Raw genomic sequence first — 57,671 nt, forward strand, 5'->3', positions numbered from 1 at the left:
TGATCGGTCTATTCCTGCAAGTTGTTGCTGATAAAATAACTCTATAAGACCATGAGGATTATCCATTGTTTCCCGTAAAGAATGGATAATCATATCCTTCGCTTCATTCATTTCCTGTTCTGAAAAATTCCCTGCTTTCATTTCTGTCATTTGCTCCCGGATAATATCCCGTGCTTTTTCGTAATCTTCCGGCGCGATTCCGCTTAATACGAAGAGAAGCCCCTTATGACTCTCCACCTGGGAAGAAGCATAATAAGCTAAACTATTTTTCTCCCGCACATTCATGAAAAGTTTCGAACTCGGAAAACCGCCAAATAAGCCATTGAATACCTGTAAAGCAGGATAATCTTCATCAGAATACACCGTATGCGTACGATAGCCGATATGGAGCTTTGCCTGTTGAATCGGCTCTTCTTCTATAATTTCCTTGGGTTCCTTTACTTGTTTCGGTTCCGGGCGATTACTTGCTTCAGTTGCTGATCCTGCTTCCTGTTTAAAAATTGAAATGATTGTTTTTTCCATCGCTTCGGTGTCCATATCACCTACGACATAAATATCTAATCGATCCTCTTTCAGCATCTCAAGATAATAATTGTATAAATCTTCAGCAGTAATTGCGTCAAGATCTTCTTCATACCCATTCACGTGAATAGAAAAAGCTTCATTTTTACACATTTCATCGATTAGGCGGCCATTAGCATGACGAATCTTATCATCGCGAATCGCTTGGATTCTCTGTTTTAATGTAGCTTTTTCCCTTTTAACGATTGCCTCAGAAAATTGGTTGTTCTCAAGATAAGGTTCATAAATCATTTCGGCGAGCAATTGCAATGCTTCTTCTGTTACAGCTTCCTTATCAGGAAGATAGCGCTCATTTGCCACTTCAAGACGGAAACTCATCACATGCTCCTCGCCCCGCTTCGCCCCATCAACAAAGAGTACGGAGCCATACAGGTCATCAAGTTTTAATTGGAGCTCGGTCCGACTCGGATAATTCTTAGTCGCTTCCCGCAGCACGTTTTGCAATAATGCTCGTTTCGATATCGTTTCTCTTTTTAATGGTGCTTTAAGTTTGACGACAAAGGTTAATGTTTTAAATTTTTTCGTAGGTATAAAATGAATATTGTAGCCATTTTTATTAACGGTCTGTTCTACAATCAAATTCATGAAACAGCCTCCTATGTTCTGTGTTTTTACTCTTATTAAATATTCTACACATCTTTCAAACGTTCATCCATTAAAACATATTAAACTTTTTACATAATCTGATTCTATGTTGAAAGAAGTAAATTCTTTCCGACTCCACAGCGGGCTGTCCGCGAGGAACGCTCTCGTATGCGGTAACATCTGCATTAGCACCTCCTGTGCGTCGAGGCTCACCAGCCGCCCGCGGAAAGCAAGAGGTATCGGGACTGCGGACCTCCAATGAAGCAATTTTCATTTCATAAGAAAAAACTGACTTGTATGGTGGCAAGTCAGTTTATTGATTAGACGGATGGTGCTTCTTCTTCTGTTTCTGTTTTGGAAACGAGGACAGTTCGTGGTTTGCTGCCTTCGTATGGTCCAACAATGCCTCTTGCTTCCATTGCGTCGATTAACCTCGCCGCACGTGTATAGCCGATGCGGAAGCGGCGCTGGAGCATAGAAACACTTGCGCTTTGCAATTCAATGATAAGTTCCACTGCTTCTTCATACAGCTCATCATCCACCTCTTCCACCACTTCATTCGTTTCTTCTGGAATCATTTCCTCTTGATAAGACGCTTTTTGCTGGTCGATACAATGATCTACGACACGTTCTACTTCTTCATCAGAGAGAAATGCCCCTTGAACACGGACTGGTTTAGATGAGCCAACTGGCATGAACAGCATATCTCCGCGGCCTAATAATTTCTCCGCTCCGCCGGAATCGAGGATCGTCCGGGAATCCGTCTGTGAAGAGACACTAAAAGCAATTCGGGAGGGAATATTTGCTTTAATGACTCCCGTAATAACGTCTACAGAAGGTCGCTGTGTTGCAATGATGAGATGGATTCCAGCTGCACGGGCCATTTGGGCAAGTCGTGTAATTGCATCTTCCACATCATTTGAAGCAACCATCATTAGATCTGCCAGTTCATCGACAATAACAACAATATATGGCAGTTCAGCTTCTGTTTCTTCCTCCGTTGCTGTTTGATTATATTTTCTTATATATTCGTTATAGCCTTGAATATTACGAGTACCTGAATCGGAAAACAGATCATATCTCCGCTCCATTTCTGCAACAACTTTCTTTAAGGCGCGGGAGGCTTTCTTCGGATCTGTTACAACCGGCGCAAGTAAATGCGGTATTCCGTTATAAACATTCAATTCTACTTTCTTTGGATCAATCATCATCATTTTTACTTCATGGGGTTTCGTACGCATGAGAAGAGTTGTAATGATTCCATTCACACAAACACTCTTCCCGCTCCCCGTCGCCCCAGCGATCAGTAAATGCGGCATTTTACTAAGTTCTGTCATAATCGCTTCACCGGATATATCTCTTCCAAGGCCAACTAATAGTTTAGAAGACTTATCACTAAGTGTATCGTCCATCACTTCACGTAAAGAAACCATCGCTATTTCTTTATTAGGAACCTCAATTCCCACAGCAGATTTACCGGGGATCGGTGCTTCAATCCGAATATCTTTCGCCGCGAGGGCTAAAGCAATATCATCATGTAAGCTAACAATCCGGCTTACTTTTACGCCAGCTTCCGGCGAAATTTCGTATTTCGTTACAGCGGGACCTACATTTACTTTGGTGACTTTCGCTTTAACTCCGAAGCTTTGGAAGGTTTTCTCCAATTTCCTAACCGTTGCCTGTACTTGCGATTTTTCATATTGTTGACTCGTTTTCACTGGTTCACTTAAGAGTTCAATCGGCGGAAGAATATATTCAGGATTTTCACTTTCTGCCTGGGATAGTTCCGGCTCGTCTATGTCTTCCTCTTCTTCGTCTTCCTCCTTGTCTACAGCTGTAACTGATGCAGCTTTAGGCTTCTCTTCCCGGTAGCTGATCTCCGTAAAATCATTAATAAGAGGTTCTTCCTGCGCCGGGGTTGCATCCTCTATTTGCGCTTCGGAAGCATAAACCGGTTCATCCTTTTCCTTCCGATTCTCTTTATATGTCTGTAGCTTATCGCCCATATTCTTACCAAGCTTCTTCAAAGAGGTGAAAAACTTAGCTACAATGTCACCAAGTGAAACTTCGGTAATGAACAATACTCCGATAATAATGGAAAAGACGGACACAATAATTGCACCGGCATAGGAAAACAAATAATAAGTAAAAGCAAATAAAATGGCTCCAACCATCCCACCGCCCGTACGGCTTGATGGCACTTGTCCGCTTATATAGGAAATATAATTATCCCAAGTAGCGGCAAGCACGGAAGCATTCTGCCCCCCCTGTATAATTGGTTCATAGGTTTGGACATGTGTCAATAAAAGGACGCCAGCAAATAAAATATAAAACCCGACTATTTTTCTAGTAAAGTAATTTGGGTATCTACGTTTAATTAATAAAACAATTCCCGTAACTAATAAAAAGATGGACGCAACAAAATACCAAATCCCCAGGAAAAAGTGAAAGAAATATTCTAACCAGCCAGGGATAGCTCCGTCACTAATGGCACTTGCTCCACTGCCAAAAATGGCTAAAAAGATAAATAATAGGCCTAATAATTCATATTTTAATAGATTTGATTTTTTCTTAGATTTTCTTTTTCGTTTCTTTTTCGCCATTTTCTCACCTCGCACTCGAACATTTATAACCCACTGCATATTATATTAGTTGAGTTTTATAAAACCCTCACCTGATTGTTGGCAAGGGTTTGTCCGTTTAACTCATTTAATTATAGCATACTTCATCTCGTAATTTCCTATTTCAGGGAAGGTTTCCATCTATAATTTCATTGTGTTAATGCAAGGGGGCACCTGGTGAGTAATTGGCATTCAAATAATCATTCGGCTCTGTTGAAACTAATTGGGATAACTGATACTCTCCGCTTGGAAGCTTGTCGACATAGAACATTTTTCCTGCGTGGGTAATATAGGAGCGTTCCATTTGGGCTTCTTCTGGATTTGCAAATACCTCTTCTAATTGTAACGGTGTATAGAAAATCATTGTAAGATCTCACCTTCCTCACCTTTTTCCCCGATAAATTCGTTCATTTTTTCCATTGCTTCTTTTATTCCACCGACTGCATCAATCAATCCATGGGCTACTGCCTCTTTACCAACCACATTCGTACCAATATCTCTCGTTAAATTCCCTTTAGCAAACATTAATTCTTTAAAAGTATCTTCTTTGATTTTTGAATGATTCATTACAAATTGTATCACTCGATCCTGCATCTTATCCAAGTATTCAAAAGTTTGGGGGACACCAATAACAAGTCCTGTTAACCGCACTGGATGGATCGTCATCGTTGCAGTTGGCACGATAAAAGAATAATCGGTTGCGACGGCAATTGGCACGCCAATAGAATGCCCACCACCGAGCACAACAGAAACAGTTGGCTTCGATAACGATGAAATCATTTCAGCCAAGGCAAGGCCTGCCTCCACATCGCCGCCGACGGTGTTTAACAAAACGATGAGCCCCTCAATTTTTGGGTTCTGTTCAATTGCTACAAGTTGCGGGAGTAGATGTTCATATTTCGTCGTTTTATTCTGAGGTGGCAGCTGCATATGGCCTTCCACTTGACCAATGATTGTTAGGACATGAATATTCGATTCCCCAGTTTGAGCAATATTTGTTTGGCCCAGTGCTTGAATTTTCTCAACGATACTATCTGCCGGATTCTTTTGTTTCTCATCAGGGTTTAAATCTTTGTTCATAAACGGATAACCTCCACCAATTTATCATTACATATAGTATGTTCATTGGTGAAGCGTTCCATGTATTGAACACTCCAAAAACAAAGGTGCAAGTGCTCGTTTAGTTGCTGGGCGCGCTGGATCCGGACGTGGCTAACCCTGGATAACTAAATTATCACAGCATTTTTAACTTATAGTTTCTTATTTACTCCACTTTCGCACCCTGAAAATATTAAAGCAAATCATTCTAATTAAGCGTTCCTAACCTAAAGGGAGAATAAACCACAGTTGTTTTCCCATTAAAGTAAGGTGAACATGCTAATGGGAAAATAAAACTGACAGTTGCCGAGGAGGCTCAGCAGCCGCTCAGCAGGTGCGAGAGGTGTCGGGACTGCAGACCTCCAGATAGCCAAGGAATACATAACTGTTTTACACTGCGAATGTTGAGTTATTTATTTAAGGACGGGGACAATAATTGTCTTCCGCCCTTAAAAATAACTCGGGATTGCTTCATCTAATTTGAAGGTTTCATGGAGGATATTTACTGCACGTTTTAATTTCTCTTCGGGCACCAACACCCAAATCGTTGTGTGGCTGTCGGCAGCTTGTAAAATTTGAATATCATGCTTCACTAAGGCAGAGACAATTTGCGATGCTACCCCAGGTATTCCGCTCATTCCTGCGCCGACAGCGGCGATTTTTGCGCAATGTTCGGCCAGTGTTACTTGAAGATTTAGTTCTTTGAAAATGCCTTTTGCTTGTTGAAGGGTTGAATTTGGAAGGGTAAATGCCAATTGGTTTGGAGATATGTTAATGAAATCAATAGAAATTCCAGCTGCAGCCATAGCCTTAAAAATAGCTGTCATTGAATAATCCGGATTCTCTTTGCGGCTGATTTTCACTTGTGCAATATCAGCTTGATGAGCAATACCGGTTATTAGTTTGTTCTTTTCTTTTGATCCGTTTTTATCTTCTCTTAAGCTTGAGATAATTGTGCCATGGTAACGTTTATAAGTGGAACGGACATGGAGTGGAAGTTTCGCTCGCATTGCAATTTCAACTGCCTGGGGATGGATGACTTTAGCTCCTTGGTAAGCGAGATTGCATGTTTCGGTGTACGTACAGTTCTTTAGCACACGAGCAGATGTGACAAGCTTCGGATCAGCGGTCATAATCCCCTCAACGTCTGTGAAAATTTCCGCTCGGACAGCATCCGTCGCTACAGCAAGAGCTGCTGCTGTCGTATCGCTTCCTCCCCTGCCAATCGTTGTAACATCCCCCTTTTTTGTCTCCCCTTGGAAGCCAGCCACTACAATACAATCGTAAGTATCAAAAGCACGAAACAGCCGCTTTGGATTAACATGTTGAATTTTTGCATTCGTATGGTTTTCCGTTGTCATTATTCCGGCCTGTGCTCCCGTAAAAGCTGTTGCACTTATCCCAGCCTGTTTCAGTTCATTTGCGACTACGACTGCTGAAATAATTTCCCCGCAGGCTAACAAAAGGTCAAGCTCCCTATCTGAAGCATTTGTTTCGGGATAGTTTACCAATTGCAACAAAGAATCAGTTGCATATGGTGCAGGATTTTTCCCGAGGGCGGAAACGACAACGATAACTTTATAATCCGCATCAATTGCTTTTTTAACGTGGTAAAGCACATGTTTTCGGGTGTTTTCCGTCTGTAATGAAGTGCCGCCAAATTTCTGCACGAGAAGTTGCATTTCTTCACCTCTCTTTCCAATGAAATAAAAGCAGCTACTATTACTCTTCTGTAGATGTTTAAAGATGTAATTAATAGCCGCTTTGTTTATTTTTCTTTTTTAACTTCTTTCTATCACGTATTAACGGTCTGTAATATCCCCACCTTGAAACATGAGGGAAGCCCAACAGTGTGAAGTTGGGGATAAACAGTCCGTAAATCCCTGATTCGGTTCAACTAACATTCAGTGGGGAGGTAACGAATTCCCCACTGAATGAAGTTTCACTTTATAACCAGTTATTATCAACGACAGATTGAGCGATTTGAACAGTATTTAAAGCCGCGCCTTTTACTAGATTATCGGAGACAATCCATAAATGGAAACCATTTGCCTTATCCGGATCTTTCCGTACACGACCTACAAATACTTCATCTTTATCAGCTGATGATAACGGGGTCGGATAGACTTGTTTAGAAGGCTCATCCTGCAGGACAATTCCTGGAGCTGATTCGAGTACTTTCCAAAGATCCTCTACCGTCACATCATCTTTATCAATTTCAATATATACACTTTCCGCATGGGATGTGAATACCGGTAGACGGACACAGGTTGCCGCGACTGATAATTCCTGATCATGAAGAATTTTCTTCGACTCATTAATCATCTTCCACTCTTCCTGTGTGTATCCTCCATCGGAAAAGACATCAATCTGTGGCAATGCGTTAAAAGCAATTGGATAGTGCTTTTCCTCGGATCCTACCGGGAGTACGTTCGCTTCCATCTCTTTACCATTTACATATTGTTCTGTTTGCTTTTCCAGTTCGCTAATAGCATGATCACCGGCACCGGAAACGGCTTGGTAAGTTGAAACAATTATTCTTGAAAGACCAAACGTTTCTTTAATCGGGCTTAATGCAGCAACCATTTGAATCGTCGAACAATTCGGGTTAGCAATAATCCCTTTATGATCCTTAATGTCTTCTTTGTTCACTTCCGGTACAACTAAGGGCACACCTTCAGTCATCCGAAATGCACTTGTATTGTCAATGACGACTGCACCGCGCTCTACCGCTTCATTTGCTAATGCTTTCGTTACGGATCCACCTGCGGAGAAGAGGGCAATATCAACTCCATTAAAACTTTCCGGAGTTGCTTCTTCAATCGTCTTCTCTTCTCCTTTAAATTCGATTGTTTTACCCGCAGATCGTTTTGAAGCTAATACTTTTAATTCATTAATCGGAAAATTTTTTTCTTCTAATATTTGTAATATTTTCTTCCCTACAGCCCCTGTTGCACCGACTACGGCTATATTGTAAGCATTTTTTTCTGCCATTTCTCGTTACTCCCTTCGATTACTCTAAATATTTGTACTGTTAGCGTCATATTATATCATATAATTCTAGTTATACGAAATGAGAATTGGTTGAAGTTGATTTTTAGTCAATGCGAATTGGAGCGTTTCATGGAGGGACGGCCAATCGGCAACGAGGGAATTTGGTTTATTAAATGGATCATCCTGGCCAAAGGGAATAAAGAATATATTTTTAGTCGCCATTAAGCGCATTAAGTTAACTCCATTTAATCCGAGGGCATCATTTGTCGACACTCCTAAAACAACGGGAGAATCATTACGTAGCGTTGCTTTTGCAGCCATCAAGACCGCGTTGTCCGTAACCGCATTCGCCAGTTTACTCAAAGAGTTTCCTGTTAGTGGTGCAATGACCATACAGTCTAATGGGATTTTCGGACCGAATGGTTCGGCTTCCACGATGGTTGAAACAACTGTCTTACCAGTGATTTCCTCGATTTTTTTAATCTTATCCACTGCTTTACCGTGAACAGTATCGGTATGCTTGACAGCGTCTGTAATGAATGGATATACATCTGCCCCTTCTTTAACTAGCCGAGTAAGCTCTTTAAATACGAAAACATGGGAATGATGCGAACCAGTAATACCGAAACCGATTTTCTTTCCAGAAAGTGACATGTTTATCTCCTTCCTTCTATCACTTGCATAATCACATTCGCTAAAATTTTGCCAGAAGTCTTCGGAGCAACGACACCAGGGAGACTTTTGGCTAGAATTGCTTTAATTCCGCGCTTCTCAGCAAATTCAAAGTCCGTTCCACCCGGTTTCGAAGCAAGGTCGATAATAACCGTATGGGCAGGTAACTTTTCAATAGCTTCACGCTTAATAACAAGTGCAGGTATCGTATTGATTAAAAGATCACATTGGTCAAGATGGTCTGGCAGTTGCTCAAGGGGAATCGCCTGAAGGTTCATCTCTGTTATGCGGGCAAGGTCACTTAAATCCCTTGAAGCTACACTTACCTTTGCACCAAGACTTGAGAATTTATTAGCAATCGTATGACCAACACGGCCAAATCCAGTTACAATGACATTGGATGAATGAATCGTATAATCCGTATGCTCAATTGCCATCATAATTGTACCTTCAGCAGTAGGTATCGAGTTATAAATTGCGACATCATCCCGGTTAAGAAGCGGTACAAGTTCAATTCTATTATTTTCAGCCTGTTCCTTTAGAAAATCATTTGCTATTCCAGTAAACATAATTGCGGATTCCTTTAGATTTTTAAACCATTCTTCTGTCAATTGGAGCGGCTGATCGGAAAAGACCGTTTCTACATTACCTAACTCATCAGTTCCGGTAATTGGTAAAATAATTACATCCAGATCAGCGGGGTGAATCTCCGATAGATCGCTCTGTTTTAATCCTGTAAAGCTTTGTTCCAATTTATCAAACCCGATTAAAACAATTGTTACTTTTGGTAATGCTTGCAGCTGGCGGATTAATTCCAGGTAGCGAGCATCACCGCCAATTACAGCAATGAGTTGCTCCATTATTGCTACTAACCTCCAAACATCATTTTCTCTCTATAGAATATGATGATTGCGCCTTAGAGTGATTGTAGACTAGCCAATAAATGAAAAAAGGCTGATATCTTGAGATATCAGCCTTTTCCTTCCGTGAAATCCTCAGATTCCACAACAATCATATCTTCTCCAATTACTTTAATGTTTCGCCAACGAATGAGTGATTCATCTTCTTCTTTTTTTAGACCGAACCATTTATAAGACGGAATGATAAATGCTTCAATTTGTCCAGTCTGCTCATTGATCTCCAAATCTGTTTGTCCGAGCACGCCCAACTTAATCCCTTGCTTCACATCAATAATTTCCTTCCCGCTAATATCTCTAAGCCTCATGGATACCCCTCCCTATTCCAGCTTATGCAAGAAAGCAGAAAGTCATGAGAATAATGAGTTGGCAGGCTTCAATTGTTATTTGAAATTATTGCGATTGCTGGTTTTGACTTAAATACATGGTCGATTACGTTACGAACGGAGCTATGCGAAATGGCATCGATTTCTTTAATTATTTCATCTATTGACCGATGTCTTTTTAATAACAATTCATTTCTTCCATTCCTACTCATTCTGCTGCTTGTACTTTCCAAACTAAGCACAAGATTTCCCTTTAATTGTTCCTTACTATTATGTAGTTCTTTATCTGTTATTCCGTTATCAACAAGCTCAGCAATCGTATCATCAATCGTTTCCTGTAACTTTGTCAATTGTTCATTTCCTGTACCGGCATAGATTGTGAGCAGACCATCTTCAAGAAATGAAGCATGATAAGAAAATACAGAATAGGCAAGTCCCTGTGATTCGCGAACATCCTGAAACAAGCGGGAACTCATACTCCCACCTAAGACATTGTTTAATAAAATTAAGCTGTATGTAGATGAATCATTAATTGGTAAGCCTCGGTAACCAAGGCAAAGGTGAGCTTGTTCTGTATCTTTATTCTTTGTGATCGAATCTCCTACAAAAAGAGCTGTCATTTCTTCCTTTTTCTTACCCGGCCGAGTAAAGGAACCAAATCGGTCATCAATCAATTGGACAAATGATTCGTCTGCATTTCCTGCAATTGAAATGACGATATTTTCCGGAGTATACTGTTCATTCATATAGTCTCTTAGCATTGCCGGATGGAATGACTCCAATTGCTTCTCTGAACCTATAATCGGAAAACCCAGTGGGTGATTGCCAAAAGCAGCTTGTGCTAAGAAGTCATGTACAATATCATCTGGCGTATCTTCATACATTTTTATCTCTTCATAAACTACTTTCTTTTCCCGTTCCATCTCTTCTTCATCGAAACTCGAGTCGAAAAACATATCTGCCAGAATTTCTAATGCGAGTTCTTTATGGGTATCAAGAACTTTTGCATAAAAACAAGTATATTCCTTGGAAGTAAAAGCATTGATCTGGCCTCCAATAGAATCAAATGCCTCTGCTATATCACGGGCAGTCCGTGTTTTTGTTCCTTTAAACAGCATGTGTTCAATAAAATGGGATATACCATTATTTTCAACTGTTTCATTACGTGAACCCGTCAACACCCAAATTCCTATCGTGACGGAACGAACAGCAGGAATTGGTTCAAGCACGATACGCAATCCGTTCTTACTCTGATGTTTCTGAATCAATATTGCTCCCCCCTGAAATGATGTCAAATTATCGTTCTGTACTTAAAAGTGTATCTAATCTGCCTAATCGGAAGTCTTTATCCTTAAGGAGCGTGATTAATTCATCTAGCCCTTCAGCAATGACTGGTGTTGGATGCATTAAAATGATTGCACCAGGATGCACGTTATCATTTACTCGATTTATCATAACAGAAACAGATGGTTTCTTCCAATCGATCGTATCTACCGTCCATAAAATTGTCTCCATTCCTTCTTCACTGGCAATCTTAACAACTTCATCTTTAAAACTTCCGCTAGGTGGTGTAAAGTAAGTTGGAGTTTCCCCTGTAATTGCAGTAAGTATTTCATTTGTCTGCTTGATCTGTGTTTCGATTTCCTGATTATTCAGGCGCGCCATATCTGGGTGATTATAAGCATGGTTTCCGACAAGATGACCTTTTTCCACAATCATTTGTACGAGTTCTGGATTCTCCCTCGCCCACTTCCCTTCAATGAAAAAATTTGCTTTCACTTGATGTTCCTGTAACGTGTTTAGGATTGCTGGAATATGCTCACTCCCCCAAGAAACATTAATCATAAATGATACCATTTGTTTTTCGGGATGTCCACGGTAAATTGGCGCTGATTCTAGATCGATTAAATCAATTTCCGGTCGTATTTGATCAAAGATAAGTAGATCCTCTTGAAATACGCCAGCTTTCTTCATCCGCTGGTAGGATTTTTCAACATTTATGTCCCTGCCGTTCCTTCCGGGAGTCTTTTTATAAACGCGGTCAATGTAGGCGTTTTGAGGTGCTTCCTTATATTCTCCTGTTGCTGCTTTTTGCTCGATCTCTAAGTATAGTTCGTCCTTTTTTAAATTCGTAACAGGCACTGCCCCATCAATAAATGGATTATAATCCAATCGAAATGCAGCAAAAAGGATAAGAATGAACACTAGTACGTTCACATATTTTTTATACTCTCGCATGCCACCGCCCCCCTGCAATCAATATATGCGGCAATAGGACAAGGTATGCGAAACAATAGAAAGGGCTATTAAAAAAAGAAACTGAAATAATTACTCAGCTTCTTTTTGTTTTCTAAGTCATTCAGAATTACTTAACGACCGAATCACTTATTTATTTGCTTTTTCTTCCCGTTCTTTTTCTTCTAATAATACTGCTTTTCTTGACAGATTAATTCGGCCTTGTCGATCAATTTCTTTCACTTTGACTAGGATTTCATCTCCGACTGAAACGACGTCTTCTACTTTATTCGTACGTTCAATTTGCAGTTCGGAAATGTGAACAAGACCATCTTTTCCTTTAAATAATTCAACAAATGCGCCAAACTTCTCAATACGTTTAACAGTACCAAGATACATTTGACCGACTTCTACTTCACGGACAATGTCCTCAATAATTTTCTTCGCCTTTTCATTCATTTGCTTATCGGTTGAAGAAATATAGACACTACCGTCCTGTTCAATGTCGATTTTCACACCAGTTTCATCGATGATTTGATTAATTTGTTTTCCGCTCGGTCCAATTACATCACGGATTTTATCCGGATTAATGGCCATCGTCATGATTTTCGGTGCAAACGGAGATAACTCTGTCTTAGGTTCTGCAATGGTTGCAAGCATGGATTCAAGAATTTGCATCCGTCCTACTTTCGCTTGTTCCATCGCTTCTTCTAATATCTCTCGGGAAAGACCGTCAATTTTAATATCCATCTGTAAAGCAGTAATTCCATTTTCTGTACCGGCAACTTTAAAGTCCATGTCACCAAGTGCATCTTCCATGCCTTGAATATCTGTTAAAATCGTATAATCTTCCCCAGATTTAACTAGACCCATCGCAATTCCGGCAACCGGAGCTTTAATCGGGACTCCAGCATCCATTAATGCTAATGTACTTGCACAAATACTCGCCTGCGAGCTTGAACCGTTAGATTCCAATACTTCGGAAACGAGACGGATTGTATATGGGAAATCATTTTCAGATGGGATCACTTTTTCAAGGGCACGTTCACCTAAGGCACCATGACCAATTTCCCTTCTACCCGGCGCGCGGATTGGACCTGTTTCCCCAACACTATATTGCGGGAAGTTATAATGATGCATAAAGCGTTTTGACTCTTCTAAATCAAGCCCGTCCAAAATTTGGACATCGCCGAGTGCACCTAATGTACAGATACTTAAAGCTTGTGTTTGTCCACGTGTAAATAGCCCTGAACCATGGGTGCGCGGTAAGATGTGAGTGCGACTGGATAATGGTCTGACTTCATCCGGTTTTCTACCATCTGGACGAATTTTCTCCTTCGTAATAAGACGACGCACTTCTTCCTTCACCATGTTTTCAAGAATGTTTTTCACTTGTTTAATGGTATCTGCTTCTGTTTCTTCATCATAAGCAGCAATTACCTCTTCTTTCACGGCTGCAATCGCATCTTCACGCTCATGCTTTTCTTTTACTTGGATTGCCGCAGTAAGCTTATCTTTTGCCTCATGTTCAATTTTTTCCGTAAGCTCTCTGTCAAGCTCAAATAAATTCACTTCGGATTTTTCGATATTCGCTTGAGAAATAATTTCTTCTTGAAATTCAACTAATCGTTTAATTTCTTCGTGACCGAACATGATTGCTTCAAGCATTACTTCTTCAGGAACTTCATCAGCACCTGCTTCAACCATGTTGACTGCATTTTTCGTTCCTGCTACGGTAAGCTCGATATCACTTTTTTCCTGTTGCTCAATAGTTGGGTTAATAATGAATTCTCCATCAACTCTTCCAACTTGAACACCTGCGATCGGTTCCTGAAATGGAATATTAGAAATAGAAAGCGCAATGGAAGAACCGATCATTGCTGCGATCTCTGAAGAACAGTCTTGATCCACACTCATCACGGTACTGATAACTTGTACTTCATTACGGTAGCCATCAGGGAAAAGTGGTCGAATTGGACGGTCAATTAGACGTGAAGCCAGAATTGCTTTTTCACTTGGTCTTCCTTCCCGCTTAATGAATCCTCCCGGGATTTTTCCGACGGCATACAACCGTTCTTCATAATTTACTGTCAAAGGAAAGAATGGCAAATCTTTCGGCTCCTTTGATCCTGTGGCAACTGCCAGTACAGATGTATCACCATAATGAATCATCGCAGCGCCACCAGCTTGTTTGGCAAGTTCACCTATTTCCACTGTAAACGTGGAACCTGAAATCTCTGTCGAAAAAACTTGTTTTTCATCTGTCATCTAGTTTGGTACTCCTTTCAATACAACATCCTTATCATTAGTATAAGCAATTCTCGCTTAAAGCTATCAGGTAATTCTTTCTTCTAGAATATACGATAGCAGTGGGAGAATCAAACGGTACGTCTAATCAGAAGCGTAATGTCAATAATATCCAGTTATATAAAACAAAACTTCATTCTAGAGGAGTTGTTGTTCTTTTCCCACGGAATTAGCTTTTGTAAATCAAGGTGTCAGTGACCGTTATTTCCTGCTTTTAACCCTTTACCATTTTTAGTCGCGGAAGTCTTACGGACTGTTACACCATAGTAAAATGTTTAAAAGAAAAAGCAGGATTTCTCCTGCTTTTCTTTAAGCTTATCGACGTAAGCCGAGTTTTTGAATTAAATCGCGGTAACGTATAATATCTTTATTACGTAGGTAGTTTAATAGGTTACGGCGTTTACCGACCATTTTAAACAGACCGCGGCGAGAATGATGGTCCTTCTTATGAACACGAAGATGTTCATTCAGTAGGTTAATCTCTTCTGTAAGTACAGCAATTTGTACTTCAGGAGAACCTGTGTCCGTATCATGGACTTTAAATTCATTAATAATTTCATTCTTACGTTCTTGTGAAATCGCCATTTGGTCCACCTCCTATAGAATTTGTATAGCCCCAATCCCCTAGCAATCGTCGGAGTTACGATTTGCCAAGCGATGGTTTATCTACATTAGTATAGCTTTAACTCCAGATAAAATCAAGTTTTTAATCAATATTTTTTACATGAACTGCTGTTTCAGACTGTAAATGTTGAGTAATTTATCGGAAATAATTGCGGATTGTTTTTTCGTCGTCGGCAAGTTGTGCGATTAGTTCTTCTTTGCCGGCAAATTTCTTCTCATCCCGAATGAACTCATGCCATTCAATCTGTAATTCTTCTCCGTATAAATCATTATTATAATCAAAGATATTCACTTCAACGGATAAATTTCCTTTATCTTCTTTGAAAGTCGGGTTCGTCCCAACACTTGCCATTCCTTCATAAATCGCATTCTTGTATCGTATTTTCACAGCATAAATACCAATCTTAGGCAGAAGTGCTTCTTCATTAATTCGTAAATTCGCCGTAGGATAGCCAAGTTCCGGGCCACCGCGCTTTGCACCTCGAATAACGGTACTTGTATATTTTAAAGGGCGTCCAAGCAACTGATTGACTGCCGCTACGTCTCCTTGTTTCAACAAGTTTCTGATCCGAGTGGAGCTGATTTTTTCATCATCCAGTGAAACTTTGTCGATAACCGTATAATCAAATTCACCTCTGGAATATTCCGCGATATTCTGCATATTTCCAGATCCTTTATGGCCAAAGCTGTAATCGAAGCCTGCAACAAGATGCTTAATATTTAATCCAATTATAAAATGATCTATGAAAGCTTGAGGACTCAATTTCGATAGTTCTTCGTTAAATTTAATAATATAGAGTCTATCAACATTCATTTGCTGAAGAATTTCTTGTTTTTCGCGAAGAGGCGTTATATATTGCACATGTTCTATCCCCTTTTTCAATATGACAGATGGGTGAGGATGAAACGTAATTACAGCACTCTCCATATTTCTTTCTTTTGCTATTTCAACCGCTTTCTTGATTAATTGCTGATGACCTTTATGTATCCCGTCAAAAAAACCAATCGCACTGACTGTTTCGGGCATGTCCACTCCAGAAAGCGTGTGTGGATAAGTTAATTCAAATGTTCTCATATCTATTCACCTACTTTTTTATCAAGCTGAAATACACGAACTGGCTTTATTTCTTGCTTACTTTTTTCATAAAGCTGATAAATGGCCAATAGTTCACCGTGGTGCACCATCAAAAACGGATTCGTCCTCGGCAATTCGTCAGGTCGAGGCAGTTTTTGGCCATGCTGTACTTTTCTCTTTACCTGTTCAGATACTTCAATGGAAGATAAATGATCAACTCCGGATAGGAGCGGTTTGAGCCATGCTGCTCGTTCCGCTTCAGTAGCGGTTTTTTCAAGCTGTTCGAATGTTACTGCTTCCTCTTTAGTAAAATTCCCAGTCTGGGTTCTTTCAAGGAATGACATATGAGCAGGATATCCTAGCCTTTTCCCAATGTCGACACAAAGTGTGCGGATATAAGTTCCCTTCGAACAAGTGACTTGGAATCGGATCGTTTGATCATTTTTATTTTGTGCTAAGCGCTTAATGGAATATATCTCAATATTACGTATTGGTCGCTCGACTTCTTTATTTGCCCTTGCATATTCATACAGCTTCTTACCGTTTACTTTAACAGCTGAATACATTGGTGGGGTTTGCTCCGTCACGCCTAAGAAGGATTTGAAGCATGTGTCAATTTCACTGGTTTCAGGAAATGCATCAACTTCCATCGTTTCAACAATTTCACCGTAGCTATCTTCTGTTTCTGTCGTTTGCCCTAACTTTAATTCGGCGATATATGTTTTCTTTGTATCTGTCAAGAACGGTACAACTTTCGTAGCTTGACCGATGCAGATAGGAAGTACACCTTCTACTTCCGGGTCAAGCGTCCCTGTATGTCCAACCTTTCTCGTCTTGTAAATTCGTCTTATCTTCATAACGCAATCATGGGAGGTCATCCCTCTTGGTTTCCATAACGGCAGAATTCCGTCCATCTCTTTCACTCCCGTTCCATACAAGCAAAAGAATCATGGAAAAATCTGACTCTGTCCACTTAACTGAGGAGTCAGATTTACCATTTATTTATTTAAATCTCGTAAAATAGTTTCAATCCGGTTTCCATACTCGTATGCTTCATCAAATTCAAAAAGAAGTTCAGGTGTCTTTCTCAGACGGATTCGTTTCCCGATTTCTGAACGGATAAATCCTTTAGCTTTCGTTAATCCAAGTAAAGTATCTTGTTTTTCTTTCTCTGAACCGAGTACAGAAATATAGATGGTAGCTTGCTGAAGATCTCCGGTGACTTCTACATCTGTAACTGTAACAAAGCCAATTCTAGGATCTTTCAGTTTCATCGTTAAAATTTCGCCTAATTCTTTTTTCATCTGTTCAGCAACCCGATTAGCACGTAATTCTGACATCATCTCACCTCATTCAGAAAATAATTAATTGCTTGAAGGAGGGTTAGCGTTCCTCAACCGTTGTAAGGGTCCGCTCCAATTCGGGATATTGATCAACAACCCGCAGCACTTGCTGAATTATTTTCTCTGCATGTACTGTACTTGCCGATACTGTCACAACGCCAAACTTTGTCCGTTGCCAGAGGTCTTGATATTCTAACTCGGCAACGGCAACATTAAAGTCTTTCGTCAATTTGGCAAATATCCTTTTTAATAAGGAACGTTTTGCTTTAAGCGAATTTCCTTCGTAAAAGAAGCACTCTATTTCAGCATAGAGGATCATGTGCGTTTAATTTCCTCCATAATAAATGCTTCGATAACGTCTCCTTCTTTAATATCATTAAAGTTCGAAATTGTAATTCCGCACTCATAGTTAGTCGCTACTTCACGTACATCATCTTTAAATCGTTTCAGTGCAGCGATCTCACCTTCGAACAGGACAACTCCATCACGGATTACTCTGACCCCAGAGTCTCTCGTAATCTTACCATCCGTAACATAGCTTCCAGCGATTGTTCCGATTCGGGAAACTTTAAATGTTTCACGAACTTCCGCTTGTCCAATAACTTTCTCTTCGAATTCAGGATCAAGCAAGCCCTTCATCGCTGCTTCGATTTCTTCAATTGCCTTATAGATGACACGATGCGTTCTTACATCGACTTTTTCTCTTTCTGCAGCGTTTTTCGCATTTACATCAGGTCTTACGTTGAAACCGATGACGATTGCATTTGAAGCAGATGCCAAAATAATATCAGACTCTGTTATCGCTCCTACTCCAGTGTGGATGATTTTTACCTTAACGCCTTCTACTTCAATTTTTTGTAGAGAAGAGGAAAGTGCTTCAGCTGAACCTTGAACATCCGCTTTAATAATAATATTTAAGTCTTTCATTTCACCTTGCTTAATTTGCTCGAATAAATCGTCAAGGCTTACTTTACTCTGTTGTCCCCGGTTTTCCACAATAAATTTCTGCTCTCGTGCCTCACCGACTTGTCTTGCTTTCTTCTCATCTTCAAATACGAGGAATTGATCCCCGGCTTGTGGTACACCGTTAAGACCGGTAATTTCCACTGGTGTAGACGGGCCAACTTGTTCAACCCGCTCCCGCATATCATTTACCATCGCGCGTACTCGACCATATGTGTTCCCGACAACGAGGGAATCACCTACATGGAGCGTTCCATTCTGGACGAGTAATGTCGCTACAGAACCTCTTCCTTTATCCAACTGCGCATCAATCACCGTACCGGATGCATTGGCATTCGGATTCGCTTTTAGTTCTTCAACTTCCGCGACGAGTAACACCATCTCAAGGAGATCATCAATACCCTCGTTTTTGATTGCTGAAATATTAACGAAAATCGTATCCCCGCCCCAGTCTTCAGGGATTAATTCGTATTCTGTTAACTCCTGCATAACGCGGTCAGGATTTGCTGATTCTTTATCCATTTTATTAACAGCAACAATAATTGGAACCTCAGCTGCTTTTGCATGGTTGATCGCTTCAACGGTCTGTGGCATTACACCGTCATCCGCAGCAACGACTAGAATTGCGATATCCGTAACTTGAGCGCCACGTGAACGCATGCTTGTGAAAGCAGCGTGGCCCGGTGTATCGAGGAAAGTGATCTTCTTCCCATTTGCTTCTACTTGATAAGCCCCGATATGCTGTGTGATCCCTCCAGCTTCTCCTGCTGTTACTTTTGTTTTTCGAATGGAGTCTAGTGTTGTTGTTTTCCCGTGGTCTACGTGTCCCATAATCGTCACAACAGCAGGTCGTTCCTGTAAGTTCTCTTCTTTCTCTTCTACGCGATATTTTTCAAAATCTGTGTCCTCTAGTACAATTTCCTTTTCTACTTCAACATTATACTCACCGCAGATTAATTCAATCGTATCATCATCAAGATCCTGGTTTTTCGTAGCCATCACACCTAAAAACATGAGTTTTTTAATGATCTCAGATTCTTTTTTGTGTAGCTTTGCTGCAAGTTCACTAACCGTTAGCGTATTATTATACGTAATCTTCTTCGGCGTTAAATCCGGTGCCGGTTGTGTCGGTTTGCTTCTTTGCTGGTCTCGTCTCTTTTGGTTTCGATTTTTATTACGGTGAGTCTTTTGCTGGCCTCTTTTTCCTGTCATTTGTTGACTCCCTTTGTTGTTATGTCTTTTATCAGAAGACTTCTGTTTCGTATCGTCTTTTTTCTGTTTTGGTTTCGACTGAGTGGTTGTCTTCTGTTTTTCTCTATCGTTAGTCGATGGATTAAACTTTTTATCAAGTGATTTCACGGTATTCTCCGAGATCGTAGACATGTGATTCGCCACTTCCACATTCATTTCTTTTAAATAGTTAATCACTTGTTTACTCGTTACTTGATTCTTTTTAGCATATTCATATACACGCATTTTAGTCATACGTTCACCCCCGAAATTAATTACCTTAGAAAACTTGGCATTCGCCAAGGCTTTACGGCGAATGCCTTAGTTGCACTTATGCAATTAAAATGGATTCATACTATCTTATCCGGCAAAGTACGAGCGGATCTTCTTAGCAAAACCTGCATCCAGTACTGCAATCGCAACTCTTTGGGATTTTCCTATCGCATTCGATAATGTTTCCCGGTCCTCTTCGGCAATAACATAAGGAACCCGGTAATACTTGCATTTATCGGTAATGCGTTTCTTCGTCTGGTCCCCTGTATCATGGGCCAGTATTACGAGCTTTGCCTTCTGGCTGCGAACATCTCGTAAAATAGCATCTTCCCCAACAGAACATTTTCCGGCCCGAAAGGCGAGACCAAGTAAATTCAAATAATTCTTCATGATTCACTTCTCACAAGTTCTCGTAATTCTTCATAGATTGCTGGTTCAACTTCAGCATTTAACGTTCGAGCAAGAACATTGGATTGTTCAGCTTTATCAATAACTTCCAATGTTCCGGTTACATATGCGCCCCTGCCGTTCTTTTTCCCTGTCGGGTCGACAAATACTTCTCCGGCTTTATTCCGTACAATACGGATCAGTTCTTTTTTTGGTCGCATTTCCCCTGTTACAACACATTTTCTTTCTGGTATTTTACGTTTTGTCGCCATTTTTTAATTCCTCCTATTCAAACAAATCGTTATCATTCATTGAATAAGATTCTTTTTCAGTTGTTTCACTATCATCTTCGAGATCATCCTCGAGCAGGCCTTCATTTTTAGCTTCAGTCTCACTCTTAATGTCGATTTTCCAGCCTGTCAGCTTGGCAGCAAGCCGAGCATTTTGCCCACGCTTACCAATTGCTAAAGATAGTTGATAATCAGGAACAATAACTGTTGTTGCTTTCTCTTCTTCGTTTACGAGCACATCAATGACCTTAGAAGGACTGAGTGCGTTCGATACGTAAACAACCGGGTCTTCTGCCCATTCGACGATATCGATTTTCTCACCCTTCAATTCATCAACTATCGCCTGGACACGCTGACCTCTTGGTCCGACACAAGCACCTACTGCATCAATCTCTTCGTTCTCCGCATAAACGGAAATTTTTGAACGGTCGCCAGCTTCCCGTGCTACTGATTTAATTTCAACGATACCATCATAAATTTCAGGTACTTCCATTTCAAATAATCGCTTCAACAAGCCTGGATGTGATCTTGAAATATAGATCTGTGGCCCTTTACTTGTATTCTCCACTTTCGTTACATATACTTTGAGACGATCATGGGTGTGATACTCTTCTGTCGGCATTTGCTCCGCTTCAGCAAGCTTTGCTTCAATCTTTCCTAAGTTTACATAAATAAAGCGGGCATCTTTACGCTGGATGATTCCAGTCATGACATCATCTTCTCGGTCGACATATTCGGAATAAATAACGCCCCGTTCTGCTTCCCTTACCCGCTGTGTTACTACCTGCTTTGCCGCCTGGGCAGCAATCCGACCGAAGTCTTTCGGTGTAACCTCTACTTCGATTACATCATCCACTTCATAATTCGGGTCGATTTCCTTTGCTTCCGCCAACGATATTTCCTGTTGGGTATCCTCTACTTCTTCTACAATCGCTTTTCTTGAAAATACTTTCATACTGCCTTTTTCTTCGTTAAGTTCAACTCGCACGTTCGTTGCAGATTGGAAATTCTTTTTATATGCTGATATTAATGCAGCTTCCAATGCTTCAATTAATATTTCTTTTTCAATGCCTTTTTCCTCTGCTAATAAATCAATCGCATCAAACAACTGACTGCTCACTTTTCATTATCCCCCTTTTTAGAACGTTACAGCTAATCTTGCTTTAGCTACCTTTTCATATGGAATCTCCACTTGTTTCTTCGTTGTTTTCACCTTGTATTCAATGGTTAGACAATCATTTTCAAAGCTGGTTAATACTCCTTCATATTCCTTTTCACCATCAATGGGTGCGTATAATGTAACATAAACATTTTTATTAATATTTGCTTCTATATCTGCTTTTGTTTTGAGCGGTCTTTCCGCACCAGGTGAAGATACTTCGAGAAAATAGGCATCTTTAATTGGATCAGTTTCGTCGAGCTTTTCACTCAGTTGCTCTGATACAAGTCCACATTCCGCGATATCGACACCACCCGGTTTATCAATATAAACGCGCAGGAACCAGTTCTTTCCTTCCTTCACATATTCAATATCAACCAGTTCTAAACCATTCTGTTCTAAAATCGGATTCACTAATTGTTCTGTTGTTTCAATAACCGAAGTCATCCGTCATCCTCCTTCTACTACCATTTATTCCTTATTATGCACAAGTTTAATCTTTTTCATTTTAAAGTAGTAAAGTGGCAATATAAAACCCTAGCCTGTCATGTAGGGGCTAGGGGCGAAGTAAGAGCATAAATTCTAAGAAGAAGGAGTGGGCTAGAAACCCACTCCTTAAAATCGTTCAATCGACACTTTCCGAAAATTATTATATCATAGCAGGAATATGTTTGCAAATAACTGGTATGTTAAAAGAGCGATAGTTGGTTCTTCTCTGCCATTCCCTCCAAGCAACCATGCTGGTCAAGATACTCAAGGACAGTCTTCGGTACTTTGCTTCGTTCATGGAAATCTTCTTTTGATAAAAATTCTCCATCTTTTCTTGCTTCCACAATATTTATGGCAGCGTTCGTACCTAAGCCGTCAACTGCATTAAATGGAGGGATTAGTGTATCTCCTTCCACAATGAATTCCGTCGCACTTGAACGGTATAAATCAACTTTTTGGAAAGAGAAACCACGCTCACACATCTCAAGCGCTACCTCAAGTACCGTTAGGAGAGATTTCTCCTTTGGTGAGGCATCATTTCCTTTTGCTGTGATTCCGTCAATTTTTTGTCTGATCGCAGATGAACCTTTAATCATGGAATCAAGGTCAAAGTCATTCGCACGGACAGTGAAATAAGCTGCATAGAAAAGGATTGGGTGATGGACTTTAAAGTATGCAATCCGAATTGCCATTAATACGTAAGCCGCTGCGTGGGCTTTAGGGAACATATACTTAATCTTTTTACATGATTCAATATACCAATCTGGCACATTATGTTTCTTCATTTCGCTAATCCATTCATCCTTCAATCCTCTTCCCTTACGAACAAATTCCATGATTGTAAAGGCAAGTGCTGGTTCGAGGCCTTTTTGCATCAGATAAACCATAATATCGTCCCGGCAACCAATTACATCGGCTAGTTCGCAAATTCCTTCATTGATTAAATCCTGAGCGTTCCCAAGCCATACATCCGTACCGTGGGACAAACCAGAAATTATCAATAGCTCTGCGAAGGTGCTTGGTTTTGTATCCTCAAGCATTTGTCGGACAAAACGAGTTCCAAATTCCGGTACTCCAAGTGTACCCGTTTTACAATTAATCTGTTCTGGAGTGACTCCAAGAGACTCTGTCCCGGAAAAGATTTTCATTACTTCCGCATCGTCGGTTGGAATATCTTGCGGATCGATTCCACTCAAGTCTTGCAGCATCCGAATCACAGTCGGATCATCATGACCAAGTATATCGAGCTTCAATAGATTTTCATCAATAGAATGGAAATCAAAATGGGTTGTCCGCCACTCACTCTTCCGGTCATCTGCTGGAAATTGAATCGGTGTAAAGTCAAAGATTTCTTTATCCTCTGGTACAACGATAATTCCGCCAGGGTGTTGCCCTGTCGTTCGTTTCACTCCAGTACAACCTTGCACGAGGCGATCGATTTCCGCTCGTTTGAATTTTAGATTCCGATCATTTGCGTATCCTTTAACGTAACCGTAAGCTGTTTTATCCGCTATCGTTCCTATCGTTCCTGCTCGGAAAACATAGTCATCCCCAAACAGCTCTTTCGTATAATTATGGGCCCTTGGTTGATAGGTTCCGGAGAAGTTCAAATCAATATCCGGTACTTTATCTCCTTTAAAGCCAAGGAACGTTTCAAACGGGATGTCTTGACCATCCTTCGTTAAATCTGTACCACATTCCGGGCAAGCTTTATCAGGTAAGTCGAAACCACTTGCAACCGAACCGTCCGTAATGAACTCACTATAATTACACTCCAGACAAACATAATGCGGAACAAGTGGGTTCACTTCCGTAATCTCTGTCATCGTTGCAACAAATGATGAACCGACAGAACCTCTGGATCCGACGAGATAACCATCATCTAAAGATTTCTTAACGAGTTTGTGGGAAATCAGGTAAATAACGGAGAAGCCGTTCCCGATAATACTATCCAACTCTTTTTCCAGGCGAGCTGTGACAATTTCGGGTAGTGGATCACCATAAATTTCTTTCGCTTTTGTATAACAAAGATCCCGCATTTCTTGTTCCGCACCTTCAATCGTCGGTGTAAATAAGCCATCTTTAATCGGTGAAATGGCCTCAAGTCCTTCTGCTAACTCTTGCGTATTTTTCACGACAATTTCATACGCTTTTTCTTCACCTAAAAACTTAAAGGCTTCAAGCATTTCTCCTGTCGTGCGCATTGGTGTATCTGGTAAAGTTTGACGATTTAACGGATTTCCGGCTTGAGAAGAAATCAATATTTGGCGGTATTGCTTATCATTCTCATTTAAATAATGCACATTCCCTGTTGCTACTACGGGTTTATTCAGTTTTCCCCCGAGTGCGACGAGTTTCTTAAGAATATCAAATATCTGAGCTTCATTTTGCACTAATTCCTTATCGATTAAATGGACATAGTTGGAAGGTGGCTGTATTTCAATGTAATCATAGAACTCCGCTACCTTCTCCGCTTCTTCTGCTGACGTCTGCATCATCTTTTCAAAGACTTCACCTTGATCGCAAGCTGTCCCGATAATTAATCCTTCGCGATTTTTCTCCAATACGGAACGCGGTATTCGGGGAACCCGGTAGAAATAATTAATATGGGCGTACGAAACTAACTTATACAAGTTTTTCAAGCCAACCTCATTCTGCGCTAAAATCGTACAATGGAAGGGACGGGAACGCTGATAGGCATCACTTTCACCCATATGATTATTCAGCTTCAGATGATTCGTAATATCTTGTTCCAATAACTGCTGCACAAATTTCCACGTTAAATAACCTGTTGCCTCCGCATCATAAATTGCGCGGTGATGCTGTGTTAATTCAATATCCATATGTTTACATAGTGTATTCAGCCGGTGGTTCTTCAATTGTGGCAGTAAAAACCTTGCAAGTTCTAGTGTATCGATAACGGGATTGGTAACTTTCCCGAGTCCAATCCTTTCAAAACCTTGATTAAGAAATCCTATATCAAAGGATGCATTATGGGCAACAAGGATATCGTTACCCATCCAATCGTTGAAATCTTTTAGCACTTGTCCTACTTCAGGCGCATCTTTAACCATGTCATCCGTAATTCCCGTTAGATTAATTGTTGTTTCCGATAGAGGATGATGCGGGTTGGCGAAAGATTCAAAGCGATCTACAACTTCTCCTTGGTGGATTCGGACGCCGGCAAGTTCAATTATCGTATCATATACTGCTGAAAGCCCTGTCGTCTCCACGTCGAAAACAACATAACTGGCATCAGAAAGCTCAATATCTGCTGAATTATAGGCGATCGGAACACCATCATCCACCACATTGGCTTCTACACCATAAAGAACTTTAATGTCATGTTTTTTACTCGCCGCATGTGCTTCGGGAAAGCCTTGTACTCCGGCATGGTCGGTTATTGCTACTGCTTTATGTCCCCATTTTGCCGCTTGAGCAACAAGTGCACCAGGTGAGACGACCGCATCCATCTGACTCATTGTAGTATGAGCATGCAGCTCAACTCGTTTTTCCTCATCAGGTGCTGTATCCATCCGCTCAGCTACTTCTACCTCTTGGATATCATTCGCCATCATAGCAAGCTCATTGGAATACATGTCCGTCTGGATGCTTCCACGGGCTTTAATCCACATACCTTTTTTAGCAGATTTGAACTTCTCTGCATCTTCGTCCCCGCGGGAAAACATCTTAATCTCTAAGGAATCGGTGTAATCCGTTGCTTTAATAATTAACAAACTACGTCCAGATCTTAGCTCTCTAATATCAGCAGAGAATACATAGCCCTGGATCGTAACTTTTCTCTCCTCTTCCTGGATGACTTCCATCGCAACTGGGTCATCTGGAATACGGTAACCTAGAAGGAGTGGTTTATTTTCATCTTCCACTTTGGTTTTATCACGCTTCGCCTTTTCTTTCACTGTATTCATGACAATTCGCTGATCCTCAAGCACTGTCTGTTCTTTGAAACGTTGAATCGCCTCAAGGTTATTGTTCACTGTCATCTCCAGCATGAATTGGGTGGCGCCAATCGCAGAAAAATAGTTTTGCATCGGTTCAAGTAATCTATTTTTGAGCGCTTGCGCTTCTGCTTCATTCCTGGCAGTTAACATAATCTTATTACCGTTAACTTGTGGTGTTTGCTGTTCTACTAATTCCTTATAAGCTGGTGATAGTGGTGGCACTTTTTGTAAGAAATCATTCCAATAACTAATTAAGTTATCTTCAGCTATGTCTGAGTTTACCGCTTCGATCGTCAGCTCCACACTTGCTATATCACGGAACGCTTCCCTTAATTTCATGCAAAAAACTTCATATACTTGATAAGGAAGGATAGAATCTACACATATGTAAAAATGCCAAACTCGTGTTTTCTTGTGAACAACTAATTTATTTAAATAACTATTTGAAAAGTGATTTGTCATATCCTGCGGTAATTCGATCTGTTCAAGCAAGATATTCATCTTCTGCTGTTTGGATAAATCCATTATTTCTCCTCCCTTTGGCTAATAATTGTTCATCCATTTTAAAACCCTTGCTTTTATTATAAAACAAGGGTTTCGTAATTTGAACTATTTAAGATTATGTTGCCTGTAAAATTGTAGTCATGTTCTATTCCAGCTCCACATCCCCTATACACCTATTGAGCAGGAAGGGTGCTATCGCTCCAGAAATATACTACGCTATCCGCGGGCTCCGCGCGGAGCCCGCGGATAGCGAGGGGTATCGGGACTGCGAACTTCCAGTAGAAAGTAATTTAATCCCATTACAGATAGTTATAGGAATAGTCGTTGGATGTCATTCCAAGTTACTACGATCATGAGTAGCATGAGTAATGCGAAGCCGACGAAGTGAAAAAGCCCTTCTTTTTCAGGTGGTACTGGTTTTCCTCGTAAGGCTTCGATCCCAACGAATAAGAGCCTGCCACCGTCAAGCGCTGGTAATGGAACCAGGTTGATAACACCTAGGTTTACACTGAGCATTGCTGTCCAGAGCAGGAAGTTCCAAAATCCGGTTTGGACAATCTGGTCTGTCGCATCGTAAATACCGACTGGTCCTGATAATAATTCAATCGATACTTGACCCGTTACTAGCATCATTAAATTAGTAAGAATAAGTTTTGTCGTCTCATACGTACGTTCAAATCCATAAGTCAGTGTTCCGAGAACTGACTTTTCATAGGCAGGATAGACACCGATTTGTCCCATATGAATCGGTTCTCCTTTTTCGTTAACAGATTCGACCTCATTAGGCGTTACCATTACTTGTTCTTCCTGACCATTACGTACAAAGGTCAATTGCAATTCACTAGCTGGGCTTTCTCTAACAATGGAAGTGAATTCCTCCCAAGTGGAAACCGGGGTATCGTTAATTCGGATCACTTCATCTCCCTCAACCATACCAGCTTCTGCTGCAGGAGAACCATCAACGATTTCTCCCATTTTCGCTTCGTTAACCGGAGTTCCCTGAGCGATACCTATAATAATGAAAATGACGATTGCCAATACAAAGTTCATCATCGGACCTGCGAATAATTGCATTGCCCGTTGTGCAGGTGTTTTCGAAGCGAATTGCCGATCATATGGAGCAATTTGCGTTTCTCTTTCATCCATAATGAAAAATGCTTTCTCATCGACATGGAATGTCAGCTTCGTATCTTCATCACCCAACTCATACCCTTCAATGATTAAATCATGATCAAGATCAACTCGTTCGACTTCGATTACCCGTGCATTCGGATGCTTGTCTTTGTTGTTGACAATAATCTTATTTACTTTGTTGTCTTCATTAAATTCAACACCGATATGATGTCCAGGTTTTAATTCAATTATTTCCGGGTCTTCACCTGCTACACGCACATATCCGCCTGCCGGAATGAGACGAATGGTGTACAATGTTTCATTCCTAGTAAAAGAGAAAACTTTTGGACCAAACCCGATTGCAAATTCTCTAGCTAGCATGCCAGCGCGTTTTGCAAATATCAAATGGCCCCATTCATGAATAAAAACAAGCAGGCCAAACATAAATATAAATGCGATGACTGTGGTCAAATGAAGCACCTCTTTCAATCTGAAATCTTTATTTACTTCCTCTAGCTATTTAGCTAAGTTTATCGTGTTTTCCTCGATTTGTACAACGGAACAATGCTATTTGTTGCCCTCTTAAATAAATTGGATCAAATGCAGGAATGGCAAAACAAAAAGTAAACTGTCAAAACGGTCGAGGATACCACCGTGGCCTGGTAGTAATTTACCAGAGTCTTTTACTCCATAATTCCGCTTGAAAGCAGATTCCACCAAATCCCCTACTTGTCCTACCATCGACGCAAAAATCGTTACAATAATAACGATTAACAACGAGTGTGGGAACGGATGTACAAGATGGAAAATTACCGCTACAATACATGCAGTGACGATTCCCCCGATAGCTCCTTCCACCGTCTTATTCGGACTAATATCCGGCCATAATTTCCGTTTTCCTAGTGCCCTCCCAACAAAATATGCTCCTGTATCCGTAGCCCAAATGATGAAGAAGGCAAATAGAATATTACTGAACCCACTCGTGCCAAGTCTTGTCTCAATCAGAAAATAAAATCCAATTCCAACATATAAGGCTGTAAGGATAACGAATCCTGCTTCATCAAATGTGAACTTATTCCTGACTAATACAGTATAAGCTAATAAAAATAAGATAATTACAGTTAACATATCTGTTATGGATAAAAATTCTATGGAAAAAAGAGTCGATTTATCCGGTAACAGTACAAGCCAGATTCCAATCGTTCCAATTAATCCTGGAATGGAAACGAGAGATATTTCCCTCATTCGCAACAATTCCATCAGGCCGATTGTCGCAAGCAAGTAGATGAACAAAATAAACGGCAAGTCGCCAATAATTACAAATGGAAGGAATACGATTAGTGCAAGAATTGCTGTTATAACCCGTTGCTTCATATAAATTTCATCACCTTAAATACCTCCGTAACGTCGTTTCCTTTTTTGATAATCTTGTATCGCTTTATTAAAAATATTCTCATCCATATCAGGCCAAAGAACATCCGTAAACCAAAATTCACTATACGCAAGCTGCCAGAGTAGGAAATTGCTAAGCCGCTTCTCACCACTTGTACGGATGAGCAAGTCGGGATCTGACAGACCATTTGTGTAAAGGTATTTCGAAAATTCTTCCTCTCCCAATGAATCAAGCGATACTTTATTCCCATCCACATCATTCATGATCTGTTTGATTGCACGCATAATTTCATATCTGCTACCATAATTCAAAGCAAAATTAAGAAGCAGTCCATCGTTTGCTTTTGTTTTGTTTATCGCGTATTGCACAGTTTTTTGAGTGTGTGCAGGAAGCGCATCAAAATTACCGATTGTTTCAATTCGAACATTGTTTGCCATTAATTCTGGAAGATAAATATGCAAAAATTCTTTAGGCAGCTTCATTAAAAAATCAATTTCCGATTTTGGACGATTCCAGTTCTCGGTAGAGAAAGCGTATAAAGTCAATACTTTCACATTGGCATCGTTAGCAGCCCGCACGACTTTCATTACTGCTTTTACGCCCTCTTTATGTCCGGCAATTCTAGGCAAGCGTCGGCTTTCTGCCCAGCGTCCATTCCCGTCCATAATAATTGCTACGTGATTCGGTATATTCTCTGATAAGTTGATGAGCTCGTCATCCTCTTGTTTATTTTTAATAAACGGTATTTTCATAGACATCTTAGGTCCTCCGAATTTCTGACTTCCTACTCCATCTGCAGAATTATTTCACTTTCATTTATATGTTTGAAGGATGCCCTTCATTACTCAACCTTTATACCCCTAAAACAGCTGCGAATTACTTTCATTCAGCGTAAATGTGTACAACTTACTTCTGGAGGTCCGCAGTCCAGACACCTCTCGCTTTCCGCAGGCGGCTGGTGAGCCTCCTCGGGCTATCGCCCTGCGGGGTCTCACCTATGCCTTTCCTCCTGCAGGAGTCTCGAGGTGTCTGGACTGCTCCGAGGAAAAGCGTGATTTGGATTACTGTTTAATATTCCAGAAGTACAATCCTTATCATAACGGAATAATTTCTTTTTAAAATAATCCTTTAGACCAGTTCAGTTGCCCGGCGGACGGTGACTCCTACGGGAATAGCACGAGTCCGAAGACCCCGCAGGAAGCGGTTTTCTTCCGAGGAGGCTGAGGCCGTGCCCGTGGAAAGCATCCGTCCGCCGGGCAACTGAACGGTAATTAGAACGCCAGCAAAATGAATGCACAAAATACTTACGCTGAATGAAAGCATTTGGCAGTTTACTTTATTTTTAGATGAGAAAGTTGAGTTTATTTGTAAATTATCCATTCATTTTTTCACTTCATGGTACACGTTACATTATAACGATAATCACAAAAAAATACAAAAGCCCCCTTATAAAAAGAGGGCTACATTGATTTTACACATTTTAGTAACAATATTAAAGTGTTAACTATAGATTATACTTCCATAATCTCATTTTCTTTTTCTTTTGTCAGCTGTTCAATTTTAGCAATGAACTGATCTGTTTCTTTTTGAACATCATCTTGGAATTTCCGTAATTCATCTTCTGTGATCTCGGAATCTTTTTCCATAGCTTTTAATTGATCGTTAGCCTCACGACGGATATTACGCACTTGAACACGGGATTCTTCCGCGAATTTACCGACGACTTTCACAAGCTCTTTCCGGCGCTCTTCCGTTAATGCTGGAATATTGATGCGGATAACATTCCCATCATTGGATGGAGAAAGCCCAAGGTTCGCTTTCTGAATGCCTTTCTCAATTTCGCCTAGTGCCGTTTTGTCATATGGTGTTACGACAAGTAAACGAGCTTCAGGTGCACCTACTGACGCAAGTTGATTAAGTGGTGTAGCTGCACCATAGTAATCAACAAAAACACTGTCTAATAGGTTAGGGTTTGCTCTTCCAGCTCGAACAGTAGCTAAGTTTCGCATAAATGCTTGTACCGCAAGTTCCATTTTTTCCTTCATTTCACTTAACACAGAATTTGCCATCACTTATTTCCCCCTTATAGTTGTTCCAATTGTCTCGCCTTGAACGACGCGTTTAATATTACCTTTTTCTGTTATGGAGAAGACGATTAAAGGAATATTATTATCCATACAGAGTGATGAAGCTGTAGAGTCCATTACTCCGAGGCCTTCATTAATCATATCCAAATAAGATAAATTATCATATTTAACAGCATCTTTATTAACTAACGGGTCAGCGGAGTAAACACCATCCACATTGTTTTTAGCCATTAGAATTACTTCTGCTTCAATTTCTGCCGCTCTTAGCGCAGCAGTAGTATCTGTTGAAAAATAAGGGTTTCCTGTACCGGCGGCAAAAATGACAACACGCTTCTTTTCCAAATGGCGAATTGCTTTTCTTCTTATGTATGGTTCTGCAACTTGGCGCATTTCAATCGATGTCTGAACTCTTGTTGGAATTCCAATCATTTCCAGTCCATCTTGCAATGCTAGTGAATTCATAACCGTTGCTAGCATACCCATGTAATCAGCCGATGCACGGTCCATCCCCATCTCACTACCGACCTTACCTCTCCAGATGTTTCCTCCACCAACAACGATTGCAACTTCTACTCCAAGTTCTGCAACCTCTTTTACTTGGCGTGCAATGGAATGGATGATTTTCGGATCAATACCGCTTCCCTGATCCCCACTCAATGCCTCTCCACTTAATTTTAACACAATTCTCTGGTACTTTGCTGTTGTCATAATAACCTCCATCGCAATACATATTATTATGATATGTTTGTTCTTTATTTATTCCGTTGTATACAACCATGGTAAAATAGGGAACAATCTCGTTCCCTATTTTACCATTGGCTTACTTTTTAATTTGGCTCATTACTTCTTCAGCAAAGTTTTCTTCACGTTTTTCCATACCTTCGCCTACTTCATAGCGCACGAAAGTTTTCACGCTTGCACCTTTGTCTGCTACATATTTCTTCACTTTAACGTCAGGATCTTTAACAAATGCTTGTTCGACAAGAACGATTTGTTCAAAGAATTTGCCAAGACGGCCTTCAACCATTTTTTCAACAATATTAGCTGGTTTACCTTCATTAAGAGCTTGTTGTTTTAGAACTTCACGCTCGTGATTTACTTCGTTCTCTGCTACATCTTCACGGTTAACATAGCGAGGGTTGATTGCTGCTACGTGCATTGCAACATCTTTTGCAACTTCTTCATCCGTTGTCCCTTCAAGAACAGTCACAACACCAATTGTTCCGCCCATATGCAAGTAAGAACCGAATGCATCGTTATCTGTTTTTTCGAAAATAGTGAAACGACGTAAAGAAATCTTCTCACCGATTGTAGAGATTGCACTGTTAATAATTGTTTCTAGTTTTTCACCATCAACCGTTGCTTCTAATGCACCTTCCACAGTTTCTGGTTTGTTAGCAAGTAATGCCTTACCAATCTTAACTAAAAGGTCTTTGAACAAATCGTTTTTCGTTACGAAGTCTGTTTCACAGTTCACTTCTAGTAAAACTGCAGTGTTGCCATCGATTTCAACATGAGTTAATCCTTCTGCTGCAATGCGGTCTGCCTTCTTGGCAGCTTGCGCCATTCCTTTTTCACGCAGGTAGTCGATTGCTTTATCAATGTCACCATCTGTTTCTTGAAGTGCTTTTTTACAATCCATCATACCTGCACCAGTTTTTTCACGTAATTCCTTAACCATCTTTGCTGTAATTGCCATTTGTAAAAATCCTCCTTTAAAGATTCCGTGTTTCTTTCTTTAAAAAAAGGTGATAAAAGGTAATTATCCTCTTATCACCCTCACTTTTCCAGAAAATTACTCTTGAGTTGAGGCTTCTGCAGTTGCTTCCGCTTCTGTTTCAGCTTTGTTATCTTCAGCTGCTGGTTCTTCGACTGGAGCTTCTACTTCTGCTGTTTCTTCACCTTGTTTCCCTTCTAAAATAGCATCAGCCATTTTTGAAGTCAATAATTTAACAGCACGAATTGCATCATCGTTAGCTGGGATTACATAGTCAATTTCATCCGGATCACAGTTTGTATCGACAATACCGATGATTGGGATGTTTAATTTATGAGCTTCAGCAATAGCAATTCGTTCTTTACGTGGGTCAATAACGAACATTGCATCTGGAAGCTTCTTCATGTCTTTAATTCCGCCTAAGAATTTCACAAGACGATCTTTTTCTTTAAGTAGCTCCCCTACTTCTTTCTTAGGAAGTACTTTAAATGTACCGTCCTCTTCCATTCTTTCAATTTCTTTCAAACGCTCGATACGTTTGCGGATTGTTTGGAAGTTCGTTAGCGTTCCACCTAGCCAGCGCTGGTTCACATAGAACATGCCGGAGCGAAGTGCTTCATCACGAACAGAGTCCTGTGCTTGTTTTTTTGTACCTACGAAAAGAAGTGTACCGCCATTTGCCGCCAATTCTCTTACATAGTTATAAGCTTCTTCAACCTTTTTCACTGTCTTTTGCAGGTCGATGATATAGATACCGTTACGTTCCGTGAAGATATATTTCTTCATTTTCGGGTTCCAACGGCGTGTCTGGTGACCGAAATGTACACCAGCTTCAAGTAATTGCTTCATTGAAATTGCTGCCATTTTAAAATTCCTCCTATAGGTTAGTTTTCCTCCGCCCCGTTCCTTTCTGCTTATAAACCATTGGCAATCTGGCACCTTATAAGCAAATCCCGAGACGTGTGTTATGACTTGTCTTGTTTCGACAAGTGTTTTACACCAGAAATTAATATACCATAACTAGGTAAAGGAAGCAAGTTTTTATTCGTCATATAACCGAATGATCAACTCTGCTTCTGTTTTCCCGCAATCAAGCGCCTTCGCAATTTCCTCGATCGTAAGTCCTTTTGCATGGAGCTGCATAACCCGGGATTCGAGAGAGGCTTCTAGTTCATATCCCGGTGCATCACCGAGCAGACGATCAACATCCGCATCTGCTTCTTCCGATTCCGGTTGATGAGCAGGTACTTGCTCTGCAGGTTGCTGACTTTCCTCTTTTTGATTCTTTTGTTCAACTGAAGATGCTTTATGATTCGTCATTAAAGCTTGTAACCGGTCATTTTCCGCTTTAATTTCCTCGAGAGAACGTTCTAGTGCTGCTGTTAATTCAGCGGAATTTGCCGTGTTTTCCAATTGCTGTCCTTTCTTTAACAACTGGAAGATTGCTACAAGCGTGATTAAATGTAATAGAAAACTAATAATCAGTAAAAATGAAACCATGACCGTTCTCCTCTACCCACTTATAATTGCCATATTGGGATTAAAAATTATCCTTCCATTAAAACAACTGCTGCACTGCAATTTCATTATTGAAAAGATTGAACTGTACGTAATGATAATTTGTAGTCATCACTCGTTTATATTTTCCAAACGTAACCGAAACATTCTGATAAATAAAGTTTCTTACAATGAGTTGCGTATCCCTGATATCCCCTATCGCTGCATTCAGCTCTGCAAGCTCGTCAGTAATTTCATTAAGCTCGCTTGTGACCTTTTCCATGGAATGTTTCTGACGCAATTTTGAAATGCGGACGTTGGGGTCGCTATCACTCTGAGTGGCAAGCTTATCCCCAAGCATTTTCAACTTTCCATGCATTTTTTCTAGCTCTATTTTCTTTTGCTTTAATGCTTGCTCTTTATCTGCTACTAGTTTATTTACTCCTAAAATAATTTCTGTTTTCGTATGAAGCTTCGTTCCAATATCTTTCGCTTCAATTGTTTTTCCGGCAGATAACGAGCCGCCAATAATATTCCCTTTTTGAGAAAATACATGTCCGCGGACAACACATTCACTATGAAGGATGGAATTTTCCACATATAAATCGTTACCTGCGAAAATCTTTGCCTGGTTAATATAACCTAGCTGGATATTCTCCTGTGCTTCCAAACGTCCCTTGTCCTGTCCTGCAATTCCTTCTGATATGTAAATTGAACCTCCAGCAATGATAGTTGCAGCTTCTACCATCCCGAAAATCTTAACATCACCGTCAGCCTTTACTGTAAAACCTGTCGGCACGTCTCCGTGGATAATAATCGTCCCAACAAAATCAAGGTTTCCAGTTTTCATTGACAATGTGTCATTCACATAATACTCAGGGAAAACTTCAATTTTCCTTCCCGTATAGCTTAACTGCCCATCCTCTGTAGCATAATAACAGTTGTCAGCCTTATTGAATAGAACGTTCTTTCCAGGCCGAATGGATTTGGCTTTACCTTGAGGAGCCTTAACTACGTGTCCCATTACATTTTTACCATCCGTCCCTACCCCGGGATGGACGAGCTTGGCAAGTTTTTCACCCCTATTTACAGAAGGAATCGTCATTATTTCCCGGAAGTTCCAGTCTTTATCCTTTTTCATTTCCTTGTTGAGATCGACTAGAAAGGTGAATTTGCCATCTTTCCCCTTCTCTGGTTTTAAGCCTCTTGCAATAACAATTGGGTAATCAATAAAGGTAGGGTCTCCTGCTAACTGGGCAAGTGCTTGAAACTGGATGCCGTACACAACTTTGTTTGCAGTCAGAAATTCCCTCCATGAAGACATATCGACTTGCAATTTTTCCTTTAATTCATAAAACGCATCGGTACAATGAACTTCTGCTAACATATCGTTATCTTTAAACCGTACACGAAAATATTTTTTTATTCTGTCCAAATTGATTACCCCCATATAATACCAAGTCATTCGATGATCTTCGTTAATATATTTTTCAATTTGAATATTGCTTTTTTATGAATCTGTGAAATTCTTGAAGTCGTCAAGTTCAATGTTTGCCCAATTTCTGTAAAGGTAAGCTCTTGATGATAAAAGAGATCGATGACTAGCTGTTCCCTTTCATTCAAACTCTTAATTCCTTCGATTAATTCCAGTTTTAATTCTTCCTGGTAAATCTCTTCTTCCGGTGTTGCGGTATTTTCATCAGGAATCATATAGCCGATTCCTTCATTAAATTCCTGGGTCGTTGTCGGCTTTTCTTCAATCGAAAGCACATTCGCAAACAAAGAATCTTTTATAACGGATTCCACTTCATCAGAGGACATATCCAACTGCTTTCCAATTTCTCTGGAAGTAGGTTTACGTTGTAATTGCTGTTCCAACTGTTCGGCTGTGCGTTCTATCTTTTTCGTCTTCTCTCTTAGTGAGCGGGGCAGCCAATCTTCCTTACGAAGTCCATCCATGATTGCTCCTTTTATCCGAAAGGAGGCATAGGTATCAAATTTAAGTTTTCGGTTAGATTCGAATTTCGTAACTGCATCGTACAGGCCGAGGAGACCAAAACTTCTAATATCATCTTTACTCACATTGTTCGGCAAGTGACTGGCAATCCGTTCTGAATGATAGTCCACCAGATACATATAATATGCAATGATTTCATTTAATACCTCGTGATGCTGATTTGCATTCCACTGCTTCCAAAGTTGTTGTTCTTCTGATGACATTCCCGAATTCATGGTACTCCACTCCTTCCTCCTAAAATTCCTGCCCGAGATCCATCCCTAAATAACGATTTCCTCACGATTCACTTTTCTAATGTTTAATTCACTAGTTGAAGGATTAAACTCAATCGTTCTTCCGATATTCCCACCGACATCTTTAGCAATGACTGGAATCTTTAACTTTTCTAATTCGCCGAGCGTTGCTTCAACATTTCGGCGACCTATCCGTAATAAATCAGAACCCGTACCGAATTTGAACATTTCCGCGCCACCAGCTATTTTAGCTTGAAGCGCCGAGTGCTTGGCTCCCATTTGCAGCAACCTTTCTACTAAATAGGGGATAGCAGTATCCGCATATTTATATGCGTTAATCGGTTTCTGTCTCGTCGCGGTCGAATCTGGCAATAAAATATGAGCTAGTCCAGCAACTTGTTTCTTCTCATCATAAATGACAATTCCTACACAAGAACCAAGCCCCAATGTTCGTATCGTATCAGGCGCCCGTACCGTATTCAAATCGGCAATGCCTACTCTGATGACTGTTCCAATTTTATTCATTTTCTTCTAGTCCTAACGCTTTAAATATTATTTGCAACGAGTCAGGATTCGGCAGCAAGAAAAAGTTCCCCTTTAACATGTTGCTTGTCCCTTGACTATTTACTTTAGAATCAATGACGATTGCATAGTCCGAAGCTTGGGAAATGTCGATTAAGCCATATGTCAAAACTGCTGCAGCCATATCAATCCCTAGATGGGGAACAGAAGGTTGCAGGTATAAATGCGTAAAATCGGATAAGGCCGAAATATAAGAACCAGTAACAATATTCCCTACTTCTTCAAGAGCTGAAAATTCTATCGATTCCTTACCTAGATCCTCTTTAAGTTTATAAGTCGGATTATTTGTCATCGTACGGATGAGCAACTCGGCTTCTTCGACGGATAAAACAAAAAACACATTACTTGGTGCATCACCATAGATACGAAATAGAATAGCGACAACTTTTTTCTCAGGACCGCCGATCAATTCCATCATTTCATCAAAAGAAACAACATTAACCGATGGGATGGTCATTTCAATCTTGCGGTTTAATAATTGGGATAGTGCGGTGACAGCATTTCCCGCTCCAATATTTCCTACTTCCCGTAGTACATCGAGTTGGAAAGTAGATAGATCCCTATATTTCATAAGGTTTCTGTCCTTCTTCTTTCACCGCTTGCGTATACTGGTCAGAAATGAGAATCTTCTTCAGGTCAAGCAGAATAAGCAATCGATCCTCAATTTTGCTCACTCCGTCAATATAATCAGCTGCTTCCGAACCGACAACCTCTGGATTTGGTTCCATTTCATCTAATGCAAGATCAATTACATCACTTGCTGTATCAACAATTAAACCGACTTCAAATCCATTCTTTTTCACAATAATGATGCGATTCTCTTCTGTCAGTTCCGTTTCAACCATTCCGAAGCGTAACCGTAAATCAATAATTGGAATAATAACACCCCGTAAATTAATAACACCTTTGACAAATTCTTCTGCACGGGGAACACGTGTGATTGGCTGGATTCTTTCAATTGCACTGACATATTCAACCGGTAAAGCATATTCTTCATCTTGTAACTGAAAAACAATGACTTTTAGATAATTCCCTGTAGAATGTTCCATGTTTTTTCATCTCCTGCTCTAGTTCTATCACAAATATTTTAGAATCTATGTTATTTTGCCGAGAAAATGTCCTACTTGATGCAAAGGTAACACTTGATCAACTAATCCTGTTTCATAAGCAGCTTTCGGCATACCATAAATAACGGAACTTTCCTCTGATTCAGATATAACAAATGCTTGCTTGTCCACTTGTTTAATCTGTTGGATGCCGCTTGCACCATCACTTCCCATCCCCGTTAAGACAACTGCTGTTTTATTCAAGTTCTTATGATTGGCTAGAGAATAGAACAGGGCATCTACGGAGGGACGATGGTTATTCACTGGCGGGTCCTTTGTTAACTTTAGCCTATATTCCGCCCCAATTTCCTCTACTACCATATGGAAATCGCCTGGTGCGATATATACGAATCGCGGCTTTATGACATCACCATCTGCCGCCTCTTTCACCTGAAGACTTGTTAGCTTATTTAATCGTTCTGCCAGCGACTTTGTAAAATGTGGAGGCATGTGTTGTACGATAAGTATCGGTGTTTGAAAGTCTCCAGGTAAATCCGAAATGATTCGTTGTAGAGCTCTTGGACCACCTGTAGATGTTCCAATAGCAATCAATGAATAATCTCGTGCTTTTCTTGTCGGTGGTAAATAAGAACTTAATAATGTCGGACTGGGATTATCTTTAATCGACCGCGCCGGTGGAATCCCTACGTCTTTTGCTGCAATTACTTTAGAAATAATTTCTTCTTGAATCGTTTCGATATTCAAGGAAATTTCCCCTGAAGGCTTCATAATAAAATCAACAGCACCATTATCTATCGCATTTATCGTATGCTCTGTGCCATAATCTGATTTGCTCGATAACATAATGACTGGTACTGGCATAGTCGTCATTATTTCCTTTAGTGCTGAAATTCCATCAAGAACTGGCATCGTAATATCCATCGTGACGACATCCGGCTTAAGTCTTCTTATTTTTTCAATTCCATCTTTACCGTTTCTTGCTGTGTCGATTACTTTAATACGATCATCGCTGTTTAATATGTCTGTAATCATCTTTCGCATAAAAGCTGAATCGTCAACAACAAGTACACGAACTCTTTCCATTAAAATTTACCTCTTAGCAGATTTTTTAATTTTTGAAGGAAAGCCCGTCCATCCGTTGCTGGAACGGCCTTCTCCTTATTCAGATAGCTTTCCGTAATTTGTTTAATTGATCGGGCAGCCGGTGCTTTCTCATTTAATATTGAAAAAGGCACTTGCTGCATAACTGCCTGCACTACATGCTTATCTTCAGGAATGATACCTAACGGATGCACATCAATTTGAAGGAACTGTTTAATAACTTGTTGCAGCTGCTTTAAAGAATTCATCTCTCCATGCGACCTGGCTCGATTTAAAATTAAGTGTAGTGGCATGCTTCCTCCATTAATCGTAATCTGTTTAATCATACTATAGGCATCCGTTATTGCAGTTGGCTCCCCTGTCGTAACTACAATACATTCGTCGGCAGCTAGAATGAAAAATAGACTCGTTTCCGTGATACCCGCACCCATATCGAAAATTATATAATCATACATCTCTGTTAACTGTTCAAACTGCTTATAGAAATAGTTCTTTTCCGTCTGTTTCATCTCTAAAAACTCACTCAGTCCTGTGCCACCTGCAATATAAGATAAACCTTGCGGACCTTGCTCGATTATTTCAGTGATTGAAAACCTTTCCGTGAACATGTCAACAATTGTATATTTAGGCTGAAGGCCGAGTAAAATATTTATATTCCCCATACCGACATCAAGATCAATTAGAACTACTTTTTTATTTCGCCGGACCAGCTCTAGGGAGAAATTTAAACCAATGTTAGACTTCCCGACTCCCCCTTTACCACTAATGAAAGCAACTGTCTTCGCTTCATGTCTCGAGTGAGATTGCTCCATTTTTATCCTTAGGTTCTTCGCCTGGTCAGTCATCTTCTTGCTCCACAATCAGATCGCTGATTAAAGTTGGAGTTGGTTTCACTAAATCATCGGGAACGTCTTGTCCATTGGTTAAGTAGGCAATGCCGATGCGGTTATTTAAGGCGATCGAAAGGATACTGCCATACTGTGTCGTTTCATCCATTTTCGTAAAGATCATTTCTGTAAGGGGTATGTCCTGAAACTGTTCAAATAAGTCCTGTACGTCTTTTGGTTTAGTGGTGAGCGCCAATACGAGATAGGTTGCAATAGATGGTACATCTTCCAACATCTCTTTAAGTTGATTGATATAAGCTTTTTCACGAAAATTCCTTCCAGCTGTATCGACAAGAATCACATCATAATCCGTAAACGTTTCAATCGCTTGCCTATAATCATCAACTTGGTAAGCAACTTCCAATGGAACATTTAAAATACGGGCATACGTTTTTAATTGTTCCACCGCGGCAATACGATACGTATCGGTTGTTATGAAAGCAACCTTCTTTTTTTCTTGTAGTATAAGCTTGGCTGCAATCTTAGCAATCGTTGTTGTTTTACCAACCCCAGTCGGCCCGACAAATTGAACAATTTGCTGTTCACCTGTGATACCTTGAAAGGACAGTCCATTCAATTCATTACGAATGACTTGTTTCAGTGCGTTCGCAATATTCGTTTCCGTCACTTCACTTCCCTCATCTGCTAAGAAGCTAATTGTCTTTTCAATAATTGCTTCAGCGAGTGTTTTTTCCACTTCCTGATCGAGAAGTTGCTGAAGCGCAAGTTGATATAATGCTGGAAGCTTCGTCTCATCTTTTGCCGCTTCCAGTTCGATTAAATTCTTTAGATTCCTAATTTCTTTAAGTACTGGTTCTATTGTTTGCAGATCAGATTGAGTTTTACTCGTTTGTTCCATTTTAATCTCTTTAGCTTCCAGCGGCTTTGAGCCACGCTTGATGGGATCTGGATCATGCGCGGCGATGACCTCAATCCTCTTCTTTTGAAACAGACCAAGGAAGCCTTTTTGTTTAATTTCTTTTGATTGAAGAATAACCGCTTCTCGGCCGAAGTCTTTTCTTATTTCATTCATCGCTTCAGGCATAGTGTCCGCTATATATTTTTTTATCTTCACGCAATATTCACCACCCCTACACTTTGCACCTGGACATCCGGTTCCAATTCGTTATAAGACAATACAACAACTTGCGGCAAGAACCGGTCAAGCAATTGTTTTAAATACATCCGGATTGCAGGCGAGCACAAAACAATTGCTGTATCTTCCTGAAGTGTCAGCTTCTCCACTTCCTGATGAATCGCTGTAATTATTTCTTGTTGTTTATCAGGTTCAAGAGATAAATAATTCCCATGCTCTGTATGCTGAATACTTTCTGCGAGCAACTTCTCCACTTTACCGGATACCGTAATGACGGTAAGAGTACGGTCGGGCTTTGCGTACTGTTCCGTCAGTTGCGCCGACAAGGATTGTCTAACATATTCCGCAAGTAATTCCGTATCATTCGTCATCTTGGAAAAGTCGGCCAATGTTTCAAATATGACCGGCAGATTACGGATGGAGACATTTTCCCGAAGCAGTTTTGCCAATACCTTTTGCACATCACCGATTGCAAGCGGCTCAGGAGTAACCTCATCAACTAAAATCGGATTCGTCTCTTTCAGGTGATCGATAAGCTGTTTCGTTTCCTCTCTACCTAGCAAGATATGGGCATGCTGTTTGATCACTTCTGTAATATGGGTTGAGACGACAGATGGCGGGTCTACAACGGTATAACCGGAAAGCTCAGCTTCATCCTTATGTTCCTCCGTAATCCATTTCGCAGGGAGACCAAAGGCCGGTTCCAACGTATCAATTCCTTCAATTCCATCGTCATCCATATCAGGTGCCATCGCTAAATAATGGTCCAGCATCAGCTCGCCTTTTGCCACTTCATTTCCTTTGATCTTCAATCGATATTCATTTGGATTCAGTTGAATATTATCTCTAATTCGCACAACAGGGATAACCATCCCAAGTTCAATTGCCAACTGTCTACGAATCATAATCACTCTTTCTAGCAAGTCTCCACCTTGATTCGCATCGGCAAGTGGGATCAGTGCATAACCGAATTCGAATTCAATCGGATCAAGGTTAATTAAATTCACAACATTTTCCGGTGTATGCAGCTTGGCACTTTCCGCCTCATCCACTTCTTCCTCATCCGGTTCATCCGGTATAGCCGGTTTTCTATCAATTATGTAAGCGGTGAAAAATAATAGACTTGCAAGTGCTGTCGTTAGAAAGAAGTTGATTGGCGTTAAACCGAGCAGGAAAACTGTTCCAGCGGCTACGTATAAAAGTTTGGGATATTGAGTGATTTGATTCACCACATCCGTACTTAAATTTTCCCCGTCACTTGCCCGGGTAACAACAATTCCAGTTGCCGTTGACATAAGGAGGGCTGGGATCTGAGTGACCAAGCCGTCACCCACTGTGAGGCTAGTAAACAATTCAACTGATTCATTTAAGGATAATCCCATCTGGAGCATCCCAATAATAATTCCAACAACGATATTAATAATAACAATGATAATTCCAGCAATTGCATCACCTTTTACGAATTTACTGGCACCGTCCATTGATCCGTGAAAATCTGCTTCCCTTTCTATCTTTTTCCGGCGTTCTTTTGATTCTTGCTCCGTAATTAGTCCGGCATTCAGGTCTGCATCAACACTCATTTGCTTACCAGGCATCGAGTCCAAAGAAAATCTAGCTGCTACTTCAGATACCCGTTCTGAACCTTTTGTAATAACTAAAAAGTTAATAATAACAAGAATAATAAAGACGACAAACCCGACAAGCGGATTACCACCAATTACAAAAGAGCCGAATGTTTCTACAACCCCTCCCGCATCACCTTCTGAAAGGATTGCTCTTGTTGTCGACACGTTTAAACCTAACCGAAACAGAGTGACTAATAGGAGAAGCGTCGGAAAAACAGAGAACTGAAGGACTTCCGTTGTGTTCATCGCCACAAGGATAACAATCAAGGAAATCGTAATATTCACAAGTATAAGTACACTTAAAACGCCACCCGGAAGCGGGATGACGAGCATCATAATAATTAAAATAACTCCAATTAGTACAGATAAATCTCTTACCTTCATTCAGTGTCTCTCCTCAAGATCTTGCTTTATTATCCATTTGATACACATATGCCAATATTTCCGCAACAGCCTGATAGAACTCTTCCGGGATTGTTTCCCCAACTTCAACGATGCTATAGAGTGATCGTGCAAGAGGTTTATCTTCTACAGTTGCTATATCATGTTGTTCGGCAATTTCTCTGATCTTCCGCGCAGTGTGATCCACACCTTTAGCAAGCACGTAAGGTGCACTTGCTTTATCTTCATCATATTTCAGAGCAATCGCAAAATGGGTCGGGTTCGTAATAACAACATCTGCTTCTGGAACTTCCGACATCATACGTCTCGTCGCCATTATGCGTTGTTTCTCTTTAATTTTCGATTTGATCAGCGGATCACCTTCCATATTCTTATACTCATCTTTAATATCTTGTTTCGACATCCGCATATTTTTTTCAAAGTCAAATCTCTGATAAAAATAATCGAGTACCGCTAAGAAAAGAAGTGCGACAGTAGCAGAGAAGCCCATTATGATCGCGACTCTTCCAAACAATGCAAGCGCACTCTCTGCATTTGTAAACATTAGCATGAGTACCTCATCTTTATACATCCAAATCACGCTGAAGGTGATGGCACCGATAAAAGTAATTTTTAAAAGTGATTTTAAAAGTTCAACTAGAGCACGAATTGAAAAAATCCGTTTCGCACCTTGAATCGGATCGATTCGCTTCAAATCGAATTTTAATGGCTCCATTGAAAACAATACACCTCTCGTTTGGAGAAGGTTGGAAGCAAACCCAGCAATTATGGCAATCAGCATGATCGGTGCAAGCATTTTCGCGGCTTCAAGTGTTGCCCCATTCAAGACCGTAGCAACTGATTCAATCGTCACATCCCAATGAATGAAGTTTGTAAATGCTTGAATGAAGAACGTCAGCATCGTTTCAAGAATAAAACCGCCAAAAATGAACAAAGCCAGGAAGCATAGTGCGAGTAATATAGCCGTATTAATATCTTGGCTTTTCGCAACCCGTCCCTTTCTCCGTTCATCTTGACGTTTTTTGGGGGTCGCTTTTTCAGTTTTTTCTCCAGCAAAAAACTGTAAATCCATTGTCAACCGCATGCTACGCACCTCCGAAAATCCTCAATAATTGCCGCATCGTTTGAAGCATCGTACCGAATAAATTCTCTACCGCAGTCATAAAAAGGGCTAAGAAAATTAAAATCGCCATAAAGCTGACAAATATTTTCAGCGGCAATCCGACAACAAATACGTTCAATTGCGGTACGGTACGTGCAATAATACCAAGCGCAATATCCACAAGAAATAGCGTGCCGACGATGGGAATAGCCATTTGAAAAGCAATAATAAACATATAATTGAATGTCTGAATAATAAATTCCGCAATCGATTCCTCATGAAGCGGAAGATAAGCATCGATTGACACGAATTCGTAACTTGTAAAAATTCCATCAATAATCAAATGGTGTCCATCCACGGCAAGTAAGAATAAGAGTGCAATCATATAAAAATATTGTCCCGTTAGCGGACTTTGTGCACCTGTTTGCGGATCAACGACATTGGCGATTGCAAAACCCATCTGGAAATCAACAAATCCCCCGGCAACTTGCAATGCCGAGACAATGATAAAAGCTATCAATCCAATCAGCAGGCCAACAAGCGCCTCTTTCACTACAAGAAAAATATATGTATGATCCAGCGTTAAGATCGATGTATCAATTGTCTGGAAAAGTATGAGCGCTAAAAAGAAACTGAATCCAATGCGGAACGGCATTGGAATCGTCCGATAAGAAAATAATGGAATAACGATAAAAAATGACAACAAACGAACAAAAACAAGTAATAATATTGGCAGTCGGTTTAAATCGATTAATTCAAGCATTGCTTACCCTACAAGTACATTTAAATTTTGAAATATATCGGCACCAAATTCCACCATCGTTGTCAACATCCATGGGCCGAAAAAAATAAGCCCGATTAAAACTGCAACGATCTTCGGAATAAAGGCTAATGTCTGTTCCTGAATTTGTGTTGTTGCCTGGAAAATACTGACTAATAATCCCACCGCAAGGGCGAGAATGAGCAGTGGACCTGCTACAAGTAAAATTGTATAGATACCACGCTCAGCAAGTGCTAAAACAAATTCGCTCGTCATATAGAACACCTTCCTCCAGTAAATTCACGCTAAAACCCTGTAAGTAACGAATGGGTGACTAAATACCAACCGTCAACAAGCACAAATAAAAGAATTTTAAAAGGTAGTGAAATCATTACCGGCGGAAGCATCATCATTCCCATGGACATTAGAATACTAGCAACTGCCATATCTATAACGAGAAATGGAATGAAAATCATGAATCCCATCTGAAAAGCAGTCTTCAGTTCACTAATTGCAAAGGCCGGAATCAATGTCGTTAAGGGAATATCTTGTATAGTTTCCGGCGGTTCAGCCTCTGAATAATTTAAAAATAACGCAAGATCTTTTTGCCGGGTGTGCTTTGACATAAATTCTTTCATGGGTACACTGGCATTCTCATAAGCTTCATCCAATGTCATTTCCTCCGCGAACAATGGGTCAAGCGCTTCTGTATAAACCTCTTGAAAGGTAGGCGCCATGACAAAGAACGATAGAAATAGTGCTAAAGCAATCAACACCTGGTTGGGCGGCATTTGCTGTGTCGCGAGGGATGTGCGAACGAATGAAAGCACAATAACAATACGTGTAAAAGAAGTCATAAGAATTAAAATCCCTGGAGCCAGTGAAAAAACCGTCAGCAATAAAATCAAGCGAACAGAAGTCGATATATTTGTGGGATCTGAACTGGAAAATATCTCAATAAATTCATTCATTTCTATCTTCCTTATTTCTTTCGATAATAGATTTTCGCGTTTTTTGCAGACGATTCAGTTCTTGATTGAACAGGCGGTTAAATTGATCCTCTTCCACCTTTTCTTTCTGATTCTTCTTTAGAATTGAAGAAAGTATATTACTAGCATCCAGTTCGCTCTCTTGTTCTTTTTTCGCTCTCATAATCTCTTCCATTAAAGTCGGATCATCAAGCTCTTCCAGTAAGGTAATATTTTCAGCAACCCCAATCAGATAAAGTTTGTTGCCTAAACGGATTAGTTGGACCGTTTTATTCTGACCAACTGGAATACCTCCAACATTTTCCAAACTCTTAATGCGATTGACGATTTTATTTCTTCTCTTTAAAAAATAGAGAAAAACATAGATTAATCCTACGACAAGCAATAACGCAAACACTAAGCGAACAATTTGAAAGAATAAGGAACCAGGTTCTTCTTGTTGCAGTAATTCGGTATTTTCATTACTTTCGTCTTCTGTCACTTGTTCTTCACAGCGTTCCGGATTTTCCAGGCATTCATCAACATATTCCGGCTCAGCATGTATATAACTGATATCCCCAAACAAGCCGCATAAGACAACTGAAAAGATAATAGAAAACGTAACGATAGGTCTCATAGACATAGACGCTTAGCTCAAAGCTTTTTGGATAGCTTCTAATACGCGGTCAGCCTGGAATGGTTTTACGATAAAATCTTTAGCCCCCGCTTGAATTGCATCAATAACCATCGCCTGTTGCCCCATAGCTGAACACATAATGATCGTAGCATCTGGATTAATACCTTTAATTTCCTTTAGCGCTGTAATTCCATCCATTTCAGGCATTGTAATATCCATCGTTACAAGATCGGGTTGTAACTCCTTATACTTTTCTACTGCTTCTTTCCCGTCCTGGGCTTCCCCAACAATTTCGTAACCATTCTTCGCTAAAATATCCTTTATCATCATACGCATAAATGCTGCATCGTCAACAATTAAAATTTTATTAGCCATTTTCTAATCCTCCTACAATAAATTTATTTAAGTTTCATTATTCGGTCGGATTGACTGATTATGTCGGTTACCCGTACACCGAAGTTCTCTTCAATAACAATAACTTCGCCTTCTGCAATCAACTTTCCATTAACTAAAATATCAACTGGTTCTCCCGCAAGTTTATCCAATTCTACAATAGAACCTTGCGATAAATCGAGAATATCCCTTATCGTTTTCTTCGTCTTTCCTAACTCCACTGTCACTTTAAGAGGGATATCGAGTAACATATCTAAGTTATTCTGCTCATTTTGTGAAAGTGGTGCAGGTTCGAATTCAGAGAACGTTGCTTGTTCGATTGCTGCACGCTCTTGATCGAATGCATTGCCAAGATATTGGGATTCGGTTGGTTGATTTTGTTTCTTTTGCACTTCCGGTTTCCGGATAGGTTCCTGTGCTTGATGTCCATCCTCAGACTTAAACGCATCTCTTGTGGGTAATTCCACAGTGCTCGTTGCAGCCGATTCTTGTTTGGCAGCGGATTGCTCTTCCGCAGTACCCGACAGCAAGTCAGCCACTAATTCCTTAGCAAAACCTAATGGAATGAGCTGCATCATGTTTGAATCGATTAAGTCACCAACAATGAGACGGAAAAATATTTTGACATAAACATCTTCTTGGAAAATCTCTTTCGCTTCCGATTCGATTGAACCTTCAATAATCTGTGGTGGAGATATATCCACTTTTTTATTGAAAACGGTAGACATGCTAGTGGCCGCTGTTCCCATCATTTGATTCATTGCTTCCTGGACAGCACTTATATATATTTCCGGAAGTGTTTCATCCGGCTCTTTCCCATCTCCACCTAGCATAATATCAGCAATGATCGCTGCATCCGTTGCTTTTATGACAAGGATGTTCCTTCCTGTGAAGCCTTTCGTATAATCAACTTGGATACTAACCGGCTGGAAAGTAAATTCTTTTGCCAATTCCTCATTTTCAATAATACTTACAGATGGAGTAGTTATTTCTACCTTCTGGTTGAGTAATGTCGATAAGGTTGTGGCAGAACTTCCAAAGGAGATATTTCCAATTTCTCCGATTGTATCAATCTCTATATCGGATAAGTAAGTATCGTTGCCGGGTTCTTGTTTATCATCCTTCTCTGTACCTATATTGAGAAGTGCATCAATTTCATCTTGAGATAACATACCATCATTCATGGGCGTTAACCCCCTTTTTAATTTCCTCTAGTACTTGAACAGCTATCTTTCTCTTCTGCTTACCCGCTTGAACATAAAATTTTGGTTCCTCGTTCACTGTAAGCAACAATGGATTTTCAATCTGCTGGTTAAGCGCGATAATATCATTTGATTGCAACTTTAAAAATTCATTGATCGAAATGGTTGTCTCCCCGAGAATCGCACGAACATCCACTTCAGCAGTTTGTAAATTATTGCTTAATTTCCGGTAGGCATTCTCATCCGGCTCTGCTGCGGTATTATCCATCCAATAATGAGCCGATAACTTGGGAATAATCGGTTCCAGCAAAGTATGTGGGATACATAGATTAATCATGCCTGTCGTTTCCCCAATTGCCGCCGACATGGATACAACGACAACTGTATCATTCGGTGCGACCATTTGGATGAATTGTGGATTTTCTTCAAACTCTTCAAGAACCGGTTCAACTTCAATCAAAGTTGACCATGCTTCTTTCAGATTATAAGTTGCCTTTTCAAATATTTGCTTCAGTAAAATAACTTCAATTTCTGTTAAACTATCCGTTTTTGAAACAGTAGTTCCTTTCCCACCTAAGGTTCGATCAAGTAGCGCATAGGCGACATTCGGATTGACTTCAATAAGCAAATTTCCCTTTAATGGCGACATGCTGTATAGATTTAATACGGTCAGCGAGGATATGGACCGGACAAATTCCTCATATGGCACCTGATCGACCGAGGTTACTGCTATATGTACATAGGTTCGTAAATGCGAAGATAGAAAAGTTGTCAGCATGCGGGCATAGTTTTCATGGATCCTGGAAATACTGCGAATCTGGTCTTTTGAAAACCGTAATGCCCGTTTGAAATCATAGACACGAATCTTCTTCTCTTCTTCTTCCTTCTTTAATTCTTCTGCATCCATTTCTCCGGATGTGATTGCCGAAAGCAACACATCAATCTCATTTTGAGACAGTATTTCTTCCATCTTGTTCCACACCTCCTTCTGAGGAGTTCTTACTGCAGTATTTTATCAATTGTGTATACATCGGTGATCGATCCTTCTGTCATTACTTCATTCAAACTATCTTTAATTGTTGCCTCGAGATCACCTAGTCCTGTTTTGAATGTTTCCACGTCCATGACAGCGAGTTCCTTAATCAGTATATTCACTAGTTGGAAATCTCGTAAACTTATTTCTTCATGAGCAGCTTTACCGTCTGTTACAATTTGAAATTGAATTCTGACAAACGTCCCGTCCTGCAGATCCGTGACGATTTCTGGTGTCTCATAAGAATATTTTACAACTTCATCAATCGTCAGCTCTTTTTCTTCATCTGCCCCTTGTACATTCAATACAACAATCAAAGCGGAAATTGCTCCGACTAATAAGACTGCGAGAGATGTGATCATAACTTTTACTAATCTACTCATTTTGGTCACCTACTTGTTTGTAAACTTCCTGCAAGCCGATTTCCTTATAAAACATTTTAATTAAGTGGAGTACTTCACCTACTGTGTTTTGGACAATTACCTTTTTGCCGTTGATTAGTGTGATTGTCGTATCTGGAAGTGCTTGAACTTGCTCAATTAGAATTACATTTAAGGCAAACGACTCGCCATTTAACTTCTTTAATTCAATCATAAATTTGGCGGGAATGACGAACCAATTAGTTTGTCATCCCCCTCCTCCTTATTATCGTTTTAGATTTACCATTTCTTGGAGAATCTCATCAGAGGTCGTAATAATTCTCGTATTCGCCTGGAAACCACGTTGGGCGGTAATCATTTCCGTAAACTCCTCCGCTAAGTCAACGTTAGACATTTCAAGGGAGTTGCTGATGATTGATGATTTACTTTGATCTGATTCTGGCGCCACGAGAGCTGCTGGTCCAGAACTTCCTGATTCTCTGTATAAATTATTTCCATCTTTAACTAATCCAGATGGATTCGAAAAATTAGCAATTGCAATTTGACCAGCATTTTGCCGTTCACCTCCAGCATCAATATATTCAACAGTACCATCTGTTAATATATTGAAGCTTTGAACATCATCTGGTATTTCAATTCGTTCGCCATCCACAGTCTGCAAATACATTCCATCAGCGTTCACAACATATCCTTGGTTATCCAGATAGAAGTTCCCTGCTCTTGTGTAAAAGGTTTCTCCATTAGCTTCAACTGCAAAATACCCATCCCCTTGAATAGAAAGGTCAAGCGGGTTATTCGTCGTTTGACGGAATCCTTGGGTATGGATATTATCAATTGTTCCTTGTTGGGAACCGAGGCCGACTTGAGAAGCGTTCTTTCCACCCCGTGTTGCTGTTGCCGCTTGTCCGGATGCTGTCGTTTGACTCATCATTTCTTGAAATGTAACCCGCCCTTTTTTAAATCCTGAAGTACTGACGTTGGCGATATTATTCCCAATAACATCTAGTTTCGTTTGAAAGTTTTTCATACCTGAAATACCTGAATACATAGAACGTAACATAATTAATTTCTCCTTTAATATGCATTATTTTTATTAAGCTATGTCAATCAGTCGATAGCTTATAGGGCTTCCTGTAAGGTCCAGCCTATTCATCAATTAAAATCGTTCCATTAATATTTGTGAAGATCCGGTTACCTGCTTCCTGCCGATCAAGCGCAGTTACAACAGTATTATTCTTTGCACTGACTAATAGAGTTGCTTCATTCAACACTACTAATGAATCAGTAATACCTTTTTGTCTTGCTTCTTGCACTTTTTCCCCTATGGTTTGCCAAAGTTCCTCTGGGATATCGATGTTCCTTTCCTTTATTCGATCAGAAGCATGTTTACTAACTTTCAATTTCTGCTGTTCTGTTAAAATATCGTTAAAAGAAACATTCGAAGTCTGCTGCTTTGCCGGAATGGATTTAGGAAAATGTAATGCTTGCTTCGGTATTTGTTGTATACGGTGATCCATAACCATTCACATCCTCTTTATCCCTATTTAATCTTCACCTTCACTTCTTACTTCTCTAACAGCGTCCGCATATACTTTATCGCCATTTTCAAGTTCAAGTATTGCCCAGCCATCTTTTTGACTGACTCCAACAACTCGACCCGTTTTCATTTTATTTTCAGTTTCTTCTTCCGAGTCTTCATTATCCAATTCGTAAGAGACAAACTTCCCAATCATATGACTGTATTCAATCACAGGTGAAACGAGTTGGCTTTGGACGAGCATTTCAATGGAACGCGACATATTCATCATCTGTTCTAAAGAAGAAAGCTGTGTCATTTGCGCCACCATTTCCTTACTATCCATCGGATCAGTTGGATCCTGTTGCTGAAGCTGTGTGATTAGAATCTTCATAAAACCCTCTTTATCAAGATCCGGCTTAGGCTCCCTTGTATTCGGTTGATTGGATAAGTAGAAGGATGGATCAACTTTATACATATCTTCACCTACACTTTCTCATTTAAAATCAATTCATCAAAAAGACTTGCAAATGTTTCATTTTCATCCTTTTCTTCCTTATGATCAGAAGTTGATTGATCATCTTGCTCATGTCCCTCCGCTTGTCCTTCTTCTTTATAAGTTGCTTGTGATTGTTGTACGAGTGTCTCATTTCTTTCAATCACAACTTGATGCGGTGCGAACATATGCCTTAATTGTTGTCCGTTTGCTTCAAGCATTTTCTTTGCAGCATTCGTTGTAACCATGATTTTTACAATCATTTCCCCATCAACCTGGGTAAAGCGTACGAGCATTTCTCCAAGGTTAGCCGGTTTTAATGTGATCGCAAGCTGTCCTTTTGGTTGCTGGAAGACTATGCTCTTCGAATCAATCAATCGGTTGAACTGTTCTATCAACGCTTTTCCTACTTGATTGTTATCCGAGTTTGACGGCAGATGGATAACCATTTGCTCCACTTGTGAAATTGGCATTTGCACAGGCTGTGCCTGAGCAGTTGTAACTGGCTGTTCTTTGTGGACTGTCATTTCGAAAGCATTACCGATCCACCGGATGATATCTGTGTTCGTCACTTTTGATTCGAGTGCATATACACTTTTTGTATGAAAATTCATCTTCTGTTGATAAAGCTTTACAAGATCCTGCCAAATTGCCGGTGTTTGGTTATTAGTTTCTCTTTTTACAAACGGCAATAATTCAGTTTGGTTACCTGCTTTTTCACTCAGTTGTTGCCAAGCCATTAAATACTCAAGAATTTTCGGAGCGACTTTTGCTACATCTTCTTGTGTCTCAATCAGCGAGAGTTTTTGTTCAATTTCCACGAACAATTCATTGACTTCCTTCTCTAGTTCCGCCATGTCAACAGGAGGATTTACTGATATGTTGTTTGTTAAGTTTGATGGTAAATCTCCTGATATTCGTGCAAAATCCGTTTCAGATACCTGCTCCATTTGCCCAGTGAATTTACCGATAAACTCTTCCCTTTTTTCTGTAGGCAATGCATGAATCAAGGTTAGAATTGTTTCAACAAGATCTGCCTTTTCATCAGTCTCCTTGACTATTTGCGGGTCATCTTCCGTTTTCTTAGTGGAAGGCTCCGTAACAGCTTTTTCCTCAACAGTTAACATTCCATCCCAAGAGACACCATCGGTTTCTTCCAGCTCATCAAGTATAGATAATAAGTCTTCTTTATCTAGCTTCGTGAAAAAGGAACGCAGCATTTCAAGTAAATCATCTTGTTCCACAGACGTCTCATCAGTCCGATTCTCCTGCTTCGTCTTTGTCAAATCTGTCAGTTTCTCGTCAAGCATGTACGTAAAATCAGAGCCATTTTGTAATTCATCCGACTCGGCAGGTGATGATCCTACTTTAGTTGGATAATCCATAAAAGCGACCCATTGCCATAACGTCATATTCGCTTCCAGTTTCTCACCCCCTTTCATGAGGTGTTCATTCATTAATTCAGCATTTTTGCAGCCAATTTAGCAGCAAGTTCTGCTTCCATCGCTTGTAAAATATCGCCTCGCGCGTCGTTCGGAAGCTCGCTTAGTATAAGCACAATCCGGTCCTCATCCATATTAGCCAGAATGGCTGCAGCACCTGAAGCTTTCATTTCTTCAAATGTTTTTGCCATATCTCTTAAGGATTTATCTATTTCCTCTGTTGTGTCTTCGTCATCTTGTTCATCAAGTCCATCTGATGAACTGATCGCTTCCTCTCGGGATGCTTCTTGTTCCATTTGATCAAGCGTTGCTTCAAGGTCAGCTATATAACTCTCCATCTGCTCCAGTTCGTCTGACTTTGTTTCCAGTTCCTCCGTTAAACGGGAAGCCTCCTTTTCCAGAGCATCCTCATCTGGACTTGTTATAAAGTTTGATATAACAGGAAGCTCGCTTCCCTTCTCCTTTGTCCAATCCACAACACTGAATCCGGCAAAGTTTAAGATGACAACGATAATCACAATAATGATGAGAAGAGGAATAATGACCGCAAATAACAGCCATAGGACAGGATTAATTTTCTTTCTTTCATTGTTCATGTTACTGGCCATTTAATTCACCTATTTTTGATTACTTAAGTATTGGTTGATTGAAATTTCATCCATAAACGCTTTTTCCAGCTTTGCTCTTCTGTCTGTTTCCTGTTGTTTTCGTTTTTCGATAATGCTTTCGAACTTCTTCACTTCAATATGCGCATCTGTTAAATGCTGTTGTTTCTGTTCCATTTGAGTTCTTGCAAATTGTACTTCTCTTTGCAAATGGATGATTGCATCATTCAGATTCTCAATATACGTAATCTGTTCTTTAATACGTTCAAGTGGTGTCTGATCTTGAATAAATTCATCATAGGATTCTTCTGCCATTTCCTTTTTCTTGAGAAGCTCGTATAGCTTTGTAGCTACTTTTTCAAAAGCTTCCTGTGAATTTAAAAATGCTTTCTGTGCAACTTTTTTCTCATTTTCTCGAACATTCAATAATTTCGTTAATGAGACGGTTTGTGACATCAGGACATTCCTCCATTAATGCTCTGGCTCATCATATCAATCGCTTCTTCTATAGTATTATCTTCCTGAACATCTTGCTTTAAAAAATGCTGGATTTTCGGATAATACGTAATAGCACGATCAATCTCTTGGTTGGAGCCTTTCTTATACGCTCCGATATGGATTAATTCACTATTTTCTTCATATGTCGCCATCAAAGAACGTATCTCACTGGCCACTTGCTTGTGCTCTGGACTTGCTATTTGGTTCATGACACGGCTGATTGATTTCAATACATTAATTGCGGGATATTGGCCGCGCTCCGCTAATTTCCGGTCCATTACAAAGTGTCCGTCTAATATCCCTCGAACAGCATCCGCGATCGGTTCATTCATATCGTCTCCGTCGACAAGAACGGTGTAAAATGCGGTAATTGCACCTAATGCATTCGTACCTGTTCGTTCCAGTAATTTGGGCAAGATGGAAAACACAGACGGGGTATATCCTTTCGTAGTCGGCGGTTCACCGACGGCAAGACCAATTTCCCGTTGCGCCATGGCAACACGGGTAACAGAATCCATTAGTAAATTAACTTGAAAACCAAGTTCCCGAAAATATTCACTAATAGCGGTAGCGGTATAAGCACCCTTAATTCGCATAAGTGCAGGCTGGTCAGATGTGGCGACAACTACGATAGATTTTGCCAAACCTTCTGGGCCTAAATCTTTTTCGATAAATTCTCGCACTTCTCTGCCCCGCTCTCCGATTAATGCAATGACATTAATATCTGCATTACTGTTTCTAGCAATCATGCCTAGTAAAGTACTTTTTCCCACACCACTTCCTGCGAATAAACCGACACGTTGACCTTTCCCCATAGTAAGCAGGGCATCAATAACTTTAACACCGACTTGATTCGCCTCATGAATCGGCGGTCTTTCTAGTGGGTTTGGTGGCGCTTGTTCCGTCAAATAACTGGACAATCCCTTAGGTAACGGAGAGCCATCAAGCGGGTTACCGAGCGAATCTACCACCGTACCTATCAACCCTCTACCCACTTTAATCGTTAAAGGTTTTCCGGTCGATTCGACTAAACATCCCGGACCAATCTCCGTCACTTCACTGTATGGCATGAGGATAATATTCTCGTTATTAAATCCTACTACCTCCGCTAGTATCGGGTTCCGTTTCTTTGTCGCAGAATGAATATAGCAGACCTCTCCTATGTTTGCTTCAGGTCCGAGTGATTCAATCATTATTCCAACAACACGCGAAACTTTACCATAGCGTTTATAAGGATCAGCATTTTCAATCGCTTGAATATAGTCTTCTACTATCATTATTCATGCTCCATTACTAATTCTTTTAAAACGTTGCGGATTGCTTCGAGCTGGGTGTCGATGGATGCATCGATTTGCCCAAAAGGATGTTCGATGATGCAACTATTTTCCGGTAACTCTTCATCTATGTATAGAGATAGTTTCGTATCTTTCTCTAGCATCCGCTTCAGTTCAGTCTTTTGCGCCAACACAGTTTCATAATTATTAGGATGAAGATAGATGGATACAACGGATTGATCGTTGATTTCCTTTAATGCCAGTCTGACAATTTCTAAGAACTTTTCAGGTGATTCGTTCAGTTTTTCACCAAGAATTTTTTCTGCTGTATGAATAGCAATGTCGGTAATGACATATTCTGTCTGCTCTAAAGTCTTTTGATAGTCAACTTTAACAAGGTCGACAATGCTGTTGGCCTTAGCTAGTAGAGATTCGTACTGTTCTATGCTTGCTTTCTTTCCCGCTTGGAAACCAGCTTCGTACCCAGCCTTCTCGGCAGTTTCCATGAGTACAGCTTTTTCTTCTTCCCAGTTTTCCCGCGCTTTGCTGATTTCCGTCTGTACTTCGGCAAGCATCGTTGCCTTCCGTTGCTCTATTTGTTCTAGCTCTTCTTCTGCTTGTTGAAGATACGCTAACACGTTTTCGGCTGCTTCTTCTGATTCTTTTTCTGACGACTGTTTTCTCATATATTCAATCGGCTTAACTTTAATTTCTCGTTTTGGAAGTTCATTTGATTCCATCGCTCTAGACAATGATGTCGTCACCCCCACCTCTCGCGATAACAATTTCACCAATATCTTCTAGTCTGCGGATTGTTGCAACGATTCGCATTTGGGCTTCTTCCACATCACGTAAACGAACTGGTCCCATATATTCCATTTCCTCTTTAAAGGTCTCCGCCATCCGTTCAGACATGTTAGTGAAAATAACACCTTTCACTTCCTCACTTGCAACCTTCAGTGCAAGACGGAGGTCATCATTTTCGACTTCTCGGATAACACGCTGAATTGCCCGGTTATCCAGAATAACGATATCTTCAAAGACAAACATACGTTTTTTAATCTCGTCAGCAAGCTCTGGATCTTGTGCTTCTAGAGTGTCGAGAATAGTTCGTTCTGTACTACGATCAACCCCATTCAGCACTTCTACTACTGCTTGGATGCCACCCGTTTGTGTATAATCCTCTGTTAATGATGCCGATAGATTATTCTCTAGCACACGCTCTACTTGAGCAATGATCTCAGGCGAAGTGGAATCCATCGTTGCGATTCTTCTTGCGACATCTGCCTGTACGTCTTGTGGCAGTTCGGAAAGAATTTGCCCCGATTGTTCCGGTTCTAGGTAAGACAGCACTAATGCAATTGTCTGAGGGTGTTCATTTTGAATAAAGTTAAGCACTTGCTGGGGATCCGCCTTTCTAGCAAAATCAAAAGGCCTTACCTGTAAGGATGAGGTAAGGCGATTGATAATAGAAGTAGCCTCCTGCTTACCAAAAGCTTTTTCAAGAACCGTTTTCGCATAACCGATACCACCCTGCGTAATATAATCCTGAGCGATTACTATTTGATGAAATTGTTCAATAACTTCTTCTTTCATTTCCGAATCCACCCGTTTAACGGAAGAAATCTCTAAGCTTAGCTTCTCGATTTCTTCTTCCGTTAAATGTTTATAAACTTGAGCGGAAACATCGGGACCTAACGAGATTAATAGAATCGCCGCTTTTTGTTTCCCGGTAAGTTTCTGTCTTGCCATGAACACTTTCCTCCTAATCCTCGCCAATCCAGCTTCTTAATAATTTAGCAAAGTCTTCCGGTTTTTCCTCGGCTATCTTCTCTAATTGCTTCCTGCGAACAACTGATTCTGATTCATCTTGTTCGGGTAAATCAGGAACCTTTTGCGTAACTTCTCTACG

61 protein-coding genes (2 of these 61 cut by a window edge) are annotated in these 57,671 nt (G+C 40.3%); all 61 read right to left on the bottom strand.

What is annotated here, in order from left to right:
* A protein-coding gene (gene yfmF, locus WKU33_RS05510) for an EF-P 5-aminopentanol modification-associated protein YfmF (RefSeq protein WP_336251658.1) crosses the window boundary here: on the bottom strand, positions 1-1,167 show its 5' portion. The gene continues 123 nt to the left of window position 1, outside the view; the window shows 1,167 of its 1,290 coding nt (coding positions 1-1,167); it begins with the start codon at positions 1,165-1,167; the stop codon falls past the left edge of the window.
* A 320-nt stretch (positions 1,168-1,487) separates the two neighbouring features.
* On the bottom strand, positions 1,488-3,770 hold the full coding sequence (locus WKU33_RS05515) for a DNA translocase FtsK (RefSeq protein ID WP_340453592.1): 2,283 nt from the start codon (positions 3,768-3,770) through the stop codon (positions 1,488-1,490).
* Positions 3,771-3,945: 175 nt separating this feature from the next.
* Positions 3,946-4,152: a YlzJ-like family protein gene (locus tag WKU33_RS05520; RefSeq protein WP_156856439.1), complete on the bottom strand. Its 207-nt coding sequence runs from the start codon at positions 4,150-4,152 to the stop codon at positions 3,946-3,948.
* Positions 4,149-4,868, bottom strand: coding sequence for a ClpP family protease (locus WKU33_RS05525; protein WP_188858518.1), 720 nt, complete (start codon positions 4,866-4,868; stop codon positions 4,149-4,151). The genes WKU33_RS05520 and WKU33_RS05525 overlap by 4 nt, the downstream gene beginning before the upstream one ends.
* A 467-nt stretch (positions 4,869-5,335) precedes the next feature.
* Positions 5,336-6,568 carry an aspartate kinase gene (gene dapG / locus WKU33_RS05530; protein ID WP_156856437.1) on the bottom strand — a complete coding sequence of 411 codons (1,233 nt, stop codon included), beginning with the start codon at positions 6,566-6,568 and terminating at the stop codon, positions 5,336-5,338.
* A gap of 265 nt (positions 6,569-6,833) precedes the next feature.
* A complete protein-coding gene (locus WKU33_RS05535; RefSeq protein ID WP_188858519.1) occupies positions 6,834-7,880 on the bottom strand; it encodes an aspartate-semialdehyde dehydrogenase in 1,047 nt (348 codons plus the stop codon).
* A 66-nt stretch (positions 7,881-7,946) separates the two neighbouring features.
* Positions 7,947-8,534 (bottom strand): dipicolinate synthase subunit B, encoded by a 588-nt coding sequence (locus WKU33_RS05540; RefSeq protein WP_156856435.1) that lies wholly within the window; start codon positions 8,532-8,534, stop codon positions 7,947-7,949.
* 2 nt (positions 8,535-8,536) lie between these two features.
* On the bottom strand, positions 8,537-9,412 hold the full coding sequence (gene dpaA, locus WKU33_RS05545; protein ID WP_156856434.1) for a dipicolinic acid synthetase subunit A: 876 nt from the start codon (positions 9,410-9,412) through the stop codon (positions 8,537-8,539).
* A gap of 110 nt (positions 9,413-9,522) precedes the next feature.
* Complete coding sequence (locus WKU33_RS05550) at positions 9,523-9,777, bottom strand: YlmC/YmxH family sporulation protein (RefSeq protein WP_188855759.1); 255 nt, start codon at positions 9,775-9,777, stop codon at positions 9,523-9,525.
* 68 nt (positions 9,778-9,845) lie between these two features.
* Complete coding sequence (locus tag WKU33_RS05555) at positions 9,846-11,063, bottom strand: M16 family metallopeptidase (protein ID WP_156855408.1); 1,218 nt, start codon at positions 11,061-11,063, stop codon at positions 9,846-9,848.
* Positions 11,064-11,091: 28 nt separating this feature from the next.
* Positions 11,092-12,033: a polysaccharide deacetylase family protein gene (locus WKU33_RS05560; protein ID WP_336251656.1), complete on the bottom strand. Its 942-nt coding sequence runs from the start codon at positions 12,031-12,033 to the stop codon at positions 11,092-11,094.
* A 147-nt stretch (positions 12,034-12,180) separates the two neighbouring features.
* Positions 12,181-14,298: a polyribonucleotide nucleotidyltransferase gene (gene pnp / locus WKU33_RS05565; RefSeq protein WP_156855410.1), complete on the bottom strand. Its 2,118-nt coding sequence runs from the start codon at positions 14,296-14,298 to the stop codon at positions 12,181-12,183.
* A 354-nt stretch (positions 14,299-14,652) separates the two neighbouring features.
* The gene (gene rpsO, locus WKU33_RS05570) at positions 14,653-14,922 is read right to left on the bottom strand and encodes a 30S ribosomal protein S15 (RefSeq protein ID WP_156855411.1); all 270 of its coding nucleotides are present in this window, start codon (positions 14,920-14,922) and stop codon (positions 14,653-14,655) included.
* Positions 14,923-15,097: 175 nt separating this feature from the next.
* Positions 15,098-16,036 (bottom strand): riboflavin biosynthesis protein RibF, encoded by a 939-nt coding sequence (gene ribF, locus WKU33_RS05575; RefSeq protein WP_336251655.1) that lies wholly within the window; start codon positions 16,034-16,036, stop codon positions 15,098-15,100.
* Positions 16,037-16,038: 2 nt separating this feature from the next.
* Positions 16,039-16,950, bottom strand: coding sequence for a tRNA pseudouridine(55) synthase TruB (truB, locus tag WKU33_RS05580; RefSeq protein ID WP_340453602.1), 912 nt, complete (start codon positions 16,948-16,950; stop codon positions 16,039-16,041).
* 84 nt (positions 16,951-17,034) lie between these two features.
* Positions 17,035-17,376 carry a 30S ribosome-binding factor RbfA gene (gene rbfA / locus WKU33_RS05585; protein ID WP_156855414.1) on the bottom strand — a complete coding sequence of 114 codons (342 nt, stop codon included), beginning with the start codon at positions 17,374-17,376 and terminating at the stop codon, positions 17,035-17,037.
* 43 nt (positions 17,377-17,419) lie between these two features.
* Complete coding sequence (locus WKU33_RS05590) at positions 17,420-17,698, bottom strand: DUF503 domain-containing protein (protein ID WP_156855415.1); 279 nt, start codon at positions 17,696-17,698, stop codon at positions 17,420-17,422.
* Positions 17,695-19,827, bottom strand: a complete 2,133-nt coding sequence (gene infB / locus WKU33_RS05595) for a translation initiation factor IF-2 (RefSeq protein ID WP_336251653.1) — start codon at positions 19,825-19,827, stop codon at positions 17,695-17,697. Before infB ends, WKU33_RS05590 begins: the two co-directional genes overlap by 4 nt.
* A gap of 105 nt (positions 19,828-19,932) precedes the next feature.
* Positions 19,933-20,235, bottom strand: a complete 303-nt coding sequence (locus WKU33_RS05600; protein ID WP_370459716.1) for a L7Ae/L30e/S12e/Gadd45 family ribosomal protein — start codon at positions 20,233-20,235, stop codon at positions 19,933-19,935.
* Entirely contained in the window at positions 20,232-20,504 is a 273-nt protein-coding gene (gene rnpM / locus WKU33_RS05605) for an RNase P modulator RnpM (RefSeq protein WP_156855418.1), read from the bottom strand. Before rnpM ends, WKU33_RS05600 begins: the two co-directional genes overlap by 4 nt.
* A 13-nt stretch (positions 20,505-20,517) precedes the next feature.
* The gene (nusA, locus tag WKU33_RS05610; RefSeq protein ID WP_340453606.1) at positions 20,518-21,642 is read right to left on the bottom strand and encodes a transcription termination factor NusA; all 1,125 of its coding nucleotides are present in this window, start codon (positions 21,640-21,642) and stop codon (positions 20,518-20,520) included.
* Between the two features lie 18 nt (positions 21,643-21,660).
* On the bottom strand, positions 21,661-22,128 hold the full coding sequence (rimP, locus tag WKU33_RS05615; RefSeq protein WP_340453607.1) for a ribosome maturation factor RimP: 468 nt from the start codon (positions 22,126-22,128) through the stop codon (positions 21,661-21,663).
* Positions 22,129-22,370: 242 nt separating this feature from the next.
* Positions 22,371-26,657: a PolC-type DNA polymerase III gene (locus WKU33_RS05620; protein ID WP_340453609.1), complete on the bottom strand. Its 4,287-nt coding sequence runs from the start codon at positions 26,655-26,657 to the stop codon at positions 22,371-22,373.
* Between the two features lie 288 nt (positions 26,658-26,945).
* Positions 26,946-28,220, bottom strand: coding sequence for an RIP metalloprotease RseP (rseP, locus tag WKU33_RS05625; protein WP_340453611.1), 1,275 nt, complete (start codon positions 28,218-28,220; stop codon positions 26,946-26,948).
* Positions 28,221-28,331: 111 nt separating this feature from the next.
* Positions 28,332-29,123, bottom strand: a complete 792-nt coding sequence (locus WKU33_RS05630; RefSeq protein WP_156855423.1) for a phosphatidate cytidylyltransferase — start codon at positions 29,121-29,123, stop codon at positions 28,332-28,334.
* A 15-nt stretch (positions 29,124-29,138) separates the two neighbouring features.
* Positions 29,139-29,900: an isoprenyl transferase gene (locus WKU33_RS05635; protein WP_336251651.1), complete on the bottom strand. Its 762-nt coding sequence runs from the start codon at positions 29,898-29,900 to the stop codon at positions 29,139-29,141.
* A gap of 370 nt (positions 29,901-30,270) precedes the next feature.
* On the bottom strand, positions 30,271-30,522 hold the full coding sequence (locus WKU33_RS05640; RefSeq protein ID WP_340453613.1) for a hypothetical protein: 252 nt from the start codon (positions 30,520-30,522) through the stop codon (positions 30,271-30,273).
* Positions 30,523-30,653: 131 nt separating this feature from the next.
* The gene (frr, locus tag WKU33_RS05645) at positions 30,654-31,211 is read right to left on the bottom strand and encodes a ribosome recycling factor (RefSeq protein WP_156855426.1); all 558 of its coding nucleotides are present in this window, start codon (positions 31,209-31,211) and stop codon (positions 30,654-30,656) included.
* A gap of 3 nt (positions 31,212-31,214) precedes the next feature.
* Positions 31,215-31,937 carry a UMP kinase gene (gene pyrH, locus WKU33_RS05650; RefSeq protein WP_156855427.1) on the bottom strand — a complete coding sequence of 241 codons (723 nt, stop codon included), beginning with the start codon at positions 31,935-31,937 and terminating at the stop codon, positions 31,215-31,217.
* A 112-nt stretch (positions 31,938-32,049) separates the two neighbouring features.
* Entirely contained in the window at positions 32,050-32,928 is an 879-nt protein-coding gene (gene tsf / locus WKU33_RS05655) for a translation elongation factor Ts (protein ID WP_156855428.1), read from the bottom strand.
* A 96-nt stretch (positions 32,929-33,024) separates the two neighbouring features.
* Positions 33,025-33,810: a 30S ribosomal protein S2 gene (gene rpsB, locus WKU33_RS05660; protein ID WP_340453614.1), complete on the bottom strand. Its 786-nt coding sequence runs from the start codon at positions 33,808-33,810 to the stop codon at positions 33,025-33,027.
* Between the two features lie 177 nt (positions 33,811-33,987).
* Entirely contained in the window at positions 33,988-34,446 is a 459-nt protein-coding gene (locus tag WKU33_RS05665; RefSeq protein WP_340453615.1) for a DUF6115 domain-containing protein, read from the bottom strand.
* A 58-nt stretch (positions 34,447-34,504) separates the two neighbouring features.
* On the bottom strand, positions 34,505-35,878 hold the full coding sequence (locus WKU33_RS05670) for a DUF342 domain-containing protein (protein ID WP_340453616.1): 1,374 nt from the start codon (positions 35,876-35,878) through the stop codon (positions 34,505-34,507).
* 26 nt (positions 35,879-35,904) lie between these two features.
* Complete coding sequence (locus tag WKU33_RS05675) at positions 35,905-36,675, bottom strand: FliA/WhiG family RNA polymerase sigma factor (protein WP_340453618.1); 771 nt, start codon at positions 36,673-36,675, stop codon at positions 35,905-35,907.
* Positions 36,676-36,720: 45 nt separating this feature from the next.
* Positions 36,721-37,218, bottom strand: coding sequence for a chemotaxis protein CheD (locus WKU33_RS05680; RefSeq protein ID WP_336251645.1), 498 nt, complete (start codon positions 37,216-37,218; stop codon positions 36,721-36,723).
* Positions 37,211-37,846: a chemotaxis protein CheC gene (locus tag WKU33_RS05685; protein ID WP_340453620.1), complete on the bottom strand. Its 636-nt coding sequence runs from the start codon at positions 37,844-37,846 to the stop codon at positions 37,211-37,213. The genes WKU33_RS05680 and WKU33_RS05685 overlap by 8 nt, the downstream gene beginning before the upstream one ends.
* Positions 37,836-38,324, bottom strand: a complete 489-nt coding sequence (locus WKU33_RS05690) for a chemotaxis protein CheW (RefSeq protein ID WP_340453621.1) — start codon at positions 38,322-38,324, stop codon at positions 37,836-37,838. The genes WKU33_RS05685 and WKU33_RS05690 overlap by 11 nt, the downstream gene beginning before the upstream one ends.
* A 45-nt stretch (positions 38,325-38,369) precedes the next feature.
* On the bottom strand, positions 38,370-39,425 hold the full coding sequence (locus tag WKU33_RS05695) for a protein-glutamate methylesterase/protein-glutamine glutaminase (protein ID WP_340453623.1): 1,056 nt from the start codon (positions 39,423-39,425) through the stop codon (positions 38,370-38,372).
* On the bottom strand, positions 39,425-40,255 hold the full coding sequence (locus WKU33_RS05700) for a MinD/ParA family protein (protein ID WP_340453625.1): 831 nt from the start codon (positions 40,253-40,255) through the stop codon (positions 39,425-39,427). The genes WKU33_RS05695 and WKU33_RS05700 overlap by 1 nt, the downstream gene beginning before the upstream one ends.
* Positions 40,256-40,280: 25 nt before the next feature.
* Positions 40,281-41,405 (bottom strand): flagellar biosynthesis protein FlhF, encoded by a 1,125-nt coding sequence (gene flhF, locus WKU33_RS05705; RefSeq protein ID WP_340453627.1) that lies wholly within the window; start codon positions 41,403-41,405, stop codon positions 40,281-40,283.
* Complete coding sequence (gene flhA / locus WKU33_RS05710) at positions 41,402-43,435, bottom strand: flagellar biosynthesis protein FlhA (RefSeq protein WP_340453629.1); 2,034 nt, start codon at positions 43,433-43,435, stop codon at positions 41,402-41,404. The genes flhF and flhA overlap by 4 nt, the downstream gene beginning before the upstream one ends.
* A gap of 13 nt (positions 43,436-43,448) precedes the next feature.
* Positions 43,449-44,537: a flagellar biosynthesis protein FlhB gene (gene flhB, locus WKU33_RS05715; protein ID WP_340453631.1), complete on the bottom strand. Its 1,089-nt coding sequence runs from the start codon at positions 44,535-44,537 to the stop codon at positions 43,449-43,451.
* 1 nt (position 44,538) lies between these two features.
* A complete protein-coding gene (fliR, locus tag WKU33_RS05720; protein WP_340453633.1) occupies positions 44,539-45,318 on the bottom strand; it encodes a flagellar biosynthetic protein FliR in 780 nt (259 codons plus the stop codon).
* Positions 45,319-45,321: 3 nt separating this feature from the next.
* Complete coding sequence (gene fliQ / locus WKU33_RS05725; RefSeq protein WP_156855442.1) at positions 45,322-45,591, bottom strand: flagellar biosynthesis protein FliQ; 270 nt, start codon at positions 45,589-45,591, stop codon at positions 45,322-45,324.
* Between the two features lie 29 nt (positions 45,592-45,620).
* Positions 45,621-46,286, bottom strand: coding sequence for a flagellar type III secretion system pore protein FliP (gene fliP, locus WKU33_RS05730; RefSeq protein WP_340453635.1), 666 nt, complete (start codon positions 46,284-46,286; stop codon positions 45,621-45,623).
* Entirely contained in the window at positions 46,279-46,926 is a 648-nt protein-coding gene (locus WKU33_RS05735; protein WP_340453637.1) for a flagellar biosynthetic protein FliO, read from the bottom strand. Before WKU33_RS05735 ends, fliP begins: the two co-directional genes overlap by 8 nt.
* A gap of 6 nt (positions 46,927-46,932) precedes the next feature.
* Positions 46,933-47,295, bottom strand: coding sequence for a response regulator (locus WKU33_RS05740; protein WP_156855445.1), 363 nt, complete (start codon positions 47,293-47,295; stop codon positions 46,933-46,935).
* A 23-nt stretch (positions 47,296-47,318) separates the two neighbouring features.
* Entirely contained in the window at positions 47,319-48,497 is a 1,179-nt protein-coding gene (fliY, locus tag WKU33_RS05745; RefSeq protein ID WP_156855446.1) for a flagellar motor switch phosphatase FliY, read from the bottom strand.
* Positions 48,490-49,485 (bottom strand): flagellar motor switch protein FliM, encoded by a 996-nt coding sequence (gene fliM / locus WKU33_RS05750; RefSeq protein ID WP_156855447.1) that lies wholly within the window; start codon positions 49,483-49,485, stop codon positions 48,490-48,492. Before fliM ends, fliY begins: the two co-directional genes overlap by 8 nt.
* A gap of 29 nt (positions 49,486-49,514) precedes the next feature.
* Positions 49,515-49,931, bottom strand: coding sequence for a flagellar basal body-associated FliL family protein (locus WKU33_RS05755; RefSeq protein ID WP_156855448.1), 417 nt, complete (start codon positions 49,929-49,931; stop codon positions 49,515-49,517).
* Entirely contained in the window at positions 49,924-50,142 is a 219-nt protein-coding gene (locus WKU33_RS05760; RefSeq protein WP_156855449.1) for a flagellar FlbD family protein, read from the bottom strand. Before WKU33_RS05760 ends, WKU33_RS05755 begins: the two co-directional genes overlap by 8 nt.
* Positions 50,143-50,193: 51 nt before the next feature.
* Positions 50,194-50,988, bottom strand: a complete 795-nt coding sequence (gene flgG / locus WKU33_RS05765) for a flagellar basal body rod protein FlgG (protein ID WP_156855450.1) — start codon at positions 50,986-50,988, stop codon at positions 50,194-50,196.
* Positions 50,989-51,073: 85 nt separating this feature from the next.
* On the bottom strand, positions 51,074-51,445 hold the full coding sequence (locus WKU33_RS05770; protein ID WP_156855451.1) for a TIGR02530 family flagellar biosynthesis protein: 372 nt from the start codon (positions 51,443-51,445) through the stop codon (positions 51,074-51,076).
* A 27-nt stretch (positions 51,446-51,472) separates the two neighbouring features.
* Positions 51,473-51,922, bottom strand: coding sequence for a flagellar hook assembly protein FlgD (gene flgD / locus WKU33_RS05775; protein WP_156855452.1), 450 nt, complete (start codon positions 51,920-51,922; stop codon positions 51,473-51,475).
* 8 nt (positions 51,923-51,930) lie between these two features.
* Positions 51,931-53,397: a flagellar hook-length control protein FliK gene (locus WKU33_RS05780; protein WP_156855453.1), complete on the bottom strand. Its 1,467-nt coding sequence runs from the start codon at positions 53,395-53,397 to the stop codon at positions 51,931-51,933.
* Complete coding sequence (locus WKU33_RS05785; protein WP_198042591.1) at positions 53,397-53,978, bottom strand: magnesium transporter MgtE N-terminal domain-containing protein; 582 nt, start codon at positions 53,976-53,978, stop codon at positions 53,397-53,399. The genes WKU33_RS05780 and WKU33_RS05785 overlap by 1 nt, the downstream gene beginning before the upstream one ends.
* A 21-nt stretch (positions 53,979-53,999) precedes the next feature.
* Positions 54,000-54,443, bottom strand: coding sequence for a flagellar export protein FliJ (fliJ, locus tag WKU33_RS05790; protein WP_156855455.1), 444 nt, complete (start codon positions 54,441-54,443; stop codon positions 54,000-54,002).
* Positions 54,443-55,762: a flagellar protein export ATPase FliI gene (gene fliI / locus WKU33_RS05795; protein ID WP_198042592.1), complete on the bottom strand. Its 1,320-nt coding sequence runs from the start codon at positions 55,760-55,762 to the stop codon at positions 54,443-54,445. The genes fliJ and fliI overlap by 1 nt, the downstream gene beginning before the upstream one ends.
* The gene (gene fliH / locus WKU33_RS05800; RefSeq protein ID WP_198042593.1) at positions 55,762-56,499 is read right to left on the bottom strand and encodes a flagellar assembly protein FliH; all 738 of its coding nucleotides are present in this window, start codon (positions 56,497-56,499) and stop codon (positions 55,762-55,764) included. Before fliH ends, fliI begins: the two co-directional genes overlap by 1 nt.
* Positions 56,500-56,503: 4 nt before the next feature.
* On the bottom strand, positions 56,504-57,511 hold the full coding sequence (fliG, locus tag WKU33_RS05805; RefSeq protein WP_156855457.1) for a flagellar motor switch protein FliG: 1,008 nt from the start codon (positions 57,509-57,511) through the stop codon (positions 56,504-56,506).
* A gap of 13 nt (positions 57,512-57,524) precedes the next feature.
* Positions 57,525-57,671: the 3' end of a flagellar basal-body MS-ring/collar protein FliF gene (gene fliF, locus WKU33_RS05810; RefSeq protein WP_156855458.1), read on the bottom strand. 1,461 nt of this gene lie beyond the right edge of the window; 147 of the gene's 1,608 nt are visible here — the last part of the coding sequence; its start codon lies off the right edge, out of view; the stop codon is at positions 57,525-57,527.

The organism is Oceanobacillus sp. HCA-5259 (genome assembly GCF_037892815.1).
GTDB classification, from domain to species: domain Bacteria; phylum Bacillota; class Bacilli; order Bacillales; family Amphibacillaceae; genus Oceanobacillus; species Oceanobacillus indicireducens.

Bases quoted from the DNA above. Each gene is read 5' to 3' on its own strand.
- WKU33_RS05515 (WP_340453592.1), bottom strand. From the start codon at position 3,770: ATGGCGAAAAAGAAACGAAAAAGAAAATCTAAGAAAAAATCAAATCTA.
- WKU33_RS05520 (WP_156856439.1), bottom strand. From the start codon at position 4,152: ATGATTTTCTATACACCGTTACAATTAGAAGAGGTATTTGCAAATCCA.
- WKU33_RS05525 (WP_188858518.1), bottom strand. From the start codon at position 4,868: ATGAACAAAGATTTAAACCCTGATGAGAAACAAAAGAATCCGGCAGAT.
- dapG (WP_156856437.1), bottom strand. From the start codon at position 6,568: ATGCAACTTCTCGTGCAGAAATTTGGCGGCACTTCATTACAGACGGAA.
- WKU33_RS05535 (WP_188858519.1), bottom strand. From the start codon at position 7,880: ATGGCAGAAAAAAATGCTTACAATATAGCCGTAGTCGGTGCAACAGGG.
- WKU33_RS05540 (WP_156856435.1), bottom strand. From the start codon at position 8,534: ATGTCACTTTCTGGAAAGAAAATCGGTTTCGGTATTACTGGTTCGCAT.
- dpaA (WP_156856434.1), bottom strand. From the start codon at position 9,412: ATGGAGCAACTCATTGCTGTAATTGGCGGTGATGCTCGCTACCTGGAA.
- WKU33_RS05550 (WP_188855759.1), bottom strand. From the start codon at position 9,777: ATGAGGCTTAGAGATATTAGCGGGAAGGAAATTATTGATGTGAAGCAA.
- WKU33_RS05560 (WP_336251656.1), bottom strand. From the start codon at position 12,033: ATGCGAGAGTATAAAAAATATGTGAACGTACTAGTGTTCATTCTTATC.
- pnp (WP_156855410.1), bottom strand. From the start codon at position 14,298: ATGACAGATGAAAAACAAGTTTTTTCGACAGAGATTTCAGGTTCCACG.
- rpsO (WP_156855411.1), bottom strand. From the start codon at position 14,922: ATGGCGATTTCACAAGAACGTAAGAATGAAATTATTAATGAATTTAAA.
- ribF (WP_336251655.1), bottom strand. From the start codon at position 16,036: ATGAGAACATTTGAATTAACTTATCCACACACGCTTTCTGGAGTGGAC.
- truB (WP_340453602.1), bottom strand. From the start codon at position 16,950: ATGGACGGAATTCTGCCGTTATGGAAACCAAGAGGGATGACCTCCCAT.
- rbfA (WP_156855414.1), bottom strand. From the start codon at position 17,376: ATGTCAGAATTACGTGCTAATCGGGTTGCTGAACAGATGAAAAAAGAA.
- WKU33_RS05590 (WP_156855415.1), bottom strand. From the start codon at position 17,698: ATGATCCTCTATGCTGAAATAGAGTGCTTCTTTTACGAAGGAAATTCG.
- infB (WP_336251653.1), bottom strand. From the start codon at position 19,827: ATGACTAAAATGCGTGTATATGAATATGCTAAAAAGAATCAAGTAACG.
- WKU33_RS05600 (WP_370459716.1), bottom strand. From the start codon at position 20,235: ATGAAGAATTATTTGAATTTACTTGGTCTCGCCTTTCGGGCCGGAAAA.
- rnpM (WP_156855418.1), bottom strand. From the start codon at position 20,504: ATGGCGACAAAACGTAAAATACCAGAAAGAAAATGTGTTGTAACAGGG.
- rimP (WP_340453607.1), bottom strand. From the start codon at position 22,128: ATGACTTCGGTTATTGAAACAACAGAACAATTAGTGAATCCGATTTTA.
- WKU33_RS05620 (WP_340453609.1), bottom strand. From the start codon at position 26,657: ATGGATTTATCCAAACAGCAGAAGATGAATATCTTGCTTGAACAGATC.
- WKU33_RS05630 (WP_156855423.1), bottom strand. From the start codon at position 29,123: ATGAAGCAACGGGTTATAACAGCAATTCTTGCACTAATCGTATTCCTT.
- WKU33_RS05635 (WP_336251651.1), bottom strand. From the start codon at position 29,900: ATGTCTATGAAAATACCGTTTATTAAAAATAAACAAGAGGATGACGAG.
- WKU33_RS05640 (WP_340453613.1), bottom strand. From the start codon at position 30,522: ATGGATAATTTACAAATAAACTCAACTTTCTCATCTAAAAATAAAGTA.
- frr (WP_156855426.1), bottom strand. From the start codon at position 31,211: ATGGCAAATTCTGTGTTAAGTGAAATGAAGGAAAAAATGGAACTTGCG.
- pyrH (WP_156855427.1), bottom strand. From the start codon at position 31,937: ATGACAACAGCAAAGTACCAGAGAATTGTGTTAAAATTAAGTGGAGAG.
- tsf (WP_156855428.1), bottom strand. From the start codon at position 32,928: ATGGCAATTACAGCAAAGATGGTTAAGGAATTACGTGAAAAAACTGGT.
- rpsB (WP_340453614.1), bottom strand. From the start codon at position 33,810: ATGGCAGCAATTTCAATGAAGCAATTACTTGAAGCTGGTGTACATTTC.
- WKU33_RS05665 (WP_340453615.1), bottom strand. From the start codon at position 34,446: ATGGTTTCATTTTTACTGATTATTAGTTTTCTATTACATTTAATCACG.
- WKU33_RS05675 (WP_340453618.1), bottom strand. From the start codon at position 36,675: ATGAATTCGGGAATGTCATCAGAAGAACAACAACTTTGGAAGCAGTGG.
- WKU33_RS05680 (WP_336251645.1), bottom strand. From the start codon at position 37,218: ATGAATAAAATTGGAACAGTCATCAGAGTAGGCATTGCCGATTTGAAT.
- WKU33_RS05685 (WP_340453620.1), bottom strand. From the start codon at position 37,846: ATGAAATATAGGGATCTATCTACTTTCCAACTCGATGTACTACGGGAA.
- WKU33_RS05690 (WP_340453621.1), bottom strand. From the start codon at position 38,324: ATGGAACATTCTACAGGGAATTATCTAAAAGTCATTGTTTTTCAGTTA.
- WKU33_RS05695 (WP_340453623.1), bottom strand. From the start codon at position 39,425: ATGGAAAGAGTTCGTGTACTTGTTGTTGACGATTCAGCTTTTATGCGA.
- WKU33_RS05700 (WP_340453625.1), bottom strand. From the start codon at position 40,255: ATGGAGCAATCTCACTCGAGACATGAAGCGAAGACAGTTGCTTTCATT.
- flhA (WP_340453629.1), bottom strand. From the start codon at position 43,435: ATGAAGGTAAGAGATTTATCTGTACTAATTGGAGTTATTTTAATTATT.
- flhB (WP_340453631.1), bottom strand. From the start codon at position 44,537: ATGCGGTTGACAATGGATTTACAGTTTTTTGCTGGAGAAAAAACTGAA.
- fliR (WP_340453633.1), bottom strand. From the start codon at position 45,318: ATGCTTGAATTAATCGATTTAAACCGACTGCCAATATTATTACTTGTT.
- fliQ (WP_156855442.1), bottom strand. From the start codon at position 45,591: ATGACGAGCGAATTTGTTTTAGCACTTGCTGAGCGTGGTATCTATACA.
- fliP (WP_340453635.1), bottom strand. From the start codon at position 46,286: ATGAATGAATTTATTGAGATATTTTCCAGTTCAGATCCCACAAATATA.
- WKU33_RS05735 (WP_340453637.1), bottom strand. From the start codon at position 46,926: ATGTCTATGAGACCTATCGTTACGTTTTCTATTATCTTTTCAGTTGTC.
- WKU33_RS05740 (WP_156855445.1), bottom strand. From the start codon at position 47,295: ATGGCTAATAAAATTTTAATTGTTGACGATGCAGCATTTATGCGTATG.
- fliY (WP_156855446.1), bottom strand. From the start codon at position 48,497: ATGAATGATGGTATGTTATCTCAAGATGAAATTGATGCACTTCTCAAT.
- fliM (WP_156855447.1), bottom strand. From the start codon at position 49,485: ATGGAAGAAATACTGTCTCAAAATGAGATTGATGTGTTGCTTTCGGCA.
- WKU33_RS05755 (WP_156855448.1), bottom strand. From the start codon at position 49,931: ATGAGTAGATTAGTAAAAGTTATGATCACATCTCTCGCAGTCTTATTA.
- WKU33_RS05760 (WP_156855449.1), bottom strand. From the start codon at position 50,142: ATGATTGAATTAAAGAAGTTAAATGGCGAGTCGTTTGCCTTAAATGTA.
- flgG (WP_156855450.1), bottom strand. From the start codon at position 50,988: ATGTTACGTTCTATGTATTCAGGTATTTCAGGTATGAAAAACTTTCAA.
- WKU33_RS05770 (WP_156855451.1), bottom strand. From the start codon at position 51,445: ATGGATCACCGTATACAACAAATACCGAAGCAAGCATTACATTTTCCT.
- flgD (WP_156855452.1), bottom strand. From the start codon at position 51,922: ATGTATAAAGTTGATCCATCCTTCTACTTATCCAATCAACCGAATACA.
- WKU33_RS05780 (WP_156855453.1), bottom strand. From the start codon at position 53,397: ATGAATGAACACCTCATGAAAGGGGGTGAGAAACTGGAAGCGAATATG.
- WKU33_RS05785 (WP_198042591.1), bottom strand. From the start codon at position 53,978: ATGAACAATGAAAGAAAGAAAATTAATCCTGTCCTATGGCTGTTATTT.
- fliJ (WP_156855455.1), bottom strand. From the start codon at position 54,443: ATGTCACAAACCGTCTCATTAACGAAATTATTGAATGTTCGAGAAAAT.
- fliI (WP_198042592.1), bottom strand. From the start codon at position 55,762: ATGATAGTAGAAGACTATATTCAAGCGATTGAAAATGCTGATCCTTAT.
- fliH (WP_198042593.1), bottom strand. From the start codon at position 56,499: ATGGAATCAAATGAACTTCCAAAACGAGAAATTAAAGTTAAGCCGATT.
- fliG (WP_156855457.1), bottom strand. From the start codon at position 57,511: ATGGCAAGACAGAAACTTACCGGGAAACAAAAAGCGGCGATTCTATTA.